Annotated in this window: 44 protein-coding genes, 1 tRNA gene and 1 other RNA gene (1 of these 46 only partly in view); 16 read left to right on the forward strand and 30 right to left on the reverse strand. The window is 52.8% G+C overall.

Going from position 1 to position 57,671, the window contains the following annotated elements:
• From SK38_RS20800 to SK38_RS20815, 4 genes are all read right to left on the reverse strand, one after another.
• Positions 1-720: the 5' portion of an ABC transporter permease gene (locus tag SK38_RS20800; protein WP_020996068.1), read on the reverse strand. Its footprint begins 405 nt before the window's first position; 720 of the gene's 1,125 nt are visible here — the first part of the coding sequence; the start codon lies at positions 718-720; its stop codon lies beyond the left edge, outside the window.
• Positions 720-3,467: a ribosome-associated ATPase/putative transporter RbbA gene (gene rbbA / locus SK38_RS20805; protein WP_048236966.1), complete on the reverse strand. Its 2,748-nt coding sequence runs from the start codon at positions 3,465-3,467 to the stop codon at positions 720-722. Before rbbA ends, SK38_RS20800 begins: the two co-directional genes overlap by 1 nt.
• Positions 3,464-4,531, reverse strand: a complete 1,068-nt coding sequence (locus tag SK38_RS20810; RefSeq protein ID WP_003827499.1) for an HlyD family secretion protein — start codon at positions 4,529-4,531, stop codon at positions 3,464-3,466. The genes rbbA and SK38_RS20810 overlap by 4 nt, the downstream gene beginning before the upstream one ends.
• A gap of 403 nt (positions 4,532-4,934) precedes the next feature.
• Entirely contained in the window at positions 4,935-6,128 is a 1,194-nt protein-coding gene (locus SK38_RS20815; protein WP_008786394.1) for a BaiN/RdsA family NAD(P)/FAD-dependent oxidoreductase, read from the reverse strand.
• Positions 6,129-6,356: 228 nt separating this feature from the next.
• Between SK38_RS20815 and pitA the strand changes: the two genes are divergently transcribed.
• Positions 6,357-7,856 carry an inorganic phosphate transporter PitA gene (pitA, locus tag SK38_RS20820; RefSeq protein WP_003827471.1) on the forward strand — a complete coding sequence of 500 codons (1,500 nt, stop codon included), beginning with the start codon at positions 6,357-6,359 and terminating at the stop codon, positions 7,854-7,856.
• A gap of 64 nt (positions 7,857-7,920) precedes the next feature.
• On the opposite strand, the gene uspB is transcribed toward pitA, so the two are convergent.
• Positions 7,921-8,256 (reverse strand): universal stress protein UspB, encoded by a 336-nt coding sequence (uspB, locus tag SK38_RS20825; protein WP_003023371.1) that lies wholly within the window; start codon positions 8,254-8,256, stop codon positions 7,921-7,923.
• Between the two features lie 392 nt (positions 8,257-8,648).
• On the opposite strand from uspB, the gene uspA reads away from it, so the two are divergent.
• The gene (uspA, locus tag SK38_RS20830) at positions 8,649-9,086 is read left to right on the forward strand and encodes a universal stress protein UspA (RefSeq protein WP_003023368.1); all 438 of its coding nucleotides are present in this window, start codon (positions 8,649-8,651) and stop codon (positions 9,084-9,086) included.
• Between the two features lie 281 nt (positions 9,087-9,367).
• Positions 9,368-10,840, forward strand: a complete 1,473-nt coding sequence (gene dtpB, locus SK38_RS20835) for a dipeptide/tripeptide permease DtpB (protein ID WP_048236967.1) — start codon at positions 9,368-9,370, stop codon at positions 10,838-10,840.
• 87 nt (positions 10,841-10,927) lie between these two features.
• Here the strand turns inward: dtpB and SK38_RS20840 are convergent, their stop codons facing one another.
• A complete protein-coding gene (locus tag SK38_RS20840) occupies positions 10,928-11,431 on the reverse strand; it encodes an RrF2 family transcriptional regulator (protein ID WP_003023361.1) in 504 nt (167 codons plus the stop codon).
• A 232-nt stretch (positions 11,432-11,663) separates the two neighbouring features.
• Here SK38_RS20840 and SK38_RS20845 point away from each other — a divergent pair, with 232 nt between their 5' ends.
• Complete coding sequence (locus SK38_RS20845) at positions 11,664-12,863, forward strand: NAD(P)/FAD-dependent oxidoreductase (protein ID WP_048236968.1); 1,200 nt, start codon at positions 11,664-11,666, stop codon at positions 12,861-12,863.
• Positions 12,864-12,970: 107 nt separating this feature from the next.
• Here the strand turns inward: SK38_RS20845 and rsmJ are convergent, their stop codons facing one another.
• Entirely contained in the window at positions 12,971-13,720 is a 750-nt protein-coding gene (gene rsmJ / locus SK38_RS20850; protein ID WP_048236969.1) for a 16S rRNA (guanine(1516)-N(2))-methyltransferase RsmJ, read from the reverse strand.
• Between the two features lie 8 nt (positions 13,721-13,728).
• The gene (gene prlC / locus SK38_RS20855) at positions 13,729-15,771 is read right to left on the reverse strand and encodes an oligopeptidase A (RefSeq protein WP_048236970.1); all 2,043 of its coding nucleotides are present in this window, start codon (positions 15,769-15,771) and stop codon (positions 13,729-13,731) included.
• Between the two features lie 208 nt (positions 15,772-15,979).
• Here prlC and SK38_RS20860 point away from each other — a divergent pair, with 208 nt between their 5' ends.
• Together SK38_RS20860 and gorA are read left to right on the forward strand one after the other, a co-directional pair.
• Complete coding sequence (locus tag SK38_RS20860) at positions 15,980-16,822, forward strand: 23S rRNA (adenine(2030)-N(6))-methyltransferase RlmJ (protein ID WP_048236971.1); 843 nt, start codon at positions 15,980-15,982, stop codon at positions 16,820-16,822.
• 104 nt (positions 16,823-16,926) lie between these two features.
• On the forward strand, positions 16,927-18,279 hold the full coding sequence (gorA, locus tag SK38_RS20865) for a glutathione-disulfide reductase (RefSeq protein WP_008786397.1): 1,353 nt from the start codon (positions 16,927-16,929) through the stop codon (positions 18,277-18,279).
• Positions 18,280-18,364: 85 nt separating this feature from the next.
• Here gorA and SK38_RS20870 read toward each other — a convergent pair whose 3' ends face one another.
• Positions 18,365-19,528, reverse strand: a complete 1,164-nt coding sequence (locus SK38_RS20870; RefSeq protein ID WP_008786398.1) for a mandelate racemase/muconate lactonizing enzyme family protein — start codon at positions 19,526-19,528, stop codon at positions 18,365-18,367.
• A 183-nt stretch (positions 19,529-19,711) separates the two neighbouring features.
• Between SK38_RS20870 and SK38_RS20875 the strand changes: the two genes are divergently transcribed.
• Positions 19,712-20,638: a LysR family transcriptional regulator gene (locus SK38_RS20875; RefSeq protein ID WP_048236972.1), complete on the forward strand. Its 927-nt coding sequence runs from the start codon at positions 19,712-19,714 to the stop codon at positions 20,636-20,638.
• Between the two features lie 65 nt (positions 20,639-20,703).
• Here SK38_RS20875 and SK38_RS20880 read toward each other — a convergent pair whose 3' ends face one another.
• The gene (locus tag SK38_RS20880) at positions 20,704-22,098 is read right to left on the reverse strand and encodes a cytochrome-c peroxidase (protein WP_008786400.1); all 1,395 of its coding nucleotides are present in this window, start codon (positions 22,096-22,098) and stop codon (positions 20,704-20,706) included.
• A gap of 427 nt (positions 22,099-22,525) precedes the next feature.
• On the opposite strand from SK38_RS20880, the gene SK38_RS20885 reads away from it, so the two are divergent.
• Positions 22,526-24,175: an alpha,alpha-trehalase gene (locus SK38_RS20885; RefSeq protein ID WP_048236973.1), complete on the forward strand. Its 1,650-nt coding sequence runs from the start codon at positions 22,526-22,528 to the stop codon at positions 24,173-24,175.
• 27 nt (positions 24,176-24,202) lie between these two features.
• On the opposite strand, the gene SK38_RS20890 is transcribed toward SK38_RS20885, so the two are convergent.
• On the reverse strand, positions 24,203-25,792 hold the full coding sequence (locus SK38_RS20890) for an STY4199 family HEPN domain-containing protein (RefSeq protein WP_032945303.1): 1,590 nt from the start codon (positions 25,790-25,792) through the stop codon (positions 24,203-24,205).
• A gap of 167 nt (positions 25,793-25,959) precedes the next feature.
• Here SK38_RS20890 and SK38_RS20895 point away from each other — a divergent pair, with 167 nt between their 5' ends.
• Positions 25,960-26,499 carry a GNAT family N-acetyltransferase gene (locus SK38_RS20895; protein ID WP_048236974.1) on the forward strand — a complete coding sequence of 180 codons (540 nt, stop codon included), beginning with the start codon at positions 25,960-25,962 and terminating at the stop codon, positions 26,497-26,499.
• A gap of 86 nt (positions 26,500-26,585) precedes the next feature.
• The gene (locus SK38_RS20900) at positions 26,586-26,936 is read left to right on the forward strand and encodes a glycoside hydrolase family protein (RefSeq protein WP_048236975.1); all 351 of its coding nucleotides are present in this window, start codon (positions 26,586-26,588) and stop codon (positions 26,934-26,936) included.
• A gap of 15 nt (positions 26,937-26,951) precedes the next feature.
• Here SK38_RS20900 and SK38_RS20905 read toward each other — a convergent pair whose 3' ends face one another.
• A complete protein-coding gene (locus SK38_RS20905) occupies positions 26,952-27,557 on the reverse strand; it encodes a helix-turn-helix transcriptional regulator (protein WP_003827446.1) in 606 nt (201 codons plus the stop codon).
• A gap of 371 nt (positions 27,558-27,928) precedes the next feature.
• Entirely contained in the window at positions 27,929-28,687 is a 759-nt protein-coding gene (locus SK38_RS20910) for an SDR family NAD(P)-dependent oxidoreductase (RefSeq protein ID WP_048236976.1), read from the reverse strand.
• A 119-nt stretch (positions 28,688-28,806) separates the two neighbouring features.
• Between SK38_RS20910 and SK38_RS20915 the strand changes: the two genes are divergently transcribed.
• The 3 genes from SK38_RS20915 (at position 28,807) to SK38_RS20925 (ending at position 32,391) form a co-directional block, all read left to right on the forward strand.
• Positions 28,807-29,706 carry a LysR family transcriptional regulator gene (locus SK38_RS20915; protein WP_008786405.1) on the forward strand — a complete coding sequence of 300 codons (900 nt, stop codon included), beginning with the start codon at positions 28,807-28,809 and terminating at the stop codon, positions 29,704-29,706.
• A gap of 71 nt (positions 29,707-29,777) precedes the next feature.
• Entirely contained in the window at positions 29,778-30,779 is a 1,002-nt protein-coding gene (gene yhjD, locus SK38_RS20920; RefSeq protein ID WP_032945313.1) for an inner membrane protein YhjD, read from the forward strand.
• A gap of 289 nt (positions 30,780-31,068) precedes the next feature.
• Positions 31,069-32,391 (forward strand): MFS transporter, encoded by a 1,323-nt coding sequence (locus tag SK38_RS20925; protein ID WP_048236977.1) that lies wholly within the window; start codon positions 31,069-31,071, stop codon positions 32,389-32,391.
• Positions 32,392-32,474: 83 nt separating this feature from the next.
• Here SK38_RS20925 and SK38_RS20930 read toward each other — a convergent pair whose 3' ends face one another.
• Positions 32,475-34,535, reverse strand: a complete 2,061-nt coding sequence (locus SK38_RS20930) for an AsmA family protein (RefSeq protein WP_032945315.1) — start codon at positions 34,533-34,535, stop codon at positions 32,475-32,477.
• A gap of 78 nt (positions 34,536-34,613) precedes the next feature.
• Positions 34,614-35,381 carry a cyclic-guanylate-specific phosphodiesterase gene (pdeH, locus tag SK38_RS20935; RefSeq protein WP_008786408.1) on the reverse strand — a complete coding sequence of 256 codons (768 nt, stop codon included), beginning with the start codon at positions 35,379-35,381 and terminating at the stop codon, positions 34,614-34,616.
• 230 nt (positions 35,382-35,611) lie between these two features.
• Here pdeH and SK38_RS20940 point away from each other — a divergent pair, with 230 nt between their 5' ends.
• Entirely contained in the window at positions 35,612-36,541 is a 930-nt protein-coding gene (locus SK38_RS20940; protein ID WP_048236978.1) for a 2-dehydro-3-deoxygluconokinase, read from the forward strand.
• A 99-nt stretch (positions 36,542-36,640) separates the two neighbouring features.
• Here the strand turns inward: SK38_RS20940 and SK38_RS20945 are convergent, their stop codons facing one another.
• The 4 genes from SK38_RS20945 to SK38_RS25055 form a co-directional block, all read right to left on the reverse strand.
• Positions 36,641-38,134: a M16 family metallopeptidase gene (locus SK38_RS20945; protein ID WP_032945317.1), complete on the reverse strand. Its 1,494-nt coding sequence runs from the start codon at positions 38,132-38,134 to the stop codon at positions 36,641-36,643.
• A gap of 221 nt (positions 38,135-38,355) precedes the next feature.
• Positions 38,356-39,642, reverse strand: a complete 1,287-nt coding sequence (dctA, locus tag SK38_RS20950) for a C4-dicarboxylate transporter DctC (protein ID WP_008786411.1) — start codon at positions 39,640-39,642, stop codon at positions 38,356-38,358.
• 157 nt (positions 39,643-39,799) lie between these two features.
• Positions 39,800-41,806 (reverse strand): biofilm formation regulator HmsP, encoded by a 2,007-nt coding sequence (gene hmsP / locus SK38_RS20955; protein ID WP_075553079.1) that lies wholly within the window; start codon positions 41,804-41,806, stop codon positions 39,800-39,802.
• A 226-nt stretch (positions 41,807-42,032) separates the two neighbouring features.
• Entirely contained in the window at positions 42,033-42,140 is a 108-nt protein-coding gene (locus SK38_RS25055; protein ID WP_003827426.1) for a type I toxin-antitoxin system toxin Ldr family protein, read from the reverse strand.
• Positions 42,141-42,565: 425 nt separating this feature from the next.
• Between SK38_RS25055 and megL the strand changes: the two genes are divergently transcribed.
• Positions 42,566-43,762: a methionine gamma-lyase gene (megL, locus tag SK38_RS20965; RefSeq protein WP_048236980.1), complete on the forward strand. Its 1,197-nt coding sequence runs from the start codon at positions 42,566-42,568 to the stop codon at positions 43,760-43,762.
• Between the two features lie 117 nt (positions 43,763-43,879).
• On the forward strand, positions 43,880-45,178 hold the full coding sequence (locus SK38_RS20970) for an aromatic amino acid transport family protein (RefSeq protein WP_043018665.1): 1,299 nt from the start codon (positions 43,880-43,882) through the stop codon (positions 45,176-45,178).
• A 35-nt stretch (positions 45,179-45,213) separates the two neighbouring features.
• On the opposite strand, the gene SK38_RS20975 is transcribed toward SK38_RS20970, so the two are convergent.
• The 11 genes from SK38_RS20975 to SK38_RS21025 form a co-directional block, all read right to left on the reverse strand.
• Positions 45,214-46,416, reverse strand: a complete 1,203-nt coding sequence (locus tag SK38_RS20975; protein ID WP_048227290.1) for a sigma-54 interaction domain-containing protein — start codon at positions 46,414-46,416, stop codon at positions 45,214-45,216.
• Positions 46,417-46,592: 176 nt separating this feature from the next.
• Complete coding sequence (gene dppF / locus SK38_RS20980) at positions 46,593-47,597, reverse strand: dipeptide ABC transporter ATP-binding subunit DppF (protein WP_008786417.1); 1,005 nt, start codon at positions 47,595-47,597, stop codon at positions 46,593-46,595.
• Positions 47,594-48,577, reverse strand: a complete 984-nt coding sequence (gene dppD / locus SK38_RS20985; protein WP_048236981.1) for a dipeptide ABC transporter ATP-binding protein — start codon at positions 48,575-48,577, stop codon at positions 47,594-47,596. The genes dppF and dppD overlap by 4 nt, the downstream gene beginning before the upstream one ends.
• A 10-nt stretch (positions 48,578-48,587) precedes the next feature.
• The gene (gene dppC / locus SK38_RS20990) at positions 48,588-49,490 is read right to left on the reverse strand and encodes a dipeptide ABC transporter permease DppC (protein WP_003024315.1); all 903 of its coding nucleotides are present in this window, start codon (positions 49,488-49,490) and stop codon (positions 48,588-48,590) included.
• Positions 49,491-49,499: 9 nt separating this feature from the next.
• Entirely contained in the window at positions 49,500-50,519 is a 1,020-nt protein-coding gene (gene dppB / locus SK38_RS20995) for a dipeptide ABC transporter permease DppB (RefSeq protein ID WP_048236982.1), read from the reverse strand.
• 166 nt (positions 50,520-50,685) lie between these two features.
• Positions 50,686-52,293, reverse strand: a complete 1,608-nt coding sequence (gene dppA / locus SK38_RS21000) for a dipeptide ABC transporter periplasmic-binding protein DppA (protein ID WP_003827414.1) — start codon at positions 52,291-52,293, stop codon at positions 50,686-50,688.
• Between the two features lie 830 nt (positions 52,294-53,123).
• Positions 53,124-53,256, reverse strand: a non-coding RNA gene (locus SK38_RS24490) — RtT sRNA.
• 34 nt (positions 53,257-53,290) lie between these two features.
• Positions 53,291-53,367 (reverse strand) — tRNA-Pro (locus tag SK38_RS21010).
• Between the two features lie 91 nt (positions 53,368-53,458).
• Positions 53,459-55,153: a kdo(2)-lipid A phosphoethanolamine 7''-transferase gene (eptB, locus tag SK38_RS21015; protein ID WP_032945323.1), complete on the reverse strand. Its 1,695-nt coding sequence runs from the start codon at positions 55,151-55,153 to the stop codon at positions 53,459-53,461.
• Positions 55,154-55,363: 210 nt separating this feature from the next.
• On the reverse strand, positions 55,364-56,566 hold the full coding sequence (locus tag SK38_RS21020; RefSeq protein ID WP_048236983.1) for an L-lactate MFS transporter: 1,203 nt from the start codon (positions 56,564-56,566) through the stop codon (positions 55,364-55,366).
• 251 nt (positions 56,567-56,817) lie between these two features.
• The gene (locus SK38_RS21025; protein WP_020996061.1) at positions 56,818-57,519 is read right to left on the reverse strand and encodes an autotransporter outer membrane beta-barrel domain-containing protein; all 702 of its coding nucleotides are present in this window, start codon (positions 57,517-57,519) and stop codon (positions 56,818-56,820) included.
• Positions 57,520-57,671 lie beyond the last annotated feature (152 nt).

Here is a 57,671-nt window from a genome sequence, read left to right on the forward strand (position 1 = left end):
CAGCGACAGACCGGAAACCACCAGCACCACCAGCCCCATCGACCAGATTTTTGCCATCATGATCTCAAACGGCGTCACCGGCATCACCAGCAGATGTTCAATGGTCCCGTGCTCGCGTTCGCGGATCAACGCCGAACCGGTCAGCACAATCGCCAGCATAGTGATGTTATTGATGATCGCCATCACCGCGCCAAAACGGGCGGGTTCCAGATTAGGGTTAAAGCGCATGCGCATTTCCAACGCCACCGGCGGCTCATTGTTATCGCGGTAACGCGCCACAAAGCTGTTCACCTCGCCGCTGATGATATTCTGGATATAGCTGTTGCCGGTAAACGCCTGGCTCATCCGCGTGGCATCGACGTTAACCTGTATATCCGGTTGTCGTCCGGCCAGCACATCACGCTGAAAATCAGGCGGAATGTTTACGGCGAAGGTATAGCGCCCGGCGTCCAGCCCGGCATCCATTTCATCGGCAGTGATCATCTCCGGCGGTAAAAACCACGGGCGATAAAAGCTGTTCACAATCCGATTCGACAACTGCGACTGGTCCATATCGGCAATAGCAATCGGTGCCAGATGCAGCGAACCCGGCAGGACGGTCGCGGAAGAATAAACCGAAATCGTGAAGGCGAAGACGATCAGCGTCAGCATCGCTTTGTCACCCAGCAGGCTGCGCAACTCTTTGATGCCGAGGTTATAAATATTGCGTAATCGGCGCATCACCCCTCCTGTTTTTTCAGCAGTAATACGCTCAGACCAATCACCACCGGAATGGCTACCGCCAGCGGAATAAACAGCTGCCAGAGATCGGTCAGATCCAACGCTTTAGAGAACGTTCCGCGCGCGATGGTCAGAAAATGGCTGGTCGGATAAATTTCACCAATCCACCGGCCCGGCCCTTCCAGCGAGGCAACTGGATCGATCATTCCGGAAAACTGCGTCGCCGGGATCAATGTAATAATCGCCGTACCAAAAATGGCCGCGATCTGGCTTTTCATAAACGTGGAGATTAGCAGCCCCAGCCCGGTGGCAATGGTGACATACAGCAGCGCAGCCAGCGTCAGGGTCACAAAGCTCCCCTTATGCGGAACGCCGAACACAAACACCGACAGCGCGCACAACAGCAGGAAATTCAGCATGCCCAGCACGATGTACGGCAACTGTTTGCCGAGTAAAAACTCGCTGCGGGTCGTGGGCGTAACGTACAGATTGATAATCGACCCCAGCTCTTTCTCACGCACCACGCTGAGGGCACTGAGCATGGAGGGGATCATCATCAACAGCAGTGGGATCACTGCCGGAACAATCGCCGGCAGGCTCTTCACATCCGGGTTGTAACGATAGCGAGTTTCAATGGTCATCAGCCCGTTTTGCCCGCTGGCATTTGGCTGGCGTGCCATCACATCCTGCAGCCAGGTCTGGTGCATCGCCTGCACGTAACCCCTGACCGTTTCAGCGCGGCTTGGCATTGCGCCATCGACCCAGACGCCAATCTTCACCGGCGTTCCACGCGCGATATCGCGGCCAAAATTTGGCGGAATTTCAATTGCTACCGCAACTTCACCTGAACGCATCCGTTTGTCCAGCTCGTCATAACTGGTGAGCGGCGGTTGCTCGATAAAATAGCGCGATCCCGCCAGATTCAGCGTCCACGCCTGGCTGCTGACGGTCTGGTCGCGGTCGAGCACCGAAAAACGCAGGTTTTCCACATCCATGCTGATGCCGTAGCCCATGATAAGCATCAGGATCACTGTGCCCATCAGCGCCAGCGTGGAGCGTACCGGGTCACGTCGCAGCTCCAGCGCTTCACGACGGCTGTAGCTGAACAAGCGTCGCAGGCTAAAGCCTTGCCGCGGCGGCTTACTGTTTTCACGCACTGTCTGGACATTGGCTGGCGCTAACTGAGCTTCCGGCGCCGGGCCTGCCGCTTCCTGCAACCAGGAGATAAACGCCTCTTCCAGACTGGCAGCTCCACGCTGTTTCACCAGCTCCTGCGGCGTACCGCTGGCCAGTACTTTTCCGGCGTGCATCAGCGACATGCGGTCGCAGCGCTCCGCTTCGTTCATAAAGTGGGTGGAGATAAAAATGGTCACTTTGTCCTGGCGCGACAGATCAACCATCAGTTGCCAGAACATATCCCTCGCTACCGGATCGACCCCGGAGGTCGGTTCATCAAGAATGAGCATCTCCGGGCGATGGATCATCGCCACCGCCAGCGACAGGCGTTGACGAATCCCCAACGGCAGCGCACCGGGCAGCGCATCTTCGACATCGGTCAGCGAAAAGCGCTCACTCATCTCCTGCACCCGCCCAGGGATTTCTGCTTCGGGGATATGGAACAGCCGCGCATGTAGTTCGAGGTTTTGCCGGACGGTCAGCTCGTTGTAGAGCGAAAATGCCTGCGACATATAGCCTACCCGGCGGCGGGTATCGATATTTTTCGGGTCAACCGCTTGCCCAAACAGCCACGCCTCGCCTTCGCTTGCGGGCAGCAGTCCGGTGAGCATTTTCATAGTGGTGGATTTACCGCAGCCGTTGGAGCCGAGAAAACCGAAGATTTCCCCGCGCGGAATGCGGAAGTTAACGTGGTCCACCGCCACAAATTTACCGAAGCGCATGGTCAGGTTTTTCGCCTCGATGGCAATCTCTTCCTGCTCAGCGTGATACGGCGGGATCACTACCGGTTTATGCGCCTGGCGCTGGGCTTCAGGTAACAGCGCGATAAACGCCTGCTCCAGCGTGTTGCTGTTGGTTTGCTCACGTAGCTGCTGCGCGCTCCCGGTAGCTAACACCTCCCCGGCGTTCATCGCCACCAGCCAGTCAAAGCGCTCGGCTTCTTCCATATAAGCGGTCGCAACCAGCACGCTCATGTTGGTCTGCCGCTGGCGAATGCTGTTAATCAGATCCCAGAACTGGGCGCGGGACAGCGGGTCGACCCCGGTGGTTGGTTCATCGAGAATTAACAGTTCCGGGTCGTGGATTAACGCGCAGCACAGCCCCAGCTTTTGCTTCATCCCGCCCGAGAGTTTCCCGGCAGGACGGTCGCGAAACGGTGCCAGTCCGGTGCTATTCAGCAGCTCGGTAATCCGCGCCTCACGCTCCGCTTTGTCATGCCCAAACAGGCGGGCAAAGAAATCGACGTTCTCATATACCGACAGCGTGTGATACAGGTTTTTCCCCAGCCCCTGCGGCATCCAAGCAATGCGCGGGCAGACATCCCGGCGATGTTTTGGGTCGCGCATATCGCCGCCCAGCACCATCACGTTGCCGTGTTCAATGACCCGAGCGCCGGAGATGAGCGACAGCAGGCTCGATTTTCCGACACCATCCGGGCCAATCAACCCCACCATACAGCGGGCAGGGATATCCAGCGTGATATTGTTCAGCGCTACCGTTTTCCCGTAATGCTGACTCACGCCGTCAAGGTGCGCCACGGGAGGAACGGGAACCAGCGCCAGATGCGTCATTGCGGCAACCTCACCACCAGGTCGTCAGGCCAGGCGCGACTTTCATCAACACGCACCCACGCCATGCCCGGCAGACCGGTTTTCACGTACTCCAGATGCTGCTGCAACAGCTCTGGCGGGATACGCGCTTTGACGCGAAACATCAGTTTCAGCCGTTCATCGCTGGTTTCGACCGTTTTCGGCGTGAACTGCGCGACGCTAGCCACAAAGCTGATGGTCGCCGGAATACGCAGATCCGGCGCAGCATCCAGCACCAGACGCGCTTCTCCGCCAATCTTCAGTAAACCAGCCTGTTCGGTTGGCAAGAAGAACGTCATGTAGACATCGCTGAGATCGACCATATTCAGCACGCGACCGCCCGCGGAAAGCACCTCGCCAGGTTCAGCTACGCGGTACTGTACGCGACCATCCCGCGGGGCTTTCAGCTCGCTGTCATCAATATCAGCCGCAATACGACGTTCGGTAGCCTGCGCGGCTTCTACGCGGGTTTGCGCCTGAATGATACTGGTGCGGGCGGCTTCAATTGCGGCTTTTGCCGCAGAGACCTGCGCCTTTGCGGATTCCAGTGCAGCGCGTGCGCTTTCTGCCGCAGCCCTGTCGTCATCCAGCTGTTGCTCAGACACAGCCCCACGCTGAGATAGCGAACGGGAGCGGACGTGGCGTTTAGAGACCGACTGCAGTTCCGCCTCACGCTGTTTTACCACCGACTGCGCGGCGCGCATTTCACTTTGCCGCTGCTCTAACAGCGCCCGCGCCGCCGCCACCGCACTTTCGGCCTCTTTGATTTGGGCTACCGCTTCCAGCCGCTGCTCCTGCAGCACGCGGGTATCCATTTTCGCCAGCACTTCGCCCTGACGAACAAACTGCCCTTCCGACACGAGGATCGTGTCAATTCGCCCGGCAATTTTGGTGGCAATATCCACTTCAGTGGCTTCAATTCTGCCGTTGCTGGCTGCAAACCCCTCCGGTATTCCCGCAGGGCGCAGCATCCACCAGGCTATCGCGGCCACCACGACCAGGATGCCCGCCACCCACCACATCATATGACGTTTAAACTTATCCATATTCGACCCGCCGTAATCCCTGTTATCAAACGATGCGTGTCACAAAGCCCACTGAACAGCTATTCAGCGGGGGATTCCATCCGGGATAAGAAGGAATGAGAAACAATGGCCAGAGAGCAGACAGGCATGTAAGCAACCTGCGCCGCGAAGGAAGTGAATGATGAAAATGCTGTGATATCGGGTAGTAATGTTGTCATCATCAGCGTTCCTGGCCGGAAATGAAACACGCATACTCATTACTGCTGTCTATTGAATACTAACACCTGGATTCAATATGTCTATTCGGTTGTAGCAGGTATGTTGCAGGCAAAAAACCGTGCCCGGCAATCCATTTACCGGGCAAATTTCACAAGTGAGCTTTATGTAAAACACAGCGGGTCCACGCTCAACGTATCGTCTTCGCTTATTCAGACACCAAATCCTGCGCGCATGCCCAAGCGCTCGACCATGCCCACTGGAAGTTATAGCCTCCCAACCAGCCGGTGACGTCCATCACTTCGCCGATAAAGTAGAGCCCTGGCACTTTGCGGGCTTCCATCGTGCGCGATGACAGCTCGTTGGTATCGACGCCGCCCAACGTGACTTCGGCGGTACGATACCCTTCCGTACCGTTCGGCTGCACCCGCCACTCGGTCAGCGTTTCAACCAGCGTCTGTTGATCGCGCACGTTAAGCTGCTTCAGAGACACGTCAGGAATTTGCCCTAACTGCTGCAGGCATTCCACCAGACGCTTTGGCAACTGCATTGCTAAGGTGTTCTTTAAGCTCTGGTTAGGGTGTGCGCTACGTTGTTCGTCGAGGAAACTCGCCAGGTCAACATCCGGCAACAAATTAATGCTGACAAATTCGCCTGGCTGCCAAAAACTGGAAATCTGCAAAACAGCTGGGCCCGAAAGTCCTCGGTGTGTAAAGAGCAGATTTTCGCGAAATACGGTGCCATCCTCGGCAGTGATAACGGAGGAGACCGACACGCCAGAGAGCACCTGAAGCTGCTCCAGCAGTGGCTTATGCAACGTAAAGGGCACCAGTCCCGCGCGCGTTGGCAACACCTTCAGACCAAACTGTTCGGCAATTTTATAACCAAACGGCGTTGCCCCCAGACCCGGCATGGAAAGCCCACCGGAAGCGATAACCAGTTTTTTCGTGCCGACCGTCATACCATTCAGTTCGAGGGTGAAACCTTCATCATCCTGCACCACGCTCAGGACTTCGCTCCGTAACCGCATAGTTACGTTACCTTTTTCACACTCGTCTACCAGCATATCGACAATTTGCTGAGCGGAATCATCGCAGAACAGCTGACCCAGCGTTTTTTCGTGCCAGGCAATACCGTGTTTGCCCACCAGGTCGATAAAATCCCACTGCGTATAGCGTGCCAGTGCCGATTTGCAAAAATGGGGGTTTTGGCTCAAATAGGCGGCCGGTTCGACATAAAGATTGGTAAAGTTGCAGCGTCCCCCGCCAGACATGAGAATCTTGCGTCCTGGCTTTTTACCATTATCAATAAGCAGTACTCGGCTACCTGCTTGTCCTGCCTGCGCGGCACAAAACATACCCGCTGCGCCAGCGCCTATAATAACGGTATCAAACCTTTCCACGTTGCGATCCTCTCTAAAAAGCGGGTGTGAATTGTAAAGATTCCTCAGTGGTCGCACCAGCACCAAACTACCGATAAAGGGTATTTAACTGAAATATATAGGATAATTCTTTAGTGGTGTAAAACAAAGCAGGAGACAAATCAAAAAACTCTATATTTCACTTTGCCCGCGCCGCCAAAGTCACTGATAATGCGCCGCGTTCATGTCCTCAAAATGGCGTAACGTCCTATGCTACATTTGTTTGCTGGCCTGGATTTACATACCGGGCTTTTACTATTGCTTGCTCTGGCTTTTGTGCTGTTCTACGAAGCAATTAACGGCTTCCATGACACAGCCAATGCTGTCGCAACCGTGATCTATACCCGTGCAATGCGTTCGCAATTGGCGGTGGTCATGGCTGCGTTGTTCAACTTCTTTGGTGTTTTGCTGGGTGGTCTCAGCGTGGCGTATGCCATCGTGCATATGCTACCAACGGATCTGCTGCTTAATATGGGATCGTCACATGGCCTTGCCATGGTGTTCTCCATGCTGCTGGCGGCAATTATCTGGAACCTGGGTACCTGGTACTTTGGTTTACCTGCATCCAGCTCCCACACGCTGATTGGCGCCATTATAGGTATTGGTTTAACCAATGCACTGATGACCGGCACCTCGGTGGTGGACGCACTTAACATTCCGAAAGTTATCGGTATTTTTGCTTCGCTTATCATCTCGCCAATTGTTGGTCTGGTGGTTGCAGGCGGTCTTATTTTCATTCTGCGTCGTTACTGGAGCGGTACAAAAAAACGTGCCCGTATCCACCTGACGCCAGCAGAACGTGAAAAGAAAGATGGCAAGAAAAAGCCGCCGTTCTGGACCCGTATTGCACTGATCCTCTCCGCTATCGGCGTAGCGTTCTCTCATGGCGCTAACGACGGGCAGAAAGGCATTGGTCTGGTGATGCTGGTGCTGATTGGCGTAGCGCCTGCAGGCTTCGTGGTGAATATGAATGCTTCCGGTTACGAGATTACCCGTACCCGTGATGCAATCAATAACGTCGAAGTCTTCTTCCAGCAGCGCCCTGACCTGCTTAAACAGGCCACAGGCGTAGACCAGCTGATTCCGTCCCCGACGGACGCGGCACCCGCGACGACGACAGAGTTCCATTGCCACCCGGCGAATACCATCAACGCGCTGGAACGTGCGAAAGGTATGCTGGCGAACCTGGAAACCTACGACAAGTTAAGCGTCGAACAGCGTGGTCAGCTGCGCCGTATTATGCTGTGCATCTCTGATACCACCGATAAAGTGGTTAAGCTGCCTGGCGTAAGCGCTGACGATCAGCGTCTGCTGAAAAAACTGAAAGCCGACATGCTGAGCACCATTGAGTACGCGCCTATCTGGATCATTATGGCCGTCGCACTGGCGCTGGGTATTGGTACGATGATTGGCTGGCGTCGCGTTGCCACCACCATCGGCGAGAAAATCGGTAAGAAAGGCATGACTTATGCCCAGGGGATGTCGGCTCAGATGACCGCCGCAGTCTCTATCGGTCTCGCCAGCTACACCGGTATGCCCGTTTCCACCACCCACGTTCTCTCTTCTTCCGTTGCGGGGACGATGGTTGTTGATGGCGGCGGATTGCAGCGTAAAACGGTAACCAGCATTCTGATGGCCTGGGTCTTCACCCTGCCGGCTGCGATTATTCTTTCCGGGGTGCTGTACTGGCTCTCCCTGAAGCTTATCTAAGCGAATGCATGATAAAAAAGCGGGTCAGGAAGCTGACCCGCTTTTTTTGTATCTGTTGTTGGCATCAGTGCCAGATAATCAGCGCAACCATGCTGATTAGCACCAGGCCGCATAGCGCGCTGGTGAGAATGAACTGACCGCGAACCCGCTCACAGCGGCGAATAAATTCATCATCATGATGATCGCGGTAACGCTGAGCGTAGATATACCACACCAGACGCATCTGCTTGTTCGGTTGCCCATGCGAGGTAAAAAAGCCCCCTCCATCTACATACTGGTAAAGTAATGGATCGCAACCACGAAGTACCACTAACAGTGCGCGTAGCGAAGAAAAATAGCGCGCCATATTAACAATGCAAACGACACATAAAGCCCAGAATAATGCAATGGTGCTTATCATACCTCCTCCCCGGCGACCCGCCCACGGAACTCCTTTCCGGGACTACCGCTCCCCGATACCCTGCCAAACCATTCAATGAAGAGTGCAGCCGAAACCGTTCGTGTTAGTATCACGCATCCGAACGCCTCTTTAGATAGTGTAGGAGATTAGTTAATTTTTTTGCCATAAGGTTAATCGCTATCAATGCAATTAACTAAAAAATTTGTTTAACTATTTGGCAAGCAAGGCGGATTGACGGATTATCCTGGTCGCTATAATGTAAGGATAGTCCTTATATGGTACGTTTTTACGACTGGGCTAGCCCCGCGCACAAGGTTCGCAGGACGCGGATGACGCGGCGGCATATAACGCCAGCAGGCTAGTCATCGACAACTTATGGAAGGAGTAACACTATGGCTTATAAACACATTCTTATCGCGGTTGATCTTTCTCCGGAAAGCAAAGTTCTGGTTGAAAAAGCGGTTTCTATGGCGCGACCTTACAATGCTAAAGTCTCCCTTATCCACGTTGACGTAAACTATTCCGACCTGTACACCGGGCTCATCGACGTGAATCTGGGCGACATGCAGAAACGCATTTCTGAAGAAACCCACCACGCGTTAACCGAGCTGTCCACCAATGCAGGCTACCCTATCACCGAAACCCTGAGCGGTAGCGGCGACCTGGGTCAGGTTCTGGTTGATGCCATCAAAAAATACGACATGGATCTGGTCGTCTGTGGTCACCACCAGGATTTCTGGAGCAAACTGATGTCCTCCGCGCGCCAACTGATCAACACCGTCCACGTCGACATGTTGATTGTTCCGCTGCGTGACGACGAAGAAGCATAAAATGCTTGCCGCCGGAATTTAACCCGGCCCACTGCAAGTCGTTAAGCCTGTAAACGCCCGCCTTCGCGGGCGTTTTTGTTTTTATCATTCGGTCACAATTAGTACATCAATCCAACAAACAAATCATAATTAGTGTGATCAACTAATTGGATCGAAAACTATCTCTATAATACTCTACCCTTGCGGCCAATAACCGTAGTCTATAACAAAATAAGACTTTTTCGGCGCGTTTAAGCATACGCGTTCATACTTTTCGGGATGGCTTTGAAAGGCGATGGAATATGAATAAAACTGCACCTACGGGCTTGCTGCAGCAACCTCGTCCGTTCTTCATGATCTTCTTTGTGGAATTATGGGAACGATTTGGCTATTACGGCGTACAGGGCATCCTGGCGGTATTTTTTGTTAAGCAGCTCGGATTTTCACAAGAACAGGCATTTGTCACCTTTGGTGCCTTTGCCGCACTGGTTTACGGCCTGATCTCGATCGGCGGCTACGTCGGCGACCACCTGTTAGGCACCAAGCGCACGCTGGTACTCGGTGCCATTGTGCTGGCAATCGGCTACTTCATGACCGGGATGTCGCTGCTTAAGCCGGATCTAATCTTTATTGCTTTGGGTACCATTGCCGTTGGTAACGGGCTATTTAAAGCCAACCCGGCAAGCCTGCTGTCAAAATGCTATCCCCCGAAAGACGCCCGTCTGGACGGTGCTTTCACCCTGTTTTATATGTCGATTAACATCGGTTCGCTGCTGTCACTGTCGCTGGCGCCGGTGATTGCCGATAAGTTTGGCTACGCTGTGACTTACAACCTGTGCGGAGCCGGACTAATCGTCGCGCTGCTGGTCTACTTTGCCTGCCGCGGAATGGTGAAAAATATCGGCTCTGAGCCAGACCATAAGCCACTGAATTTCCGTAACCTGTTCTACGTGCTGGCCGGTACGGTAGTGATGGTATTTATCTGCGCCTGGCTGATGCACAACGTGCAGATTGCCAACCTGGTGCTGATCGTCTTGTCGATTGCTGTGACTATCATCTTCTTCCGTCAGGCATTCAAACTGGATAAAACCGGGCGCAACAAGATGTTCGTGGCCTTTATCCTGATGCTGGAAGCGGTGGTGTTCTACGTGCTGTACGCGCAGATGCCAACATCACTGAACTTCTTTGCGATCAATAACGTACACCATGAAATTCTTGGTTTCGCCATCAACCCGGTGAGCTTCCAGGCGCTGAACCCGTTCTGGGTGGTACTGGCGAGTCCGGTACTGGCCGCAATCTATACCCGTCTGGGCAACAAAGGCAAAGATCTGACCATGCCGATGAAATTTACGCTCGGTATGTTCCTGTGCTCATTGGGCTTCCTGACGGCCGCCGCTGCCGGGATGTGGTTTGCCGATGCACAAGGGCTGACGTCGCCGTGGTTTATCGTGCTGGTGTATCTGTTCCAGAGCCTGGGTGAACTGCTGATTAGCGCCCTGGGACTGGCTATGGTCGCCGCTCTCGTGCCACAACACCTGATGGGCTTCATTCTTGGGATGTGGTTCCTGACGCAGGCCGCGGCCTTCCTGATGGGGGGTTATGTCGCCACGTTCACCGCCGTACCAGAGAACATCACCGACCCGCTGCAAACGCTGCCTATCTATACCAACGTCTTCAGTAAGATTGGCCTTGTCACCCTGGCCGTAACGGTTGTTATGGCGATTATGGTGCCATGGCTGAACCGCATGATTAATACGCCGAGCACCGAGCAATAACCTTCAGTGCCGGATGGCGGCTATTGCCCCTATCCGGTCTACATTCAACATGCCCGGTCGCCTTGCGCTATCGGGCATTTTCACTCACTACCCTTTACGCGCGTCTATCCACTCCTGCACTTCCACCACAAAAGTGTCCGGCGCTTTACGGTACATTTTGCGCGCCAAGTCCAGAATCGTATGCTGACCGAGCGCTTCTTCCATTCGCTGCTGGGCCATGTCCATTACCGAACGCACGCCACAAATGCCTTCACAGGCCCACTCCGGTGGATGTTCCTCAAATACCGCCAGCCGCTGGCGAATTTCACGACATTCAAAGATGCGCTTATCGCCATCAATAGCATTCACCACATCCAGCACCGTGATGTGTTCAGCGGGTTTAGCTAACTGGAAACCGCCACCTTTGCCTTCAATGCTGCGCACCAGACCCGCTTTGGACAGACGGGTGAAAATTTTTGCCAGATAGTCATACGGTACGCTTTGCAGTTCGGCTATTTCCCGCACGCTCATATCCCGCGCGTCGCCCTTACTGTCGACCATACACATCAGGCTATGAATGCCGTACTCAACTCCCGAACTGTAGAATGCCATTTTCTTATCTCAGCCAAAATGAATCTGAGTTTATTGTAGCTTTTTCATCTCATTCATTCCAGACAGCAAAGTAATCCCTTTTCACAACAGAACTTTAAATGCATATTTATCAATCAGATAATCAAAAAACACCACCCTTTGAGGCAAAAAGGATCTCGATCGCATTGCAATTCCTAACTACGACAAATAAAATCCGAGTAAATAATTCGTAGTCACCAGTGAGAAAACCCCAATGCGTAAACAAATTCTGATCGTGGACGCCGGCTTTGCCGGTATGTGGGCAGCATTAAGCGCCGCACGACTAGCGGATAAACATCAGCAGGCAATTGATATTACAGTAATTGCTCCACAGCCGGAGCTGCGTGTCCGCCCACGATTTTATGAAAGCGCCGTTCATACGCTGGTCGCACCACTGCAACCGTTGTTTGACGTTACCGGCGTCAACTTCCTGCAAGGTCACGTCGAGCAAATCCTCCCGGACTCTAAAGAGGTGAGCTGGAAAGATGCCAACGGTGACACTCATCTACGTCGCTATGACCGCCTGGTGCTCGCCAGCGGAAGTCACGTAAACCGCGACGCCGTTGCCGGTGCCGCCGAGCACGCGTTTGACCTCGACCAACTCGAGAGCGCCGCCGTACTGGAGCAGCACATTAACAATCTGGCATTACAACCGGAAAGTGAGGCTCGTAATACTGTGGTGGTCTGTGGTGGTGGTTTCACCGGGATAGAGATGGCGCTGGAATTACCGGGTCGTTTGCGTGAAATATTGGGCGCCGATACTAAGACCAGAGTTGTCGTAGTTGAACGCGGTGCTCAGCCGGGCGGACGCTGGAGCCAGGAATTACGTGACGTGATTATCGAAGCCTCTGCTGAACTGGGCGTCGAGTGGCTGGTCAATGCGGAAGTAGAGTGTGTGGATGCCTCCGGCGTCACGCTGAAAGATGGGCAGGTGATTGCCTCTCAGACGGTTATCTGGACCGTCGGCGTACAGGCTAATAACCTGACAGCACAGATTAACGCCCCGCGCGATCGCCAGGGCCGTCTGCATGTGAATGCCAATCTGCAGGTTGTGGGTCACGATGATATCTACGCTACTGGCGATGTGGCCTATGCCGCCACCGACGACAAAGGCAACCATGCGTTAATGACCTGTCAGCACGCTATTTTGTTGGGTAAATTTGCCGGTAATAACGCTGCGGCAGATCTGTTGGACGTAGCGCCATTGCCATATCGTCAGGAAAACTACGTCACCTGCCTGGATCTTGGTGCCTGGGGTGCAGTGTATAGCGAAGGATGGGATCAGCAGGTGAAACTGACGCGCGCAGAAGCGAAGAAGCTGAAGGTGTCGATTGTCAGCGAGCTGATTTACCCACCGAAAGCAGACCGAGCAGTAGCATTTGAGATTGCCGACCCGCTGGCACCGTTTGTTTAATAGGTTATGCCGGATGCGGCTAACGCCTTATCCGGCCTACAAACCACACGCTGCCGTAGGCCTGATAAGCGTAGCGCATCAGGCAGCACAGCGCACAGATCTACAAACTATGCTGTCCCAGCGTAGATATCAAACCGATGTCCTTTCGTGACTACCGCGTTCGGCGTGGCGACATCCGCCAGCGGCGGCGCGTAGTCTGGGCGCTTCACCACCACACGTTTGGTGGCCAACTGACGCGCAGGCTCCAGCAGCCCATCCGCATCTAAATCCGGCCCCACCAATGACTGAAACACCCGCATTTCTTTTTTCACCAGCGCGCTTTTCTGCTTATGTGGAAACATCGGATCGAGGTACACCACCTGCGGGCGCGGCGTGATATCGGTTAACGCCGTCAGACTCGACGCATGGATCAGCTGTAAACGTTCCTGCAGCCACGAACCGATTTCCGGGTCGGCATAGCCGCGCGCCAGGCCATCATCAAGCAGCGCCGCCACTACCGGATTACGTTCCAGCATTCGTACGCGGCAGCCTACCGAGGCCAGTACAAACGCATCGCGCCCCAGCCCTGCGGTTGCATCGACCACATCCGGCAGGTAATCGCCTTTAATGCCAACCGCCTTCGCCACCGCTTCACCGCGTCCACCGCCAAATTTGCGCCGATGGGCCATCGCACCGCCCACGAAATCCACGAAGATACCGCCGAGTTTGGGTTCATCACGTTTGCGCAGTTCCAGATGTTCCGGCGTCATCACCAGCGCCATCAGGTTATCTTCATCGTGTTCCAGTCCCCAGCGGGCGGCAAGAACAGATAAGGCGCCGTCTCCGGCGCCTGTTTCATCTACTAAGCAGATTTTCACGTGAATAATCAGCCTTTGATCCCGTAATGCTCCAGCATTGCATCCAGCTGTGGCTCACGGCCACGGAAGCGCTTGAACAGTTCCATCGGCTCTTCAGAACCGCCACGGGTGAGGATGTTATCGAGGAACGATTGTCCGGTTTGACGGTTGAAAATCCCTTCATCTTCGAAGCGAGAGAAGGCATCTGCCGCCAGTACGTCTGCCCACAGATAGCTGTAGTAACCCGCTGCGTAGCCACCAGCAAAAATGTGGCTGAAGGCATGCGGGAAGCGGCCCCACGTTGGGCCCGGCACCACGGCGACCTGTTTTTTAATTTCCGCCAGCGTCTCGAGGATTTTAGCCCCTTGCTGCGGGTTAAACTCCGCGTGCAGACGGAAATCAAACAGACCGAACTCCAGTTGACGCAGAATAAACAGCGCTGCCTGGTAGTTTTTCGCCGCCAGCATTTTATCCAGCAGTTCCTTCGGCAGCGGTTCACCGGTCTCAAAGTGACCAGAGATAAACGCCAACGCTTCCGGCTCCCAACACCAGTTCTCCATAAACTGGCTCGGCAGTTCGACCGCATCCCATGGCACACCGTTGATACCGGAAACGCCCGCGGTTTCGACACGGGTCAGCATGTGGTGCAGACCGTGGCCGAACTCGTGGAACAGGGTGATCACTTCATCGTGGGTAAACAGCGCAGGTTTACCGTTAACCGGACGGTTAAAGTTACAGGTCAGGTAAGCGACCGGCTTTTGCAATGTGCCGTCGGATTTACGCATCTGGCCGACACAGTCGTCCATCCACGCCCCGCCGCGTTTGTGTTCACGGGCATACAGATCAAGATAGAAGCTACCACGCAGCTCGTTGTTTTCATCGTACAGCTCGAAGAAACGAACTTCCGGATGCCAGACGTCAACATCGGTGCGCTCTTTGGCGGTGATGCCATAAATACGTTTAACCACTTCAAACAGACCGTTAACGGCTTTGTTTTCCGGGAAGTAAGGACGCAGCTGCTCGTCGCTGATGCTGTAGAGGTGCTGTTTTTGTTTCTCGCTGTAGTAAGCGATATCCCACGGCTGCAGCTCATCAACACCAAATTCCGCTTTCGCGAAGGCGCGCAGCTGAGCCAGCTCTTTCTCACCCTGCGGACGGGCACGTTTCGCCAGGTCAGTCAGGAAGTCGAGTACCTGCTGCGGGTTCTCCGCCATTTTGGTAGCCAGGGATTTAAAGGCGTAGCTTTCAAAGCCCAGCAGTTGTGCCAGTTCGTGGCGCAGCGCGAGGATCTCTTCCATTATCGGGCTGTTGTCCCATTTGCCCGCGTTTGGCCCCTGGTCAGATGCGCGCGTGGAGTATGCACGATACATCTCTTCACGCAGCCCCTGGTTATCACAGTAGGTCATCACCGGCAGGTAGCTTGGGATATCCAGGGTTAACAGATAGCCTTCCTGCTCTTTGGCTTCAGCCTGCGCTTTTGCGGCGGCCAGCGCGCTTTCCGGCATCCCGGCAAGTTCCGCTTCGTCGGTCACCAGCTTGGTCCAGCCCATCGTAGCATCGAGGACGTTATTGCTGTACAGGTTGCCGAGCTCAGACAGGCGGGTGGCAATCTCACCATAGCGCTGCTGTTTTTCCTTCGGCAGACCAATACCAGAAAGCTCAAAATCGCGCAGCGCGTTATCAACCGCTTTTTTCTGTGCGGTGTTCAGGGTGGCGTAATGATCGCCATCACGCAGGTCGCGGTACGCTTTGTACAGGCCTTCATGTTGTCCAACCCAGGTACTGTATTCAGACAGCAGCGGCAGCGTTTGTTCGTAGGCTTCACGCAGTTCCGGGCTGTTTTTCACCGAATTCAGGTGGCTAACAGGAGAGAAAATACGCCCCAGCACATCGTCGACTTCCGCCAACGGCTGGCAAAGATTTTCCCAGGTGTACGGCGCGCCCTGCGCAACCACTCGCTCAACATTTTCACGGCAATCGTTCAACGCCTTAGTGACGGCAGGCACAACGTGCTCTGGCTGAATTTTAGAAAACGGCGGCAGTTCGAAGGGAGTCAGCAATGGATTGGTCATTAGCGCGGTCCTGTTGAAAAGAGTGAATGAAGCGCGTATCCGGCGCTGTGCATATTAATTTGTACAATGGGGTTAAGTGTAGAGGATTTCAATGCTAACCGTGATGGAAAGACGCCCGGTGGCGCTGCGCTTACCGGGCCTACGGGTAATCTGTGCCGATCTGCTGTAAACTGTGGCAAATCGTCATTTCAGCGGAATTTCATTACCCATGCTCAGTTATCGCCACAGTTATCACGCAGGCAACCATGCCGACGTCCTTAAACACACCGTTCAGAGCCTGATCATTGAATCGCTCAAAGAGAAAGAAAAACCGTTTCTTTATCTGGACACCCATGCTGGTGCTGGCCGTTATCAGCTGAGCAGTGAGCATGCCGAACGCACCGGTGAATACCTGGAAGGGATCGCCCGTATCTGGCAGCAGGACGATTTGCCTGCCGAACTGGAACCCTACATTGGCGTAGTGCAGCACTTCAACCGTAGCGGTCAGTTGCGCTACTACCCGGGCTCTCCGTTAATTGCTCGCCAGCTGCTGCGCGAACAGGACAGTCTGCAATTAACTGAACTGCACCCGAGCGACTTCCCTCTGCTGCGCGGCGAATTCCAGAAAGATGAGCGCGCTCGCGTGGCCAAAGCCGATGGTTATCAGCAGCTGAAAGCAAAATTACCGCCGGTTTCCCGTCGTGGGTTGATCCTTATCGATCCACCCTACGAAATCAAAAGCGACTACCAGGCAGTAGTGACCGGTATTAACGAAGGCTACAAACGTTTCGCGACCGGCACCTATGCGTTGTGGTATCCAGTGGTTCTGCGCCAACAAATCAAGCGCATGATCCACGAACTGGAAGACACCGGCATCCGCAAAATTCTGCAAATTGAGCTGGCAGTACGCCCGGACAGCGATCAGCGCGGCATGACGGCATCCGGCATGATTGTGATTAACCCACCGTGGAAGCTGGAGCAGCAGATGAACAACGTCCTGCCGTGGTTGCACAGCAAACTGGTTCCGACAGGAACCGGGCATACTTCCGTAAGCTGGATAGTGCCGGAGTAATCACAGCCATCGGTGGAACCTTTTAATATCAGGTATACAATCGCGAATATTTTGGCGGATGGCGTAACGCTTCTCCGCCCTACAATGAACATAAAGGAGCGGTCATGACCAAGCACTATGATTACATCGCTATTGGCGGCGGCAGCGGCGGTATTGCCTCCATTAACCGTGCAGCAATGTACGGTCAAAAATGCGCACTGATTGAAGCCAAAGAGTTAGGCGGCACCTGCGTTAACGTTGGCTGCGTACCGAAGAAAGTGATGTGGCATGCCGCACAGGTCCGCGAAGCGATCCACATGTACGGTCCGGATTACGGTTTCGACACCACCATCAATAAGTTCGACTGGGATAAACTGATCGCCACGCGTACCGCTTATATCGATCGTATTCATACCTCGTACGACAACGTGCTGGGCAAAAATAATGTCGATGTGATCAAAGGCTTTGCGCGCTTCGTTGATGCAAAAACCGTTGAAGTGAATGGTGAAATCATCACTGCCGATCATATTTTGATTGCCACTGGTGGTCGCCCGAGTCGCCCGGCTGTCCCTGGCGCGGAATACGGTATTGATTCTAATGGTTTCTTTGAGCTGCCAGCGTTACCAGAACGCGTGGCGGTTGTTGGTGCAGGCTACATTGCCGTTGAGCTGGCTGGTGTGATTAACGGCCTGGGTGCCCAAACGCACCTGTTCGTACGCAAACACGCGCCGCTGCGTAGCTTTGACCCGATGATCGTCGACACGCTGGTTGAGGTAATGAACGCCGAAGGCCCGACTCTGCATACTCACGCGATTCCAAAAGCGGTTGTTAAAAACGCTGACGGCAGCCTGACCCTGCAACTGGAAGATGGTCGTAGCGAAACGGTAGACTGCCTGATTTGGGCGATTGGTCGTGAGCCAGAAACGGACAACTTCAATCTGGCTGTTACCGGCGTGAAAACCAACGAAAAAGGCTACATCGTCGTTGATAAATTCCAGAACACCAGCGTGCCGGGTATTTATGCCGTCGGCGACAATACCGGTGCCGTTGAGCTGACGCCGGTTGCCGTTGCCGCGGGCCGTCGCCTGTCCGAGCGTCTGTTTAACAACAAGCCGGACGAGCATCTGGACTACAACAACATCCCGACCGTGGTCTTCAGCCACCCGCCGATTGGCACCGTGGGCTTGACCGAGCAGCAGGCTCGCGAACAGCACGGCGATGACCAGGTGAAAGTGTATAAATCCTCGTTTACCGCGATGTACACTGCCGTGACTTCACACCGCCAGCCGTGCCGCATGAAGCTGGTTTGCGTGGGTCCGGAAGAGAAGATTGTTGGTATTCATGGCATCGGTTTTGGCATGGACGAAATGCTGCAAGGCTTCGCGGTCGCGCTGAAAATGGGCGCAACCAAGAAAGACTTTGATAACACCGTTGCGATTCACCCGACTGCGGCAGAAGAATTCGTCACTATGCGCTAATTGCCCATGTGTAGACGTTATTCACTACACGCTTAAGTAACACTCCTCCGGCAACCGGAGGGGTGTTATGTCACCGCCGCCCGCGCTATTCGGCCAACGCGCGCATCTCTTTAATCAGGTCAGATTTACCTTCAAACCCTATGCCCGGCAGTTCTGGCATGACGATATGACCCTCTTCCACCTTAACTGAATCCGGGAAACCGCCGTACGGTTGGAACAGATCCGGATAACTTTCATTCCCACCGAGACCAAGACCCGCCGCAATGTTCAGCGACATCTGATGACCGCCATGCGGTATGCAGCGTGATGGGGACCAGCCAAACTGCGCCAGTACGTCGAGGGTACGCAGATATTCGACCAGACCGTAGGAAAGCGCACAGTCAAATTGCAGGTAGTCGCGATCCGGGCGCATGCCGCCGTAGCGCAGCAGGTTGCGCGCATCCTGATGAGAAAAGAGATTTTCACCCGTCGCCATCGAACCTGGGTAAAATTCTGACAGCGCGGCCTGGAGAGAATAATCCAGCGGGTCGCCAGCTTCTTCGTACCAGAACAATGGATAATCTCGTAGCATTTTGGCATAGGCAATACTGGTTTCCAGATTAAAGCGTCCATTGGCATCAACGGCAAGACGCGCTTCATCGCCAATTTCAGTCAACACCGCTTCGATACGGCGACGGTCCTCTTCCAACGATGCGCCGCCGATTTTCATTTTAACCACGTTGTAGCCGCGGTTCAGGTAGCCTCGCATTTCCTGACGCAGCGCGCTCAGATCTTTACCCGGATAATAGTAACCCCCCGCCGCGTAGACAAAGACGCGTGGATTCGCCTCAACACCCTTCATCTCAGCCAGCAGACGGAACAACGGCTTGTTGGCAATTTTGGCAACGGCATCCCAGATAGCCATATCCAGCGTACCCACAGCCACCGAACGCTCACCATGGCCCCCCGGCTTCTCATTACTCATCATGACGTCCCAGATTTTATGCGGATCCAGGTTATCGCCTTCGGCATTCAACAAACTTTCCGGGTCAGCGTCCAGAATGCGGTTACGGAAGCGTTCGCGGATCAATCCCCCCTGGCCGTAACGGCCATTAGAGTTAAATCCGTATCCCACCACACGGCGGCCCTCTATCTCAACATCAGTCACAACGGCCACCAGGCTGGTCGTCATCTTGCTGAAATCGATATAGGCATTACGAATAGGGGAAGCGATGGGTTTGGTAATTTCTACAACATCGAGGATACGCATGTTTTCTCCGGCGGGTTCTTGGTCAGTTATGCTTGCACTTACGCGCCTGTAAAAAGTGATAACTCATGCCGGTTTATTATTGGCATAATGCACTCAGGCAGCATTTAAGGACGCCATCGTCCTGTATTTCTCCATCTTAAGCAGTGCCTATTTACTGATCTAATGCCAAAGAGGCTGGCTGTAATGCAAAATCGGCATCACCTGGAACTCACCTGGCTTGAAGACTGCGTTGCGCTGGCGCAGTCACTCAATTTCTCCCGCGCAGCCGCTTCCCGATATGTGACGCAGCCCGCATTCAGTCGGCGCATTGTTTCGCTGGAAGAGTGGCTTGGAACGCCGATTTTTGAACGTAACCGCCGTGGTGTCAGCCTGACCCGTGCGGGGGAAGTTTTCGTCGCTCAGGTGCCCGAACTGATCCGGGCGCTATACACCCTGAGAAATGAAACCATCGAAGCGGCGGGAAATTCCCGACCGGATGTTATTTTCTCCGCAACGCATTCCCTGTCGTTCTCATTTTTTCCGGCGCTGATGCGCAATAATGAAAAAATCGCCCGTTTCGGCTCATTTCGCCTGCTGTCAGACACGCTCAGCGCCTGTGAACGGATGATTGAAAAAGGGGATGCGCAGTTTCTGCTGTGTTATTACCACCCTCACATGCACATCAACCTCGATCAGACGAAATATCTTAGCGTCCGTCTCGTTCGAGAAATGTTATTACCTTACTCCAAATGCGATCCCCGCTCTCATCAGCCGCTCTGGCAGGCTACGGGGGGCAAAAAATTTCCGTTTCTCTCCTTCTCTGCAGAATCCGGTCTGGGGAGGATCCTCTCGAACACGTCATCGGTGAATCATGCCCGACGCGGTATGGACATCGCATTCACCGCCGATCTGGCCGCCACGCTGCTGGCAATGGTCAAAGCCGGGGACGGCATTGCCTGGCTGCCGGAAAGTCTGGCGGCCCCGGACGTTCAGGCCGGGACGATCGCCGCGGCGGCTTCACAGAAGAGCGGGTTATGGATACCCATTGATATCCGACTGTTTCGGCCTGCGGGCAGAATGTCCAGAGCAGTAGAAGAATTGTGGGGAATATTTGTGGATGAGCAGAGGTAAATACTCGCCAGGTAAAGAAGAATTATCCAGCCTGCAAAACGCGTCAGGCTGGATAACGCCAGAGGTTATTTACCCTGCATATATGGCGTATACACGCCGTTTAAGCTTTCGAGGAACGCCACGATATCGTCGATATCTTCCTGCGGCAGTTCTTTACCCACCTGATAACGCAGCATCAGTTTTACCGCGCCATCGAGCGTAGGCACATCACCGCGATGGAAATAAGGCGCGGTCAGCGCAACGTTACGCAAGCCCGGGACTTTTTGACGCAGCTTGTCACGTAATTCATTAGTGACGTTCATGCGGCCAATATCTGCGGCAGTGACCTCACCGAAATTAAAGTCCTTTTTCAAACCCAATGGCTCAAATGAGCGCCCGCCTAAAATAATACCGCCATGACAGGTCGCACACTTATTATCTTTAAACAATTGATAGCCATGTTTCTGTTGAGCAGTTAACGCCGCTTCATCGCCGCGTAGCCATTTATCAAACGGCGAATTTGGCGTAATTAGCGTTTTCTCAAACTCAGCAATCGCATCGGTAATATTATCCCCGCTGAATCCCTGCGGATAAACCGCGATAAACTCTTGCTTCAATTGCGGATCTTTATCCAGTTTCTGGATAATTTCATCCCAGGATTTAGACGCCATTTCGATAGGGTTCAGTGGCGGGCCGCCTGCCTGCGCCTGCAATGTTGGCGCACGACCATCCCAGAATTGTTCAACGTTGAAGACCGAGTTAAACACTGTCGGCGCATTAATCGGGCCAACAGCGCCGCCTACGCCGATCGACGTTTTCCGGCCATCCACGCCGCCTGCATTCAGGGCGTGGCAATGCGCGCAAGAAATCGTGCTGTCACCTGAAATACGCGGGTCGTGGTAAAGCGTAAAGCCAAGCGCTACTTTGCGGGCATCGGTTGGGATGCTTTCCGGTATCGGTTGTACCGGTTCATTACGATGCTGCGCGGCGGTATCGTTACTGGCGTAATACTGCTCACGCTGTTTCGCAATCCAGCCCAGGATCTCGGCTCGCTCCGTATCGCTGACCTTCCCGGCCCAGTGCAGCGCGGTATATCGCGTTGGCGGCATGGTGTCGTACTGCATCACCCATTCAATTTTATTCAGGTCGCTTTGCGAAACGGGTTTATCTGCGACCAGCGCCGCACGAACGGCTTCAAGATTGAATGATTTGTATCCCAGTTGAATATCATAATTCATCAACTGCTTAGCGACAGGAAAAGAAGAATAGAAAGGTAATTCAGCTGAAGGCGTGTGACAATAATCGCATCCTTTTTCGCGTAAAAAACCTAATACCTTATTATTTTCTTCCAGCGTAGAGGCCTGAACATCAGCCTGTTTGCTACGTTGATTATCGTGATACCACACATAACCGGATAATCCAAAATAACAAATCACGATGCCAGCTATGGCAATCGCGGTAAGACGGGTAATGATTTTCATTATTTTACCCTCACCGTTGTGAGTTATTGTGACCCAGAAAAATTAGAATAATTAATGCACAGTCTTTGTCAGACCTGACCATCATAGGAAATAAGGGGATTACTATTTTGATAAGTATCAAGCAATTACATGGAGGAGAACTATCAATAGAATAGCCTGCGCCTATTATAGAGATAAGGCGTTACCTTTCTCTGTTCACACCTCGTTGCAATCGAATGCTCTGAAAATGAAATATATTCAGATCATGCAGAACTTTGAATTATCCATTATTTTCATTGGGATAGTCTGATTCTTTAAATTTTGCTCAGCATTAAAACGTGATCAACCGCACGCTTTACTCACCCGACACCGAAGCGAATGTCTACGCTTAACTGACGACCGGGCAATAGCCTTAATCTTTCAACGTCCATCGGAGGTCTTTCTCATTATGCTCAACCAGAAACTACCCCACGCCCCTTCTGAAGAAATGACGATCGACATCGATCTGCTTTATGAAATGGATCCGTGCGAGTTAAAGCTGGATGAAATGATTGAGGCGGAGCCTGAGCCGGAGATGATTGAAGGACTTCCCGCTTCAGATGCGTTAACCCCTGCCGATCGTTATCTCGAACTGTTCGAACACGTCCAGTCATCCAAACTGTTTGCGGATAGTAAAACCTTCCCAGATTGTGCGCCCAAAATGGACCCGCTCGACATTTTAATTCGCTATCGCAAGGTTAAACGCCATCGGGACTTCGATCTGCGACGCTTCGTCGAGAACCATTTCTGGCTCCCGGAAACGCCCTCCAGCGAATACGTTTCTGACCCGGAAAGTTCGCTGAAAGAACATATCGATCAACTGTGGCCGGTGCTGACGCGCGAGCCGCAGGATCACATTCCCTGGTCCTCGCTGCTGGCGTTACCGCAGTCATACATTGTGCCAGGCGGGCGTTTTAGCGAAACATACTACTGGGATTCCTACTTTACCATGCTGGGTCTGGCAGAGAGCGGCCGCGAAGATTTGCTGAAATGTATGGCAGATAACTTTGCCTGGATGATTGAAAACTATGGTCACATCCCGAACGGCAACCGTACTTACTATCTGAGCCGCTCACAGCCGCCCGTTTTTGCCCTGATGGTGGAGCTGTTTGAAGAAGATGGCGTACGCGGCGCGCGTCGTTACCTTGATCATCTAAAAATGGAGTACGCGTTCTGGATGGATGGCGCCGATTCCCTGGTACTCAACCAGGCCTACCGCCACGTGATCAGAATGTCGGACGGCTCTCTACTTAACCGCTATTGGGACGATCGTGATACGCCGCGCGATGAGTCATGGCTTGAAGACGTCGAGACCGCCAAGCATTCGGGTCGCCCGCCCAATGAAGTGTATCGGGATTTACGCGCGGGCGCGGCTTCTGGCTGGGATTATTCATCGCGCTGGCTGCGCGACGCAGGCCGCCTTGCCAGCATACGCACCACGCAGTTCATCCCAATTGACCTGAACGCATTCCTCTACAAGCTGGAAAGCACTATCGCCAATATTTCCGCGCTGAAAGGTGACAAAGAAACGGAAGAGCTGTTTCGCCAGAAAGCCAGCGATCGTCGTGATGCGGTAAACCGCTATCTCTGGGACGATGAAAACGGCTGCTATCGCGATTACGACTGGCGGCGCGAACAAATGGCCCTGTTCTCTGCCGCCAGTATTGTGCCGCTGTATGTCGGTATGGCAACGCATGAACAAGCCGATCGGCTTGCTAACGCGGTGCGCAGTCGCCTACTCACGCCCGGTGGCATTTTAGCCACGGAGCATGAAACCGGGGAACAATGGGATAAACCCAACGGCTGGGCGCCGCTGCAGTGGATGGCGATCCAGGGCTTCAAACTGTACGGTGACGACCATCTCGGGGATGAAATTGCCCGTAACTGGTTGAAAACGGTGAATCTCTTTTATCAGGAACACCACAAACTTATCGAAAAATACCACATAGCCGACGCAGCGCCGCGCGAAGGCGGCGGCGGGGAATATCCGTTGCAGGACGGCTTTGGCTGGACCAATGGCGTGGTGCGCCGACTCATCGGTTTGTATGGCGAACCCTAGCGGCTGACGGTCTGAGTCATCAGGCTTTCAGTTAATCGCATCGTACAGCTCGGCGTGAATTTTCTGCCATTTCTTGTTCTCAGGGCTTGGCTGGGCGCGAACACGCAGCTCGGCCTGCTCAAGATCATATTGCTGACGCGCAACGACCGCAGGCACGGAACAAAAACTTTGCAGATAACTTTTATGCAGCGAAGTGAGCGATGCCCCATTCGACATCGCATGGCTGAGCGTAGTCATAAACTGTCGGCATGGTTTGCTTTCATCCATCTGCGAAGGGTAACGCAGCAGCAGTCTCAACACCTCAGTATTGCCCGCCGAAAATGCCTGCTCCGTCCACGCCAGCTTCCAGTCCATCCCGCCCTGCAGGAACAGTGACGTCACGCGGGTGTCATTGCGATCGATAGCCGCCCGCATGTTAAAGGCATCCCAGGTGATGCCCATTCGGGTCACCGCCTCCCGTGCGCTGGGGGCATCGCGTCGCGGTTCCTCCTGCACAATTTCAACGGATTGTCCGGAAGACGCCTGTGGCGCTGGCGAAGTAAATAACCAGAACGCACCCAGCGAAATCGCCAGCACCATCACGCCGACCGCTACCCACAACATGCCGGAAATCAGCTGTTCACGTTCTTCCGCCGTGCGCTTGGCTCGCTTTTCCGGCGGATCAATACTGTCTGCGATTTCATGCTTATCGCCTCCCGCTTGCTCGTCTTTTTGCTTTGCTGTTTCCCAAAACTGGCGGACCATAGCCTCATCAGATTCCAGATACGACGCAGGATTAATGCGCGTACGCCGTTCTTCAAATGCCCGTTGCACAGGATGAGTTATCTGTCGGTACTGGTAGTCCAGCAACATCAGTTGTACTGACGTCAGCGGCTGCTGCGCGATAACGCAGTTACGAGCCAGGCGGCAATCATCCAAAAACATGCGTAGCGTGATGCGCGGCTCAACAAATGACATGAGCACTGAGGTATCGTTAAAAATCTGCGTAAAGTGGCGAACGAATAATTTCTTATCGACGACCATCAGCGCCAGCTCGCTAAACATCATACCGTCCAGCGCATCTCGTCCTTCGCCCAACTTTAGCCAGCGACGCAGACGTTCACCACCAAAGTGCTGTTTCAGAAAGCTGTTGAGAGGATGTTGATCCGGCCATACCCGTGCAATCAGAGATTTGAGGGTTAATTCTATTGCGCGAAGTTGACGCTGCGCCCGCATCTGAGCATCCGGCTCCACAGGTGCAATTTCGGTTTGATACTTCAGGATGGGCTGTTGCTGGCGTAATTGTTCCAGAGAAGCCACAAAGCGCAGCGCTGAAATCAGCTGGTTTTCACTGACGTCCTGGCCATTTTCATATTGGGGTACACTCTGTTGAAGATGACGTAGCCGCAGAGTGAACTGGCTCAATTGCGCATCATTCATCTGCAACCGTCTGGCGACAGCCCCCCAGCCGCCCAGATTCAGTCGTGCCTGATCCAGTTGTTCGAGAAACCACCGTGGGTCTTTGCCTTCTGCGGCATGTACGCCTAGCAGCAGTAATATTTCTACCGACGCCTGGCGGATAATCCCCAGACAATGTTCAAAGGGTGTACATGTCGCTTGTAACGCGCTATTGGTCATCATCTTCCCTAAAAGGACCCAAAACGTGCGGCCTCACCATGGTATGTAATTATCTTTTTTAAACGCAACGTTGTGCCGATGTAGACTAGAACACATTCATATAGCAAATAAATAAGTTTTACAGTGACTTCCGCACAATCATTGAAAATTATTCTGGAGATAAGCCTGTGCCTGTACTGCAAACATCACGTCTGCTCTGCCGCCCACTGACAGAAAATGACTGGACGTTCTTCTTAACGCTACAGCAGAACCCAGATGTGATGCGCTTTGTCGCTGACGCACGTACTGAAGAGGAAATACGGACAGCCTTCGACTCCCGCCTGCCTGAATGGTATCCCGGCAGCCCATACTGGCTATGTCTGCTCCTGTGCGATAAGACATCGGGAGCACCGCTTGGCGTGACCGGATACATTCAGGATAACAATGAATGTGCCGAGGTTGGCTTTCTGCTCGCCCCACAGGCACAGGGTAAAGGTTATGGCGCTGAATCTCTGCATGCCGTGTGTGAATACGCTTTTGCCAGCGGCGGTCTGCGGCGGCTAACCGCCTGTGTCACCGCAGGAAACGAAGCCTCACGGCGTCTGTTGGAAAAGGTCGGGTTTATTCATGAAGGCACGCTACGCGCAAGCTATTGGCTACATCAAACCTGGCACGATGACTGGATTTTTGGTCTGTTAAAACAGGAATATCAGCCGCCCACGGCATAGGTCGTTTTGCGGTAAATACTGGCTGTCAGGCAACTAGCGTAACGGCGTGTTTTTTTTAGAATAGATCTCTTTGCACAGAGATGATTATGCCGCTGCGTTCGACGCATTTCACGCCCGCCTGTATTGCATTTATTAAGCAATGGCAGGGCCTGTCGCTGGAAAAGTATCAGGACCAAAAAGGCATCTGGGTCATTGGCTACGGGCACGAAATCACCGCCAATGAATCCTTTGATACCCCAATTACGGTGATGCAGGCAGAAACATTGCTACTCGCAGATATGAGTATCTGCGAGGCATTCATCCATAAGGAAATGACGCAAATAAAAGACAGGTTTCAGCTGGAAGTATTAATTACGTGGATATTCAGCGTGGGAATTACCCAATTTTGCGCTAAAAATATCTGGCCAGTGTCTATTTCACAGCCAGAAACATTCTGACTGTGAAATATGTTCCTAGTAAATGGTGTTGTTTAACATCATTGCCGCCTGCGTACGGTTTTTTACCTCCAGGCGCTGGTACAACGATTCAAGATGGGCTTTTACCGTTCCGGTACTGATATTTAACAGTCGACCAATTTGTTTATTAGATTCTCCGGCGGCCAGCATGGTCAAAATCTCCCGCTGACGTGCGCTGAGCAATCTGATATTTTGCCCACCGCTTTCGGTAGCGGTTATGCAGTCTCTGGGGATAAACATCATACCCATCGCGACGCTATTGAGGGCCAGCGTAAAGGTTTCCGCGTCAGAATCGCGCGGAACAATGGCCAGCACGTTCAGTTTAGTGACCTCTTGCAACCATTTTTTACGGCAGTCCGTTGCGGTCACCAGCACCTTCACCATCGCAAAGCGCTCTGCTATCTGTTGCAGCAAGCTACAGCAGAACTCAGCATCAAGGTCGCCATCCAATATAACTAATGCCTCGGGTTTATCTTCCAGCGTCAGCCAAAGTTCATCTGCCTGACTGACACCCTGAACATCCACTCCTGGAATACGTTGCTGCAAACTTACATTCATTCCATGAATAAATATTGACTGCCTGTCAAACATTACTACCTGCATTATTTATCTCCATCCGAATAGGATATTAGCCTTAACATGCGGAAGGGTATTACCCATAGGGTAAAATAAGAAGTCACCATTTGGCGGGGGGCCATTTTACCGATAGACGGAGAAGAAAGAAGCAGAAGTTATGAATAGTTACAGCTCAACCCGAAGGATCATACAAAGGAGCAAAAACAGGTTCGAAAATTAGGGAAAGTCTTAATATTTGACGCTCATGATAAGACAATGAATATTAATTAATATGATTTTATATTTTTAGCTAAAAATAAGATATCTACGACAATGGATAAATCTGTTACAAAATACAATCTAGCATTAAGTGCTTATTCAACGCATTCCGTGACCTGTTGAATAAGCACCTTATGGGTTTACAGGAACATTCCGCCGGATACCTCGATACGCTGTGCCGTCATCCAGGCCAGTTCATCGCTAAGCAGCGCAGCAATGGCATCGCCGATATCATCCGGCAAACCAACGCGTCCCAGCGCCGTTTGCGATGCAATGTACGCATTCAATTGCGCATTATCCCGCACATTTCCGCCGCTAAAATCCGTTTCTATTGCGCCTGGCGCAATAATATTCGCCGTTATACCGCGCTCTCCCAGCTCTTTTGCCTGATAACGGGTTAACACTTCCATCGCACCTTTCATGGCTGCGTATGCGCTGTAACCCGGTAGCGCAAAGCGGGCAAGCCCGGTCGAGACATTGAGGATGCGACCACCTTTATTCATCAGCGGTAGCAGGCTCTGCGTCAGGAAAAAGGGGCCCTTAAAATGGATGTTCAAAAGTTGGTCAAATTGCGCTTCAGTAAATGCCGGATACGGTGCGTTAATGCCGATTCCGGCATTGTTCAATAAATAATCAAACACGTTACTTTGCCACTGCGTTTGTAACGTTCCCTGCACCTGTTGAACAAACTGAGGGAATGTAGAAATATTACCGACATTCAACGGTAATGCCGCCGCTTTACCGCCAGATTGGCGTATTTCATCCACAACCTGCTGCGCTTCTTTTTCATTGCTGTTCCACGTCAGGATAATACCGATTCCTTTACTTGCCAGCTTCAGCGCCGCGTTTTTACCGAGTCCACGGCCGCCGCCAGTCACCAATGCGATACGTTGCGTCATAAGAAACCTCATTTCAGGTGTTGTGAAGATTGAGACAAAGCTTATTAGGTGATAGAAGAACAATAAATACTGCTAACTGCGCATTACTGTTTCATTTAGAACAACAATAGGGCATGAGAATGGATAAAATTCACGCAATGCAGTTGTTCATCCGCGTCGCAGAGCTGGAGAGCTTTTCGCGTGCCGCAGACACCCTCGGACTTCCTAAAGGTAGCGTATCGCGCCAGATCCAAGCTCTGGAAAATCATCTGGGCACGCAGTTGTTGCACCGCACAACACGCCGCGTTCAGCTCACGCAAGACGGCATGATCTATTACGAACGCGCGAAAGATCTGTTGAGTAATCTGGATGAGCTGGATGGGCTGTTCCATCACGATCCGTCCAGCATCAGCGGCAAGCTGCGCGTTGATATGCCGGTCGGTGTAGCAAGAAACCTGGTGATGCCCCGCTTACCGAGCTTTTTGCATCAGTATCCAGGCCTGGAACTCGAACTCAGCAGCAGCGACCGTCTGGTGGATTTGATCCGCGAAGGTTTCGACTGTGTGGTACGCGTGGGTACGCTGAAAGATTCAGGGCTGATTGCGCGCCCGCTGGGGAAACTCACGCAGATTAACTGCGCCAGCCCGCAATACCTCGCCCGCTTTGGTTATCCGGAAAATCTGGAGGATCTTGCCTCGCATGCAGTGGTGCATTACTCGGTCAATTTGGGAACGCGTGCGCAAGGTTTCGAAGTGGCGACAGAAAACGGCACGCAATGGGTTAAAACCGGCGGCATGCTAACGGTAAACAGTACCGAAACCTATCACGCGGCATGCCTTGCCGGTCTGGGCATTATTCAGGTGCCGCGCGTTGGCGTGCGTGATGCCCTGCGCGCCGGTACGCTGGTCGAAGTGTTGCCGCAATATCGCGCCGAGCCAATGCCAGTCTCTTTGCTTTATCCGCATCGGCGCAACCTCTCCCGCCGGGTACATCTGTTTATGGAATGGCTGACTGGCGTGATGAAAGACTATGTGGATTAGTCCATTTTTCAGGATGCGCCCCTGAGCAGGCTATAATGTCATGAGTGAACAAAATAAGGACAACCGATCGGATGACGCAGGAACAAGACGCAAAACACCCTACGCCAGAACATAAACCAGCCTCCGCCGCGCCGGAGAAAAACGCTAAAGCGAACCAGGCGCTGAAAACCGCGCTGACCTTCGCCGATAAAATTCAACGCCAGCCCATCATCGCCCATCTTATTCGTGCCGCAGAGCGGTTTAACGATCGTATGGGAAATCAGTTTGGTGCCGCCATTACCTACTTCTCGTTTCTGTCGATGATCCCAATCCTGATGGTGTCGTTTGCCGCCGCGGGTTTTATTCTCGCTTCGCACCCTACGCTGTTGCAGGATATCTTCAGCAAGATTCTGCTGAACGTCAGCGATCCGACGCTCGCCTCTACGCTGAAAAACACCATCAATACCGCCGTTCAGCAGCGTACGACCGTAGGTTTGGTTGGGCTGGGTATCGCGCTCTATTCCGGCATTAACTGGATGGGGAACCTGCGCGAAGCGATTCGTGCCCAGTCGCGGGATGTTTGGGAACGTACGCCGCAGGATCAGGAAAAAATTTGGGTCAAATATCTGCGTGATTTTGTTTCCTTGATTGGCTTACTGGTTGCGCTGATTGTTACTCTGTCCATTACCTCTATCGCCGGTTCCGCCCAGCAGATGATTATCTCTGCGCTGTATCTCGACGGTATCGAATGGCTGAAGCCCGCCTGGCGGCTGATCGGCCTGACCATCTCTATTTTCGCCAACTACCTGCTGTTCTTCTGGATTTTCTGGCGGCTACCGCGTCACCGACCGCGTAAGAAAGCGCTCATACGCGGTACCTTTATCGCGGCGCTGGGGTTTGAAGTCATCAAAATGATCATGACGTATACGCTGCCATCACTGGTGCAGTCGCCGTCGGGCGCGGCATTTGGTTCCGTGCTTGGACTGATGGCGTTCTTCTACTTCTTCGCTCGTCTGACCCTGTTTTGCGCAGCCTGGATTGCCACGGCGGAATACAAAGACGACCCGCGTATGCCGGGGAAAACACACCGCTAATCTTTGTTAACTGGCCGGATAAGCGCAGCGCCATCCGGCAATTATAATGCCGCCTGCTCTCACTGATTTAGTGAATAAATCCAACCCGTAACTTTTATTTAACCAAAAACCAGTTTTATCATCCAAGTTTTAAATTGTGTGAAGCATTTCATGGAAGTGAAATCTCAAGCCTAAAAATTATCCCCTTTTTGCTCCATTTTTGACCGACCTCAAAGTTTGTTACAGATTGAAATGTCTCTTTTGCTGTGCGTAATATGACCTTTCGTTCGGCCAAAAATAAGAAAATATTATGCAAGCAACAGCCACAACACTCGACAACGAACAGGAACACACCCCGGTCAACTCGCGCAATAAAGTTGTCGTCGCCTCGCTCATTGGCACCGCCATTGAGTTCTTCGACTTCTATATTTACGCCACCGCCGCGGTAATCGTGTTTCCCCATATCTTCTTCCCGCAGGGGGATCCGACCGCGGCTACGCTACAATCCCTCGCCACTTTTGCTATCGCCTTTGTGGCCCGACCAATCGGTTCCGCGGTGTTCGGACATTTCGGCGATCGCGTCGGCCGTAAAGTCACGCTGGTTGCTTCACTGCTTACCATGGGGATCTCGACAGTCGTCATTGGCCTGCTGCCGGGCTATGAAACTATCGGCATTTTCGCCCCACTGCTGCTGGCGCTGGCGCGTTTTGGTCAGGGTTTAGGTCTGGGCGGTGAATGGGGCGGCGCAGCGTTGCTGGCGACGGAAAACGCGCCACCGCGCAAACGCGCGCTGTACGGATCATTTCCTCAGCTGGGCGCGCCTATCGGTTTCTTCTTCGCCAACGGTACCTTTCTGCTGCTCTCCTGGCTGCTGACCGACGAACAGTTCATGAGCTGGGGCTGGCGCGTACCGTTCATCTTCTCCGCGGTGCTGGTGATTATCGGTCTGTACGTCCGCGTTTCATTGCATGAATCCCCGGTTTTCGCCAAAGTAGCCGCGGCGAAAAAACAGGTGAAAATCCCGCTGGGTACTCTACTGACAAAACATGTTCGCGTGACGATCCTCGGCACGTTCATCATGCTGGCGACCTATACGCTGTTCTATATCATGACCGTCTATTCGATGACGTTCAGTACCGCCGCAGCGCCTGTAGGGCTTGGCCTGCCGCGTAATGAAGTGTTGTGGATGCTGATGATGGCGGTCATTGGTTTTGGCATCATGGTGCCGGTGGCGGGCCTGCTGGCCGATGCGTTTGGTCGCCGCAAGAGCATGCTCATCATCACCACGCTGATCATTCTGTTTGCGCTGTTTGCCTTTAAACCGCTGCTCGGCTCTGGCAATCCGGTGCTGGTGTTCGCCTTCCTGTTGCTGGGCTTAAGCCTGATGGGTCTGACATTTGGCCCGATGGGCGCACTGCTGCCGGAGCTGTTCCCGACCGAAGTGCGCTACACGGGGGCGTCGTTCTCGTACAACGTTTCGTCGATTCTCGGCGCATCGGTTGCCCCATACATCGCTGCATGGTTGCAGGCGAATTATGGTCTGGCGGCTGTTGGTACGTATCTGGCATCGATGGCGGCATTGACGCTGATTGCACTGCTGTTGACCCACGAAACCCGCCATCAGTCGTTGTAATTCTTTTGCCGGATGCGGCATAACCACCTTATCCGGCCTGGGTTGAGCATGAAATCCAGGCCGGATAAACATCCGGCCAGACATCACTTCTTCATCTGTGACAGGATCGTCCGGCACTGATTCGCGTCACCCTCTGACGGCGAAATCAGCGCCAACAAGGCTGCCGCGGGAGTAACTAACGTGGCTAATGCGGCAGCAACCGCACCGCGCGCAATCAGCGGTCCGGCCTTCACGCCAGCCTGCGGATTCTTAAAGGTGCCGCGAACATACAGCGGCGAACGCAGAGTAATAATACGAATCCCTTTGCTCTCCGGATCGATGGTTAAATCCAGTTGCTCCGACGCAAAGCTTGCCGTACCAGTGACATTGATGACTGCGTTTTCCGTGTCGAAAGCAAAAATCTGCGGACGCGCCACGCCGTTAACAATATCCAGATTCGCCGCCGCGCAGTTCACCCGCACTTCGTCATCACCAAATATCTGCCCGACAAGATAGTTCCCCAGATTCAAGCCCACAATTTCCATCAGATTCCGGCTGATCAAGCCGTCATTCATCAGCAGTTTCAGGTTGCCATTGCTGTTACCCAGCAGCGCCGCTACCGAGTTTCCACTTCCGCTAAACCGGGCGTCCCCGTTCATTTCACCGAGCGTTTTCTGCATCAGTTCCACATCGGGCATCAGCGCTTTTAGCTTCAGCCGCCGCGCCTGAATATCCGCCTGCCCCCGCATCGGCTTTTTATCCCCTTCCAGATGGATGCTGGAGACAATGCTGCCTCCCGCAAGACCAAATTTCAGCGGTTGCAGGCGCAGGTCAGCATTTTTCAGGATGATATGAGTGGAGAGATCGCTGATCGGCAGGCTACTGCCATGCTCAATACGCCGTCCTTTGAAACGCACGTCAGCGTCCATCACGTTCCATTTATCGGTTTCAAAACGGTCATACGGCAAGACCTTGTCCGCTGGCTGAACGCTCTTCTCACCTTTGCGCTGTTCAGATTGTTTTGCCCGTTCCGCCCCTTTGCCTGAATCCACCCCGATCAGCGGCCCCAAATCGGCCAGCCTCAGCTGGCGTGATTCCACATCGCCCTTCAGCATGGGTCGCGGCTTACCGGTGGTGTAGGCCAGCGTTCCGTGAATATCGCTGTCGCCAATGCGGCCATTGAAATCGCGATAATCAAAAACAGAGGATTTTTCCGGGTCAATTTTCGCCACCAGACGTCCGTCGGTTTCAAACGGCGGCGTATCCGGGAGCAGTACGCCGGTCAAATCGTACAAATCCCCTAGCGAATCTCCCGAGAATTTAAGCCGCAAATCCGCCCCGCCCATATTCATCGGATCGTTTATCGTGCCGATAAACGCTACGCGCGTATTGCCCGAACGGAAATCAGCCTGAATCGGGAAAGGCGTATCTTCGCCACGCAGCGCCAGCATTCCGCCTATTTTTCCGCTACCGCTTAGCGGTTCGCCGTTATATCGTCCTTGCGCTTTCAGCCCAAACACGTAGTCCTCGACGCGGGCGTTGCTCTCTTTACCTTTTGCGCCGGTCACTTCGCTAAAGGGTAACGGTTTACCCAGCGGATCGACCAGGATCTCAATCTCCGACTTCGTCACCTTATCGTTAATGGCGATACGTCCCTGGTCGAACAGAATGTTATCCAGCCGGAAAGACCATGCTGATGGCGGCGCATCAGGATCGCGGTTTTCGTCCCCAGCTAAGTTAAAGGTCCAGTTATTGTTTTTCTCCGACAGGCGGATCAGCCGCGCATCGGGTTTGACCAGCTTGACCCACGGGAGCCAGACGGTTTTTGTCAGCAGTGCCAGCGGGGCGAGCGTAGCTTCAACACGCGGCAGATGCACCATGGTGACGTCAGGAATATCTGGCGGGTTGCCGAGGATAATATCTTCAGCATGAACATGCGGCCAAGGAACCCAGCTACGCCAGCCAGTTTCCTGCTTCTGGCGTTCCCAAACCACGCCCAGGTCACCCCGTATAGCAAAGGGCCGGTTGAGTTCTGTAGAGACTTTCTGGTTGATGGTCGGTTTGAGCCGGTTCCAGTCAAATGTCGCAATCACAATGATGAGTACGACGATCAACAACAAGAAAACCCCTATTACTGAAGTGGTTATTTTACCTGTTCTCGTCATGTCTAACCTCCTTACTTCCTTCCTTGCCTGTCCTAAAGATAGTCCAGCAGGATGAAAAGGAGGTGCACTACGCCCTCATCAAAGCGACAGGATCACCTCTTCAAGCGTATCCAGAGGCACTGGACGAGAGAGAAAATAGCCTTGCGCAGCGAAAGCCGGTGAGTTTTGCACATCGCGCCACTCTTCCAGCGTTTCAACGCCTTCGACAATGACACCGCGGCAATAGCGGTTCATGAGCTGTAATAGTAGTGTGAAGAGATTACGTCCCTCCGGCGTCTTGCGCAGCATGACGAACAGATCCCGCGCCACTTTGATATAGTCATAACTCACTTCACTAAGCGCCGAGAAGTTCGCCATTCCGGTACCAAAGTCATCCAGCCAGAGCGGGCCGAACTCGCACATTGAAGCGAACGACGACCCCTTCGGCAAGCGGATATGTTCCACCAGCTCAAAACGCAGCCACGGCAGGCCTTCAATGATTTTCAGGATTTCGGGATCCTGACGCATCGCAATGAGTGTTGGTCCATCGACATTCACTGAAGCCAGCAGGTTGTTGGCTCTGAAAAAGCCCCCTTTCAGCTCAAGCTGCAGAAGTTGCTCTTTCACTACATCAACACGATGCCGTACAGCCACTTCAGCAAAATAGCGGTCTGGTGCAATACGTTGGGAAGGGTTATCAGGATGGCTCACGACGGTCAGCAGTTCAACGGCCATCAGCCGTCCGTTGGTCTGGTAAATTGGCTGGTAGGTGTAAGCACGCTCGCACTGCAGCCAATAGCGTCTTTCCAGCAAGCTTTCAATACTCGCATCGGGCGTAATGAGCTGCTGGGTAACCTGCTTTATCATCTGAGATGTCCTGTAAATAAGAGTGTGACTGACCGGACTCGTCAAAGGTTATCGGCGCTCAGACGAAGAACTTTACGTTCAGCTGTGCGCAAAAATAAAAACTAAGCGGCAAAAACAACGCAGAACACGTGCTGGCTCAAAAAAATAATGGAACGATGTTTTAATATAGTTGACCACTTAACACCCACAGCGCACACTAACGCTAATTTTTTTCAGAGCAGGTTACGACTATGTCCAGAAAGATTGCCGTGATTGGCGAATGCATGATTGAGCTGTCACAGAAAGGCGCTGACGTTCAGCGCGGATTCGGTGGCGACACGTTGAATACATCCGTTTATATCGCCCGTCAGGTCGATGCGGCGGCACTTTCCGTACACTATGTGACTGCACTGGGTACCGACAGTTTTAGCCAACAAATGCTGGAGTCCTGGCAGGGTGAAAACGTAGACACTTCATTAACTCAGCGCATGGAAAACCGCCTGCCAGGTCTCTACTACATTGAGACCGACAGCACTGGCGAGCGCACCTTCTATTACTGGCGTAATGAAGCCGCCGCAAAATTCTGGCTGGAGAGCGAGCACTCTGCCGCAATTTGCGAAGAACTGGCGACATTTGACTACTTGTATCTGAGCGGAATCAGCCTGGCGATTTTAAGCCCGGCAAGCCGTGACAAGCTGCTGTCGTTGCTGCGTGAATGCCGTGCCAACGGCGGAAAGGTCATTTTTGACAATAACTACCGCCCACGTCTGTGGAGCAGCAAAGAAGAAACCCAGCAGGTTTATCAGCAGATGCTGGAATGCACCAATATCGCATTCCTGACGCTGGACGATGAAGACGCACTGTGGGGTGAAAAACCCGTTGCCGAGGTGATTGCCCGTACTCACGCAGCTGGCGTTCAGGAAGTGGTAGTGAAGCGCGGCGCAGACTCTTGCCTGGTTTCCATTGCAGGCGAAGAACTGATCGACGTTCCGGCCGTTAAATTGCCGAAAGAGAAAGTGATCGATACCACTGCGGCCGGAGACTCCTTCAGCGCCGGGTATCTGGCGGTCCGTCTGACCGGTGGCGATGCCGCCGAAGCCGCAAAACGCGGCCACCTGACGGCAAGCACCGTCATTCAGCATCGTGGGGCGATTATCCCCCGCGACGCCATGCCGCAATAATTTATTGTTCCTGTAGGCCGGATAAGGCGTTAACGCCGCATCCGGCACTGGGTAAGCCGGGAGCGCTTCACTTGCCCGGCTTACAGGTTACGATACCCTTTACTGTACAGGCGGGATATCCGTCACTTCAGGGTGTGATTCATCCGTTTCAACAGACGTTGCCGCTGCGGTAACGGGCGCCATAATGCTATCCCACGTCGCCTGCAGATCCTTCATATTGAATTCAGGTTCACCCTTCGGCTGCAGCAGAATTAACGCCATATCTTGCGACAGCTGCTGACGCAGGTCCTGATTCAGCATCTCAACGCTCAGGCTGTTGAGGAAGCTCTGGCGTAAACGCTGGTACTGTTCAGGCGCAATATCCACCACCTGATTTTGCAGCGAGCGCAAACGCTGGCTGATCAAAATATCGGTATCGGTACGACCATAGGTGGCAAACAGCTTCTGCAGTTCCAGATTCTTTTGCGCTACCAGCGCATTGAACTCTTCTTCCGGCAGTCCCTTATCACGCACTTTCGCCAGCTCACGCGCAACCGTACCCAGATTGGCGTTCAGCTTATCGTTCGGCGACTCAACGTTAATCGCGCACTGCGCGCGCAGGAACAGCACCCGGCAGTCAAATCCGAGGCCAATGTCTTTGGCATTGTTTTTGGTTAGCTCTTGCTGAATGTGCCAGAACAGCGCCTCACGAGCTAAATCAGCGCGCCAGTAACGTAACAGCGCGGCAGATTCACGGATCGGCTGCCACGGCGTATCCCACATAATAGACAGGCGATCCTGGCGTACCGCATCGGTCATAATACTCACGGCTTCTGCTCGCAGCGGAGAGAGCGTGGGAACCGGTGCAGGCGTTTCGCGTTTTCCTTTTAACTCGCCAAAGGTTTTATTGATTTGCTCAGCTACGCTGCGTGCATCAACGTTACCGACGATGATCAGCGTCATCGCGTCCGGGGTATACCATTTCTGGTAGAAAGACTGAATTTTCGACGCGTCTACCGGCGTTTTCAGCGGATCGGCGGGATCGTGCCCCAACAGGGTCGATCCCTTCAGACGGTAACGCCACCACCCTTCTTTGGTATCTGACGGCCAGGTTGCAACCATGTCTTCGCTATTCAGCGCATGATTGACCGTTTCAGAGGTGATGCTCAGTTTACCGGAGATATTTGCCAGATAAGAAAGTGACTCTTTCAGTAGGTCGTTACGGCTGTTAGGCAGACTGAGGTTATACAGCGTTGAATCATAGGAAACGATAACCGGCGGCATGGGACGTTTGGGATCGAACCCCTGCTGCCACAGTGAACGGGCTTGCGTGGCATCGAGGCCACCGCTTTGCGTCAGCGCGATACGCGGGATCGCATGGCTGAAACCACTCTGTTGCGCACTTTCGGTGAGTGAACCGGTATTGACCAGCAGGCGAACCTCAATACGGTCGCTCGGACGCTGGGGAGTGGCTAACACTTGCCACTGTAAACCATTTGCCAGCGTGCCCTGTTGCCACGCTGGATCAGGCTGGAGCGCATCTGCCTGCACATAGCCGGCAGTGGCCATCATCAGCAAGCCGCCCGCTAAAAGTCGAATTTTTGTGCCCTGCATGTGAACCCCTGATCAACTATCCTGGAAATAAAAAGACAGCCCTCGAAAGGACTCTCTGAATATGACGTTAAAAACACTTCGTGTTAGACCGCGAGAACATAAAAATGTCACGGAAGAAGTGAAAAAATCCCGAGCCGCCGAATCGACGGTTTCAGGCACAGGGGGTAATTATGCGCAAACGCCCGCAGTCCTGGAAGGGACTACGGGCATAAGTGACGAGATTAAGAGGATAAATCGTGCGTTTTGCCATCCGGCGCACGATTATTCAGCGTGTCATCCAGCTTTTTGGTATCCAATTCTTTCACCCATTTAGCCACAACGACAGTTGCAACACCGTTACCAATCAGGTTGGTCAGCGCACGGGCTTCAGACATGAAGCGGTCAATACCAAGAATCAGTGCCAGGCCAGCAACCGGTAAATGACCCACCGCAGAGATAGTCGCGGCCAGAACAATGAAGCCACTCCCGGTCACACCCGCTGCACCTTTTGAGGAGAGCAGGAGCACCACCAACAGGGTTATCTGATGGAAGATATCCATGTGGCTGTTGGTCGCCTGAGCGATAAACACCGCCGCCATAGTCAGATAGATTGATGTCCCATCAAGGTTAAACGAGTAGCCCGTGGGTATAACCAATCCGACAACCGACTTCCGACAGCCCAGTTTTTCCATCTTATCGAGCATACGCGGCAGCGCAGACTCGGAAGAAGAAGTACCCAGAACGATCAGCAGCTCTTCACGGATATAGCGGATGAATTTAAAGATACTGAAGCCGGTTGCGCGCGCAATTGAACCCAGCACCAGCACCACAAACAGAATACAGGTGATGTAGAAGCAGATAATTAGCTGACCCAGTTGCACCAGCGTTCCGACGCCATATTTACCGATGGTAAAGGCCATAGCACCGAAAGCACCGATAGGCGCCAGGCGCATGATCATATTGATGATGCCGAAAATAACCTGCGAGAAACTTTCAATCACGTTGAAAATCATCTGGCCCTTGCTGCCCAGACGATGCAGCGCAAAACCAAACATTACTGCAAACAGCAATACCTGCAGGATGTTACCGCTGGCAAACGCGCCAATGACGCTCGCCGGGATAATATCCATCAGGAAACCTACGATCCCCTGGTCTTTTGCCTGTTCGGCGTAAATCGCAACCGCTTTGGCATCCAGCGTCGCCGGATCGACGTTCATCCCGGCACCGGGTTGCACCACGTTAACAATGATAAGACCGATGATCAGCGCAATCGTACTGACCACTTCAAAATAAAGCAGTGCAACCGCACCGGTGCGGCCTACGGCTTTCATACTTTCCATGCCTGCAATGCCGGTAACGACAGTACAGAAGATGACAGGTGCGATGACCATCTTGATGAGCTTAACGAAGGCATCACCAAGCGGTTTCATTTGGGCGCCTAATTCAGGGTAGTAATGGCCAAGGAGAATACCAATGGCAATCGCTGTCAGGACCTGAAAGTAAAGGCTTTTGAATATAGAGGTTTTCATAGGGTGTCCTTAAAGTAAAAACCACAGGTCTTGTAAGGTTTTGTTTAACCTGCGGCCTTAAAGTAACACCCACACAACTTGACAGAAATGTACCTGGATCATAATTGATACAAAAATGTTAAAAATTTTGAGCTGGCTCGCACAAGCGAGACCTTTTTTAACTTTTGTAATCAGCGCTTTCCGGCGCCAGATAACGTTCTTCGAAGATATTTGCCGGAACCGGTCGGGCAAACAGGAACCCTTGTGCCACTTCCACCCCGGCTTGTGATAGCCATTCACGCTGCGCTTCGGTTTCGACACCTTCGGCGATCATCTGCAAATTAAGGCTGTGGGCCAACTGAATGATGGCGGAGATCATGCTGCAATCCTCAGGTACTCCGTCGACAAACATCTTATCGATTTTGAGGACATCCACCGGTAGCGACTTCATGTGCTGTAGCTGTCGCAGGCCCGCATACCCCATGCCAAAGTCATCCAGTGCGATACGTACTCCCGCATTACGCAATGGGCGCAAAATGGCCACCGCGGCGTGGGGATCATCGATATGTCGGCTTTCAGTCACTTCCAGGATCAACGTACCAGGCTTGATGCGATAGCGGTTTAACAACTCCAGCAGGTCCGAGACCATACTCGGGTGCATCAGCTGTAGTGCGGACAAATTCACCGACAGCGGCAGCATCAGACCCCGTTCCTGCCACGCTGACAGCTGGCGACACGTCTCTTCCAACACCCAGTAACCAACCGTCACCATCAGGCCGCAGGACTCAATCCTGTCGATTAACCCTTCGGGCAGCTCCCAGCTTCCGTCCGGCTGCTGCATCCGCAATAATGCTTCTGCGCTCAATACCTTACCGCTGGACATTTCCACCTGCGGCTGCATCCAAAGCGCGAACTGACGATTATCCAGCGCGGTAAGAATATCGTTCTCTTCCGTCAAACGCTGCTGCGCCTCTTCCATCTGTAACGGATCAAAGAACTGAATTTGATTTTTACCCTTATGGCGCGAGGTTAACACGGCCGACAGGGCGCGGCGGTAAAGCTGTTCTGCGGTCAAATCACCATAGAACATTGCTACCCCAATGTTGCAGGTAGGACGCAGTTGAATACCCTGAATAGGTAATCGCTCGTTAACGATAGTGAGTACTTGCTGACCTAGAGTAATAGCGTGCCAGGGTTCTTTTACACCATGGGCGATGATGGCGAAGTCATAGCCACTCACCTGGGAAAGCACCATCCTGGGGGCTAATACCGACTTGAGTTTTTCGACCAGCGTAAGCAGCAGGATTTCCCGCTGAGTTTCAGTTAACACCCCCGCGGTGTCACGTAGGGTTTCGCAGGTGACAATCATCAGCGCCGTCGTCTGCTGGCGGGTAACAACCTGCTCCAGCAACCCCATTAAAAACGACTTATTGGGCAGTTCGGAAACCGGGAAACGCATTGCAAAGTCGCTTTGCTCTTCGCTATGTCGCTGAATCAACTGCTGATTAAGATTGTAGCTACGCACCAGCATACCAATCTCATCATCCTGATGTAGACGCGGCAATGCCAGTTGATAGCCAATCAGATCCTGCTGTTGGATATCGTTCAGCTCACGGGCAATTTTACGTAAGGGGTGCACAATCAAGCGGTTAATGCACCAGGAGATGGCGACGGTCAGTATTAACGACAAAAGTAAGTAAATGGTCACTAACGTCGAGAGCGTACTCATCACGAATTTGTACATGCGGTACGAATCCGCCTGCAGTACCAGATACGCCAGCGGTTGCGGGTTAGCTGAACGCTCAAGAGAATAGATCGGCAGCGAAATTTGTACCGGAAGCTCAAACAGGCGAGTCACCGTAACAGGAACGGGGCGTTCAGGGATAAAGCTCATCCGCAACGCCTGAAACTGATTGGGCAGCACCACATCGGCGCGACTTACCACGCCCGCTGGCCGAATACTTTTTAAAATGGCTTCCGCTTCGGGAATATCCCCTTTCAGGATAGTGTCCGACAGAGGCTCACGGACGGAGCGAGCGATACTTTCCAGTTGCGTAGCCGTGTTATAGCGGTTTTGCTGGACCAGATGGAACAACAAAACGGTGCAAAAAATAAAAACGAACACCATAACAACGGCCGCAACCATTGCCATCTGCTTAATTGTTAACGAGCGACTGACACGCAAACTGACTCTCCACGGATAGACGAAACTGCCGTCAGAGTATACCCGATCGTAGCGGTATTAAGAGAGGCGGTATCTGAAAACTTCCCAGCGTGCATTATCGCGACAGGATAGGCACCTGGCGACGAGATTTATCTGCATTTAAGCCGAAATAGGCCGCAAGGTTGCCCCCTGCGGCCTGGTTCGGGCGCATGTTGCCATCACGGCAGGCAGACGCCCACAAAGCGCATTACTTCCTGTTACGCAGCCAGCTCACAATCAGGCTGGCAATGGTGCCAGCGATGATTGGAGCCGCTAAATCGTGCCAGAAGGCCACGCCTAACTGTGCGAGCGTCATATAGCCGCCTGTGTTGCAATGGCAACTGTTCGCGGCTATCCTTAACTTGTCTGGAGTCAAGTTAGCCCCCGTCTTGTTGCCTGGTTTATACCGAACAACGTGCGGGGGTTTTCTCTTTCCAGCAACCGATGCCGCCGGGGATCAAGCCCCCGCAACATTGCGCCTCACCGGGAATTCCCGGCTTGCCGCTGATTCTACGGCAGCCCACTTGCCATATCACTGCGCAATATTGCGCTCTGCGTAGCGCCTCGCAATTCACCCATTTTCTTACCAGCACGCTGGAAAGATTCTTTCCAGTTGGCAACATTCCTGCCGACCATTAGTTCAGACAAAAACATAACACATTGATATCTATCAGTTCATTTTCTGGCACAGCGATTGCTATTTGACTGTGAGCTGTTCTGTTCCGAATTAAAGGAGATATCATGTCTGACTGTCGTACTTACGGATTCAACACCCAGATCGTTCACGCGGGGCAACAACCCGACCCTTCAACTGGCGCGCTTAGTACGCCTATTTTCCAGACCTCAACGTTTGTTTTTGACAGCGCCGAACAAGGTGCCGCCCGCTTTGCGCTCGAAGAGTCCGGGTACATTTACACCCGCTTGGGTAACCCCACCACCGATGCGCTGGAGAAAAAGCTGGCGGTACTGGAAAGAGGTGAAGCCGGGTTGGCAACCGCGTCCGGTATTTCAGCTATCACCACAACGCTGTTGACGCTTTGCCAGCAGAGTGACCATATCGTTTCCGCCAGCGCGATTTACGGCTGCACCCATGCGTTTTTGTCGCACAGCATGCCGAAGTTTGGGATTAACGTCAGCTTTGTCGACGCGGCAAAGCCTGAAGAAATCCGCGCCGCCATGCGACCAGAAACCAAAGTTGTGTATATCGAAACGCCCGCCAACCCAACGCTGTCGCTGGTCGACATTGAAACGGTGGCCGGTATCGCCCATCAACAGGGCGCATTGCTGGTGGTGGATAACACCTTTATGTCGCCGTACTGTCAGCAGCCTTTGCAACTGGGCGCGGATATTGTGGTTCACAGCGTCACCAAATATATCAATGGTCACGGGGATGTGATTGGCGGCATCATTGTTGGTAAGCAGGAGTTTATCGACCAGGCGCGGTTTGTAGGCCTGAAAGATATCACCGGCGGCTGCATGAGTCCTTTCAATGCGTGGTTAACACTGCGCGGCGTTAAAACGCTGGGCATTCGTATGGAACGCCACTGTGAAAATGCGCTGAAAATCGCCCGCTTCCTCGAAGGGCATCCATCTATTACTCGGGTGTATTATCCTGGCCTGACTTCGCATCCGCAGTATGAGCTGGGCCAGCGGCAAATGAGCCTGCCAGGTGGAATTATCAGCTTCGAAATCGCCGGCGGCCTCGAGGCTGGTAGGCGGATGATCAATTCTGTAGAATTGTGCCTCCTCGCGGTCAGTCTCGGTGATACCGAAACCCTCATTCAGCACCCAGCGTCTATGACACATTCGCCCGTTGCACCTGAGGAACGGCTCAAAGCAGGTATTACCGACGGGCTTATCCGTCTTTCTGTGGGTCTTGAAGATCCAGAAGATATTATTAACGACCTTGAACACGCCATCAGAAAGGCAACATTCTGACCAATATGGCCTGAACCGACGTCGTTCGGTTCAGGTTGTTGAGAATCAAGGCACAACAGTCTGGCAATACACGCGATCCTCTTTCGGGGAGAACGTGTATTTTGGGCAGGGGGTTCTATGCAGGACAACACATTACAATTAAGCAACAATACAGCAACCGCCGTACCATTCTCAAAAAAAATACCGTTTACGAAATACGATTTTGGCTGGGTATTACTGTGCATCGGCATGGCCATTGGTGCCGGAACGGTACTGATGCCGGTACAAATTGGCTTAACAGGCATTTGGGTATTTATCGTTGCCTTTATTATTGCTTATCCGGCAACTTATATTGTGCAGGATATTTATTTAAAAACATTATCAGAAAGCGAAACCTGTAATGACTACACGGATATTATAAGTCATTATCTGGGAAAAAACTGGGGCGTATTTCTTGGCGTCATCTATTTTCTGATGATTATTCACGGCATATTTATTTATTCCTTATCCGTGGTTTTTGACAGCGCCTCATATATCAAAACCTTCGGCTTGACCGAGGCCGATCTTTCGCAGTCGATAATCTATAAAGTGGCCATTTTTGCCGTGCTGGTCGCCATTGCTTCCGGGGGAGAAAAACTGCTGTTCAAAATCTCCGGCCCGATGGTGGTGGTCAAAGTGGGTATCATCATCGTATTTGGTTTTGCGATGGTTCCGCACTGGAACTTCGCTAATATCAGCGCCTTCCCTGAAGCATCGGTCTTCTTTCGTGATGTACTGCTAACCATCCCGTTCTGCTTCTTCTCGGCGGTGTTTATTCAGGTGTTGAACCCAATGAACATCGCCTACCGCAAACGGGTGGCGGACCGGGTGCTGGCTACGCGTATGGCAATCCGTACGCATCGCATCAGTTACATTACTCTGATTGCTGTCATTCTGTTTTTCTCCTTCTCTTTTACCTTTTCCATTAGCCATGAAGAGGCCGTTTCGGCTTTCGAACAAAATATTTCAGCACTGGCGCTGGCGGCTCAGGTCATTCCTGGGCAGATTATTCATATCACCTCAACGGTATTAAATATCTTCGCCGTATTAACCGCGTTCTTTGGTATTTATCTGGGATTCCACGAAGCGATCAAAGGTATTATTCTCAACGTTCTGAGCCGCGTCATTGACGTTGAGAAAATTAATCCGTTGGTGCTTACGCTGGGTATTTGCACCTTTATTGTTATCACCCTGGTCATTTGGGTGTCATTTCGCGTATCGGTACTGGTGTTCTTCCAGTTAGGTAGCCCGCTTTACGGGATTGTGTCGTGTATTATTCCGTTCTTCCTGATCTATAAAGTAACGCAACTGGAAAAACTGCGCGGACTGAAAACCTGGTTGATCCTGCTGTACGGAATTCTGCTGTGCCTGTCGCCCTTATTGAAGCTGATTGAATAACCCATGTATATCGCGCCGTCAGACGCTGGCGGCGCTTAACCTACACTCTCCAGCTGATAGCCGCGAATTTTATTCAGCACCGTGGTGTGCGACACGCCCAGCGCTTTGGCGATATGCCGTGACGACACATTATCTTCCACCATCTGTTCAATGAGCTGGCGTTCAGCACACAGAACCTGCTCTTTAAAAGGACGTTCTGTCGCGCCCCGCTCAACGGCAGGCAAATTCACCATCCCTAATTCTTCCCGCGTAATGACATCGGATTCCGCCATCAGCATCAGGCGAATAATGGTATTTTCCAGTTCGCGCACGTTTCCCGGCCAGGTGTGATGGTGCAGGGCATCAAAACAGGCTTTATCCAGAATGATCCGCCGCTGGAATTCCTTCGCGTATTTCTGCACAAAGTGGCGAATCAGCAGGCTGATATCTTGTGGGCGCTCGCGCAAAGGTGGAATGGTCAGTGAAAGCACGTTGATGCGGTAATAGAGATCGGCGCGCAGCAGACGTTGTTCCACCATCTCTTCCAGATTGGCATTGGTTGCCACAATAATGCGCACATTGACCGGAATAATTTGTGCCCCGCCAACGCGCCGAATCCCGCCATCCTGAAGCACGCGCAGGAGTTTAGCCTGTAAGCTCAGCGACATTTCGCCAAACTCATCGAGAAAAAGGGTGCCTTTATCGGCCATTTCAAACAGCCCTTTTTTGCCTTTACAATCCGCACCGCTGAAAGCCCCTTTCTCATAGCCAAAGAATTCACTCTCCATTAGCGACTCAGGTAGCGCAGAGCAGTTGACCGGAATAAACGGATAAAAACGTCGCTGCCCGGAATTATGGATAGCCCGGGCCAGCAGCTCTTTACCGGTCCCCGTATCGCCACGGATCAGAACGGTATATTTGCTGTCGGCAATTTTTATCGCCTTTTCGATAAGCGCGTGCATGCTCTGGCTGCTGCAAATAATGTCAGAGAAATAGCGCGGCCGTTCCGGCTCCGGCGTTGACAGCTCACTTATCTCCTCACAGAGGTAAGCGACATGAATAATATCGGCGCGCTGGCTTAAACAGGATTGCACACAGGAAATATCCTGTAGCTGGCGGCACCAGGATTTAATCAGGATCCGCCCAGGCGTGACTTTCATGGAGATGATATTGATATCACAGCAGGAAAATTCCTTCAGGACATCCTCAACCATCGACAGACGATCAATTGTTTTAATATCCCAGCGTATCGTGACCACATTTGCTCCTGGTAGTTAGCAACTGCGAAATAGATATTTTTGTGACTAGAGGGAATCTGACTACATTCTAGACGCTGTGGAATAATGTTCTGCCAAAGGACTCACATTGTGGACGTAAAGAGAAAATATAAAAAAACCGGAGCACAAGGCTCCGGTTATCGGGTCATAACCCAGGTTTATTGCTGTGGGTTCTCATCCTGGTCAACGGCAAAACACGCCACCAGTTGACCGCCGTAATCTTTCAACTGCGGCTGAAGCTGGGTACACGGACCAAAGCGACGACGGCAGCGGGCGTTAAACGCGCAGCCCGGCGGCGGATTCAGCGGGCTTGGCAGTTCACCGGTCAGCTTGATACGCTCACGGCGATCGTCCGGGTTCAGACGCGGCGTTGCGGAGAGCAGCGCTTGCGTGTACGGATGACGCGGATTATTGAAGATTTGGTCCTTCGTCCCTTTCTCCACGCAGCGGCCTAAATACATCACCATCACTTCATCGGCAATGTGCTCAACCACCGACAGGTCGTGCGAGATAAAGACGTATGACAGCCCCAGTTCCTGCTGCAAATCCATCATCAGATTCAGCACCTGCGCACGCACCGAAACGTCCAGCGCTGAGACCGGTTCATCGGCAATCACCACGTCCGGGTCAAGCATCAGACCGCGAGCGATGGCAATACGCTGACGCTGACCGCCGGAGAACATATGCGGATAGCGGTCGTAGTGTTCGGTTTTCAGCCCCACTTTCGCCATCATCGCCAGCGCTTTTTCACGACGTTCCTCTTTGCTGAGCGTGGAGTTGATCAGCAGCGGCTCTTCCAGAATCTGTCCCACTTTTTTACGCGGGTTCAGGGAACCGTACGGGTTCTGGAATACAATCTGGATTTTCTGCCGACGCAGCTTTTGCGCCTGCGGGTCGTGCTTAAGCAGATCCTGTCCCTGGTAATACAGCTCACCGCCGGTCGGGACTTCAATCATCGTCAGCAGGCGGCCAAGGGTGGATTTCCCACAGCCCGACTCGCCTACCACCGCCAGCGTTTTACCGCGTTCTAAGGTAAAGGAGACGCCGTCCAGCGCTTTCACCAGGCGCTCTGGGGCGAACATGCCCTTTTTCACCGGGTAGTGTTTTTTCAGATCAATAGCCTGCAACAGCGGCTGTGACAAAGTGGCCTTTTGCGTACTCATAGCCCAGGCCTCCCGGCATCATCAAGTGGGTAGTGGCATTTCGACTGACGACCGCCTTCCAGCAGGTTCAGTTCAGGTTCTTCAGCGCGGCATTTGTCGGTCGCATAGGGGCAGCGAGGGTTCAGCAAACAGCCGCTCGGGCGGTCATATTTCCCGGGAACCACGCCCGGCAGCGAGGCCAGACGTGCTTTATCCTGAGCAAACTCAGGCAGCGCGCGCAGTAGCGCCTGGGTGTAAGGATGACGCGGCGCGCGAAAGATATCCTGCGCGGCTCCGGTTTCTACCACCTGGCCGGCGTACATCACGATGATTTTGTGTGCCGCTTCAGCCACCAGCGCCAGATCGTGCGTGATTAAGACCAGCGCCATGTTCTCTTTTTGCTGCAATTCCAGCAGTAGCTCGATGATCTGCGCCTGAATAGTCACATCCAACGCCGTTGTCGGTTCGTCGGCAATCAGCAGTTTCGGACGACAGGCTATCGCCATCGCGATCATCACGCGCTGACTCATCCCACCGGACAACTGGTGCGGATATACATCCAGACGTGAGGCCGGATCGGGAATTCCCACCAGCGTCAGCAGGTCTATTGCCCGCTGAACACGCGTTTTTTTGTTGCCGCCCTGGTGCACTTTAATGGCTTCCATAATCTGGTAGCCGACGGTGTAGCAGGGGTTAAGGCTGGTCATCGGGTCCTGGAAGATCATCGCCACTTCCGCACCCACTAACTGGCGACGCTCTTTCTCAGAGATGCGCTTCAGGTCGCGACCATTAAACTCCAGATTTTCGGCCATAACGCGGCCTGGGTAGTCAATCAGTCCCATAATCGCCAGCGAACTGACGGACTTACCAGAGCCGGACTCTCCTACAATGCCAACCACTTCACCCTGATTCACACTGTAGCTAATGCGGTCTACGGCGCGGAATTCGGAACCTACGTCGCCGAAATGCACCGATAATTTATCTACATTTAATAACGCCATCTCGAACCTCTTACTGCTTCAGTTTGGGATCGAGCGCGTCACGCAGACCGTCACCCATCAGGTTAAATGCCAGCACCGTCAACAGGATCGCCAGCCCCGGGAAGGTCACAACCCACCAGGCGCTTTGGGCAAACTGCAGAACGTCAGAGAGCATGGTGCCCCATTCCGGCGTAGGCGGCTGTGCGCCCATCCCCAGGAAGCCGAGGGCAGCCATATCGAGAATGGCGTTAGAGAAGCCAAGCGACGCCTGAACAATCAGCGGCGCAAGACAGTTAGGAAGAATGTTGACGAACATCTGGCGCATCGCGCCGGCTCCCGCCACGCGAGATGCGGTGACGTAGTCGCGGTTAACCTCCACCAGCACGGCGGCGCGCGTCAAACGGACATAGTGCGGCAATGCCACGAACGTCAGCGCCAGCGCGGCGTTGCCAATCGAGGGGCCAAATACAGCCACCAGCACCAGTGCCAGCAACAGGCTCGGCAATGCCAGCATGATATCGACCACACGCATGATGACGTTATCGACAATCCCGCCAAAGTAACCGGCGATCAGCCCAAGAACCACGCCCATCAGCAGGGAGAGTACTACCACCAGACAGCCGACCAACAGCGACAGACGCGCACCGTACATCAGGCGGGACAGCACGTCGCGGCCTACATCATCAGTACCAAACAGATGCGCCATGGTACCGCCTTCCTGCCACGCGGGAGGAGCCAGCAGCGTATCGCGGAACTGGTCTGCCGGGTTGTAGGGTGCGAGGACGTTGGCAAAGACCGCAATCAGGATCATCACCACAACGTACACCAGCCCAACAACCGCACCTTTGTTGCGTTTAAAATAGTGCCAGAACTCCTGCAGCGGAGTCATCGGCACCGGTGCAGCAATAACTTTATTTTCAGTAACCTGTGACATGATGGCCCCTTACTTCTTATGCCGAATACGCGGGTTCACCACGCCGTACAGCAGGTCTACCAGCAGGTTGACGAGGATAATCATCGTCGCGACCAGCAGCACCCCGCCCTGCACCACCGGATAATCGCGGCGTTGCAGCGCATCGATCAGCCAGCGCCCCAGTCCCGGCCACGAGAAGATGGTCTCGGTCAGGATCGCCCCGGCCAGCAACGTACCAACCTGCAGGCCGATAACGGTCACCACAGGCAGCATTGCGTTGCGCAGAGCGTGAATAATGATGACGCGCATACGAGTCAGGCCTTTGGCGCGCGCGGTACGGATGTAATCTTCACCCAGCACTTCCAGCATCGATGAACGGGTCATACGCACAATGACCGCCAGAGGAATGGTACCCAGCACCATCGCAGGCAGGACCATATGCGCAAACGCATCGATAAAGTTGCCCTCTTCACCCCAGATGGCGGTGTCGATAAGCATAAAGCCGGTTAGCGGATTGGAATCATCAAGGAACACCATGTCGCTCACGCGCCCAGAAACTGGCGTCAGGTTCCACTGCACGGAAACCAGCATGATCAGCATCATGCCCCACCAGAAAATCGGCATAGAGTAACCGGTCAGCGCCAGGCCAACTGCCGTGTGATCGAAAATGGAGCCGCGCTTAACGGCAGCAAGTACACCCACTGGGATACCCACTGCGACGGCGAAAATCATCGCGCAGACGCCGAGTTCCAGCGTTGCTTTGAAGCGAGGTACGAACTCTTCCCACACCGGTAAGCGGCTTTTCAGTGAGATACCTAAATCACCATGCATAACCCCCCAGATATAGTGGAGGTACTGCTGCCACATCGGCTTATCCAGACCGAGTTCAGCCAACAGTTGAGCATGACGCTCAGGGGAGATCCCACGTTCACCCGCCATGATCATAACCGGATCGCCGGGGATCATATGGACAAAGGCAAAGGTGAGAAGAGTGATACCGATAAACGTGGGGATGACGAGTCCCAAACGTCGGAGAATGAACTGCAACATAACCCGGATTCTCTCTAATGACGCACGGCCTGGAACCGTGAGTCTGTATTGCTCACAAATCTTATCCCACGCAAACTGCATCGCGGGTAAAGCATTACGCCGGAGGGCGCTGCGCTTATCCGGCCTACACAACACCGGGGCGCAGCGCTTCCTTAATTGCTTTTAATTATTCGACAGAGACGTTTTCGAAGTGGTGTTTGCCTAATGGATCAACCACATAGCCTTTCACTTCTTTACGCACTGGTTCGTACACGGTGGAGTGAGCAACAATCAGAGCCGGAGCCTGGTCGTGCATAACAACCTGAGCTTGCTTGTACAGTTCAATACGTTTGTTGTGATCGTCGGTCGCACGCGCCGGCTGGATCAGGTCTTCAAACGGCTTGTAGCACCAGCGAGAGTAGTTGGAACCGTCTTTCGCTGCCGCACAGCTGAACAAGGTCGCGAAGAAGTTGTCCGGATCCCCGTTGTCACCGGTCCAGCCCATCATCACCGCCTGATGCTCACCCGCTTTGGCGCGTTTCAGATACTCGCCCCACTCGTAGGTCACAATCTTGGCCTGAACGCCAATTTTCGCCCAGTCAGCCTGAACCATTTCTGCCATACGACGTGCGTTCGGGTTATATGGACGCTGTACCGGCATAGCCCACAGCTCAACGGTAAAGCCTTTGTCCTGACCAGCTTCCTTCAGCAGCGCTTTGGCCTTCTCAGGATCGTAGGTGTAGTCTTTAACGTCGTCGTTATAGCCCCACATGGTCGGCGGGATCAGGTTTTTCGCGGCAACGCCAGCGCCCTGATAAACCGCTTTGATGATCGCTTCTTTGTTTACCGCGTAGGTCAGCGCCTGACGGACTTTCACGTCATCAAACGGTTTTTTCTCGGTGTTGAAAGAGAGGTAGCCAACGTTCAGACCCGCCTGTTCCATCAGGTTGATGTTTTTATCCTGCTTCATGCGCGCGATGTCTGCCGGGTTCGGGTACGGCATCACCTGGCACTCGTTCTTCTGCAGTTTGGCGTAACGCACGGAAGCGTCAGGCGTAATGGAGAAGACCAGACGGTCGATCTGCGGCTTGGTGCCCCAGTAACCTTCGAATGCTTTATACAGAATACGGGAGTCTTTCTGGTACTGCTGCAGCTGGAACGGACCGGTACCAATTGGGTTCAGATCCACTTTCTCCGGAGAACCGGCTTTCAGCATGTTGTCAGCATATTCTTTGGAAAGAATAGAAGCGAAGTCCATCGCCAGGTCAGCCAGGAACGGCGCTTCCGGGCGAGTCAGCACGAACTGAACGGTTTTATCGTCCACTTTTTTCACTTCGGAGATCAGATCCGGCAGACCCATCCCTTCGAAGTATTCATAGCTGCCGCCAGAGACTTTGTGGTACGGGTTCTGGGCATTTTTCTGACGATCGAAAGAGAACACCACGTCATCGGCGTTAAAATCGCGCGTCGGTTTAAATTCTTTGTTGTCCTGCCACTTCACGCCCTGACGCAGGTGGAAGGTATAGGTTTTGCCGTCTTCGCTGATTTCCCACTTCTCAGCAAGGCCCGGGATCACTTCAGTCGTACCGGTTTTGAACTCGACCAGGCGGTTATAGATCGGTACGGAGCTGGCATCATAGGTGGTGCCAGAGGTGAAAAGCTGCGGGTTAAAGCCTTCAGGAGATCCTTCTGAACAATAAACCAGAGTTTTAGCCTGTACGCTTGCTGCGACGGTCATAGCCACCAGGCTCAGACCAAGCTTCAGCATCCCTGACTTCTTCAAGGAAATACTCATTCTTCTGCTCCAATGTGATGTTTGTTGTTTTACCCTTTGCAGTGGGTTTGCACCGCCTGGCCTTTTTTGTTTTTTACCCGGCCGGGTCGGCGTTAAGAGGATGGGGATTCCGTTCACATAAGCGACTGAGTTGCAGTGCGGATTCTCCATGAAATGCCCCTCATACCCTACAATCTGTCAACAGAATGTGAAAACGTCAATACAGGTCACCGTGATTTACGCCAACGGTGAGAATTCGCAAACAAAGATTAAAAAAAGTGCGGAAGGACATTTTCAGCAGGGAAATTTGTGCTACGCGCACTATGCCAGAATAAACATCTTCATATTTCGCAACATTTGGTGATTAACATTTATGCAATTTATTCAAACTTTCTAAATTAATGCTGCATATCTGAGCGATTAATACCATGAACGTTAAAGCGCACAGCGGAAAATGCCAGCTTCAGCCATAAGTAGCGCAAAAAAAGTTTCAAGCAAATATAAAAAAAGGCAATGGAATATGTCACAGAATCGTTAACAGTCAGTGGGAAGTGGTGCACAATTTTTGCAGATAAAATGAAGGTCAAACGTGGGGTCGGAAAAACACAAAATACGCCCTGCCAGCGCTTCGCCTGTAGGCCGGATAAGGCGCTTGCGCCGCCATCCGGCAATGTCTGTTATAGCGTGATGTTTTGCCTGATGCCGCTTCGCCTGTAGGCCGGATAAGGCGCTTGCGCCGCATCCGGCAATATCTGTTATAGCGTGATGTTTTGCCTGATGGCGCTTCGCTTATCAGGCCTACAAAAGCCACAAATGCAAAAAGCCCGCTCAGAGAGCGGGCTTTTCTAATTTGGTCGGTGATAGAGGATTACTCGCCACTGCGTGGCTCGCCCTGCGGGCCGTTGCTGACGCAACGTTCTCTCGCTACGCTCGAGTCGAACCTCTTGCCCCCGGAGGTTCTCATCCTCGTGGATTCCGGAATGCAAAAAGCCCGCTCAGAGAGCGGGCTTTTCTAATTTGGTCGGTGATAGAGGATTCGAACCTCCGACCCCTTCGTCCCGAACGAAGTGCGCTACCAGGCTGCGCCAATCACCGAATGCGGGGCGCATCTTACTGCTCAGCTGCGCGCCCGTCAATCCCTTAGTATCAAAATGCCATTTGATCGGCGAGAAAGTCAGCAGCTCAGTTACTGGGCTGTAGCCTTATTCGCGTCCGGGATACGACACCAGTTATTATTCTCGTTAATACCACCATTTGGCGAGGTATAGCCGAGGCAACCCAAAATGGTGTCGTACAGTTCCACATGACGACGCGGCACCTTCATATCAGCTTCTTGCTTCAGATGTGCAAACGCCTTCGCATGGTCGGGGTCTTCCAGATATTTGTCAGACATCCACACCATCATAGGAACGCGGAACTGCTCAGGTGGCGCCATTTTACGCGGCGTACCGTGCAGGTGCTCGCGCTCGTTAATCGACTCACCGTGATCGGCGGCGTAAAACACGATCGCTTTCTTATCGCGTAGCTGATCAAACACTTTGGTAATAAAGTGATCAACATAGGTTACCGAGTTATCGAATGAGTTGATCATCTCAGCTTTCGAGCAACCGCTATCAACATTGACACATTCCGGCTTCCACTGCGCATAATCACGGGTATAGCGCTGGGTGTAGTTAAAATGCGAGCCCTTGGTATGCAGAATAATTAGATGCTTGCCACCATCTTCATTATTTTGCAGAGACTGCTGCATCTCGGTAATCAACAGCATATCGTCAACGTTCTTGCCACGGTTGCGCGGCTCTGCGCCAATCTGCTCACGATAGGCGATGTTCTCCGCCATGGTGTTACTGTAGAACCACATCTCGCTTTGCATCGCGTAAAGATCGGTCTTGAACCCTAACTGGCCGAGCACGGAGAAGACGTTTTGTTCTTTCAGAGTACGCTGCGGGTTTTCTTCTGCCCCACCCTCACGCACAAACATGCAACGCAGCGAAAGTTTGGTTGCCGTATCACAGGAATATCCACGGAAGGCGGCCAGATTTTTCTCCTGGGCGAGCCTTGGCGTGGTATTGCGCTCATAGCCAAAAATTCCCATATGATCCCAGCGGGTCGTTTCGCCGATAATAAAGACCACATAGGTGTCGTCGAGGTTTTTGGGGGCAACATAGGTAAACTTCTTCGCCGGGTTCATCAACGATTTGTTGTCTGAGGATTCATCCACCTGTGCCCAGGCGTACAGACCCAGCGCGGAGAGCCAGTTTGACGGCAGATAGGAATTCGCCACTACCCCGCCATAGCTGGGTAAATCGATTCCCGTTGCTCGCTCAACGCTTCTCTGTTGCATGCTCAGCAGGCGAATCGGGACCCATACCATCAGACCAGCCAGTAAAACTACCGCCACGCTGCGCCATCTCATACCAGGCGTACGGATCTGTTTCATCAGGGTATAGCGGCAGCGATTACTCCAAATCAGAACCAACGGTAAAATGCTGACCGAAACCAGCCACACTACAAAATGCCAGCCAACCACTTCTTTCGATAAATCAATATCCGTGGTCATTACGGAGGCAATAATACCGTAACCAATTACCACGTTCAGGAAGGTCATGTAATAGCTGGCACCGGCAGAACACAGCACCACTAACGTTGTCAGGACACGCCAGGCGCGCCGACCAAATAAAGAGAGAAGTCGTAGTAAAAAGAAGGTCACCAGCACAGTGCCGGCTAATTCAACAACCGCAGAGAGTCCTTTCCAGACGGTAAACTCGTGTGCATATCCGCTAAAGCGCCGGAAAAATACAGCACAGTTCATAAACAAACCGATATAGATTGCCAGCAGGAAACTGAGTTTCTGCTGCGTCATCGACTTAATATATCTCATGCAAACAAACCCTGGGAATCGGGATTAAAACACCCTGAGCAGTAGTCAAACAGACCAGGCAGGGGAAAATGCGACAACAGCAGAAGTGAAATGTCTACGGGCGCGGGTAAGTAGACCACAGGAGGGGGAAAAAGTGCTTATGGAGAATGCAAATGACGCATATATTTTTGTAAATATATGCGCCAGGTATTAATCAGACTACTAATAGGTTTAGGCGTGCGCCTCGGTATATACGCTACGCTGTGGCTGGCGGATGGTGGTAGAGAGTGCCAGCGAGATAATTAACAGCGCAAAGATAACGCAGAAGGTCACATAGAAACCGCCGAACAGCGAGGCGATAATGGAACCACAAATGCTGCCGATACCGAAACCTAAGTAAATGACGCCGTAGTTTTTAGCCAGGTTATTCAAACCGAAGAACTCGCTCACCAGTGACGGGAACACGGTGATGGTACCGCCAAAGTTAAATGCTACGCAGGCAATCGCCGCGAAGAAGGTCGCATCATTCAGCGGGGCGAACAGCAGTGCCGCCATACCGACCAGCGAAACGACCTGCCCAATGGTGATAACGCGAATACGAGAGATTTTGTCGGACAGAATCCCCAGAACCAGACGACCTGACAGGTTAGCGATAGAAATGACGGTAACCGCATTTGCCGCCGTTGCCACATCCATATGCGCCAGGCTTTGTGCAATATCTTTCGCCACGCCAATCACATACAGCCCACTCATACACGCCGTCAGGAACATCACTGCCAGCATCCAGTACTGCGGTTTACGCATGGACTGCGCCAGGGTGTAGTCATTCTCAACCACGCCATTTTTCGTTTTCACTTCCTGATTCGGCGCGTCTTTCATCAGCGTGGAGCCAAAGACGATCATCACCAGCACAATCGCGCCCCAAATCATGAAGGTTTTTTCCAGACCCACAGTGCTCAACAGTTGGCTGTCGATGAATTTAAAACCGAGGCTGCCAAGACCGTAAGAACCGATGGCAAAGGCGGAAATCAGCCCTTTACGCTCAGGGAACCATTTTACACAGTTGGAAAGTGTTAACAGGTAGCCTGCGCCATCCGCCAGACCGACCAATACACCGGCGCTCAGCCACAGCATAATCAGGCTGTCAGAGTGGGCGGTTAAGAAGAAGCCGACACCCAGTAAAATACCGGAGGCCATGGTGACGCGTTTCACGCCAAAACGTTCCTGCAGTTTCCCGGCGACGGAAGAAGAAATTGCCAGCCCGAGGCTCAGCAGGCCAAAGGAAAAGGCAACCTGACTCACCGGCGCATTAAGCTTAGAAGAGAGCGCACCGTTAAACAGGCTCCAGGTATAAACAGAACCTAAAGCAAATTGGGTAATGATGGTGCCGATCAGTGTCAGCCAGCGGGTACGCTGATAATCAGAAGTTTTCATGGCAGTCTTCCTGCATAAACAAAATGGGAAATTCTCTGCCAACAACCATACCGAAGCGCTTTTATGAGCAGGAGAAAACGGCATGAAATGCCGCCAGGACGGAATGAAATGCCTGGAATGCGGAATGAATGACGAGACAAAAAGTCGGGTTACTGAATTTTATCGCATGAGTTAGTACACGCTATCGCTGGAGTGCGTGTGATTGTTGATCTCAACATGTAATCAAGATGTTTATATGCTGATTACTTACGTTAAAATTTGGCGCTCACTCCCATGGTGTACATATAGTCGCTGTTGTTGGTACTGTTTTCCGCCTGCGAAAGCGCTGCGTAAGCCGCCATGTGCGGGTTCAACAGCATATCCGCACCGACGGTGACATCCACCCAGTTACCATCCTGACCCGCTGCTGACATGCGGCTGAGACCCGACTGCGCCTTCCAGATATTCTCGCCAAACTGCTGGTTATAGCTGATTTGCGCCCACGGTCGCACATCACCGAACTGCGAATTGACTCGCCAGCCCAACGAGCTCACGCTGGCATGCCACAGCGGATCGTTCTGCGTTACCGAAGTCGCGCTATCGCCAAATTCGTTGTAAGTAGATGTGGTTGAACCATCATAATGCAGCGCGGCAACCGGACCAGTTGTCACCTGCCTTGAAAGCGGGAAGTTCCAGCCCATACTCATGCCGCTGGTCGCATCCATAGGCGTCTCATCCGCCAGATTCACCACGGGACCCGCCACGTTCTGAGTGGAACGAATACGTTCTTCCAGAATGTCGTTATAACGTGGTTGGTGATCGCTGTCCCATGTATAACGTTCAGCCGTATGCCCTGACATCGCATCAACGATATATTCTTGTTGCCAGCCATATGCTGTATTGATGGACAGCGCACAAACTACAACGCTCACCAGAGTTAACCTCTGATGACCACTACTGTTTCTTATAATCATCAACGCGACTCCAGAAAAGAGCCGAATTCGGCAATATTATTGTCATTGTATGAAGGATATGGGCCCATCTGGCCCTGTATTAAATATTGTCTTTTTAGCTGGCGCGTCAAGGCGGGCCGAATGAAATTTTTACGCCAGTAAAAACAGCGAGG

The sequence above is a fragment of the Citrobacter sp. MGH110 genome (assembly GCF_001037515.1).
Taxonomy (GTDB): domain Bacteria; phylum Pseudomonadota; class Gammaproteobacteria; order Enterobacterales; family Enterobacteriaceae; genus Citrobacter; species Citrobacter portucalensis.

Coding starts and splice junctions, on each gene's coding strand:
- rbbA (WP_048236966.1), bottom strand. CDS start 3,467: ATGACGCATCTGGCGCTGGTTCCCGTTCCTCCCGTGGCGCACCTTGAC.
- SK38_RS20810 (WP_003827499.1), bottom strand. CDS start 4,531: ATGGATAAGTTTAAACGTCATATGATGTGGTGGGTGGCGGGCATCCTG.
- pitA (WP_003827471.1), top strand. CDS start 6,357: ATGCTACATTTGTTTGCTGGCCTGGATTTACATACCGGGCTTTTACTA.
- uspB (WP_003023371.1), bottom strand. CDS start 8,256: ATGATAAGCACCATTGCATTATTCTGGGCTTTATGTGTCGTTTGCATT.
- uspA (WP_003023368.1), top strand. CDS start 8,649: ATGGCTTATAAACACATTCTTATCGCGGTTGATCTTTCTCCGGAAAGC.
- dtpB (WP_048236967.1), top strand. CDS start 9,368: ATGAATAAAACTGCACCTACGGGCTTGCTGCAGCAACCTCGTCCGTTC.
- SK38_RS20840 (WP_003023361.1), bottom strand. CDS start 11,431: ATGGCATTCTACAGTTCGGGAGTTGAGTACGGCATTCATAGCCTGATG.
- SK38_RS20845 (WP_048236968.1), top strand. CDS start 11,664: ATGCGTAAACAAATTCTGATCGTGGACGCCGGCTTTGCCGGTATGTGG.
- prlC (WP_048236970.1), bottom strand. CDS start 15,771: ATGACCAATCCATTGCTGACTCCCTTCGAACTGCCGCCGTTTTCTAAA.
- SK38_RS20860 (WP_048236971.1), top strand. CDS start 15,980: ATGCTCAGTTATCGCCACAGTTATCACGCAGGCAACCATGCCGACGTC.
- gorA (WP_008786397.1), top strand. CDS start 16,927: ATGACCAAGCACTATGATTACATCGCTATTGGCGGCGGCAGCGGCGGT.
- SK38_RS20870 (WP_008786398.1), bottom strand. CDS start 19,528: ATGCGTATCCTCGATGTTGTAGAAATTACCAAACCCATCGCTTCCCCT.
- SK38_RS20875 (WP_048236972.1), top strand. CDS start 19,712: ATGCAAAATCGGCATCACCTGGAACTCACCTGGCTTGAAGACTGCGTT.
- SK38_RS20880 (WP_008786400.1), bottom strand. CDS start 22,098: ATGAAAATCATTACCCGTCTTACCGCGATTGCCATAGCTGGCATCGTG.
- SK38_RS20885 (WP_048236973.1), top strand. CDS start 22,526: ATGCTCAACCAGAAACTACCCCACGCCCCTTCTGAAGAAATGACGATC.
- SK38_RS20890 (WP_032945303.1), bottom strand. CDS start 25,792: ATGACCAATAGCGCGTTACAAGCGACATGTACACCCTTTGAACATTGT.
- SK38_RS20900 (WP_048236975.1), top strand. CDS start 26,586: ATGCCGCTGCGTTCGACGCATTTCACGCCCGCCTGTATTGCATTTATT.
- SK38_RS20905 (WP_003827446.1), bottom strand. CDS start 27,557: ATGCAGGTAGTAATGTTTGACAGGCAGTCAATATTTATTCATGGAATG.
- SK38_RS20910 (WP_048236976.1), bottom strand. CDS start 28,687: ATGACGCAACGTATCGCATTGGTGACTGGCGGCGGCCGTGGACTCGGT.
- SK38_RS20915 (WP_008786405.1), top strand. CDS start 28,807: ATGGATAAAATTCACGCAATGCAGTTGTTCATCCGCGTCGCAGAGCTG.
- yhjD (WP_032945313.1), top strand. CDS start 29,778: ATGACGCAGGAACAAGACGCAAAACACCCTACGCCAGAACATAAACCA.
- SK38_RS20925 (WP_048236977.1), top strand. CDS start 31,069: ATGCAAGCAACAGCCACAACACTCGACAACGAACAGGAACACACCCCG.
- SK38_RS20930 (WP_032945315.1), bottom strand. CDS start 34,535: ATGACGAGAACAGGTAAAATAACCACTTCAGTAATAGGGGTTTTCTTG.
- pdeH (WP_008786408.1), bottom strand. CDS start 35,381: ATGATAAAGCAGGTTACCCAGCAGCTCATTACGCCCGATGCGAGTATT.
- SK38_RS20940 (WP_048236978.1), top strand. CDS start 35,612: ATGTCCAGAAAGATTGCCGTGATTGGCGAATGCATGATTGAGCTGTCA.
- SK38_RS20945 (WP_032945317.1), bottom strand. CDS start 38,134: ATGCAGGGCACAAAAATTCGACTTTTAGCGGGCGGCTTGCTGATGATG.
- dctA (WP_008786411.1), bottom strand. CDS start 39,642: ATGAAAACCTCTATATTCAAAAGCCTTTACTTTCAGGTCCTGACAGCG.
- SK38_RS25055 (WP_003827426.1), bottom strand. CDS start 42,140: ATGACGCTCGCACAGTTAGGCGTGGCCTTCTGGCACGATTTAGCGGCT.
- megL (WP_048236980.1), top strand. CDS start 42,566: ATGTCTGACTGTCGTACTTACGGATTCAACACCCAGATCGTTCACGCG.
- SK38_RS20970 (WP_043018665.1), top strand. CDS start 43,880: ATGCAGGACAACACATTACAATTAAGCAACAATACAGCAACCGCCGTA.
- dppF (WP_008786417.1), bottom strand. CDS start 47,597: ATGAGTACGCAAAAGGCCACTTTGTCACAGCCGCTGTTGCAGGCTATT.
- dppD (WP_048236981.1), bottom strand. CDS start 48,577: ATGGCGTTATTAAATGTAGATAAATTATCGGTGCATTTCGGCGACGTA.
- dppC (WP_003024315.1), bottom strand. CDS start 49,490: ATGTCACAGGTTACTGAAAATAAAGTTATTGCTGCACCGGTGCCGATG.
- dppB (WP_048236982.1), bottom strand. CDS start 50,519: ATGTTGCAGTTCATTCTCCGACGTTTGGGACTCGTCATCCCCACGTTT.
- dppA (WP_003827414.1), bottom strand. CDS start 52,293: ATGAGTATTTCCTTGAAGAAGTCAGGGATGCTGAAGCTTGGTCTGAGC.
- eptB (WP_032945323.1), bottom strand. CDS start 55,153: ATGAGATATATTAAGTCGATGACGCAGCAGAAACTCAGTTTCCTGCTG.
- SK38_RS21020 (WP_048236983.1), bottom strand. CDS start 56,566: ATGAAAACTTCTGATTATCAGCGTACCCGCTGGCTGACACTGATCGGC.
- SK38_RS21025 (WP_020996061.1), bottom strand. CDS start 57,519: ATGATTATAAGAAACAGTAGTGGTCATCAGAGGTTAACTCTGGTGAGC.